The sequence below is a fragment of the Hymenobacter segetis genome, from assembly GCF_038448715.1.
GTDB classification, from domain to species: Bacteria; Bacteroidota; Bacteroidia; order Cytophagales; family Hymenobacteraceae; genus Hymenobacter; species Hymenobacter segetis.
On sequence record NZ_JBCEVZ010000040.1, the window covers coordinates 1 to 46844 of the forward strand.

The following is a 46844-nucleotide window of genomic DNA, read 5'->3' on the forward strand; positions in this document are numbered from 1 at the left end:
ATGCCCGATGCCGAGGTTGCCCTTGAGCTTCTTCACATGCTTGGGCTTGAACACGTCGTTGACCAGCCCTTGCCCCTTGCAGAGGTGAAACGAGTCGTCGAACGTGGCGATGCCGGCCGCGTCCTGCCCCCGGTGCTGGAGGGCGGTGAGGCCGATTATCATATCGCCTACGACGTTATCGGGACCGTGAAAACCTACTATTCCGCACATGGGATGGGGTGATTTTAGTGTCTTTTAAGAACGGTCATGTCGAGCGCAGCCGAGACATCTCGCGTGCGTCGCTGAACGATTGAGTTACTTCTCCGAGCGAGATGTCTCGGCTGCGCTCGACATGACGTTCTGTTTGTTGGTAATCAATGCAGCAATTGTTTCCGCGTACAACTCGTGCTCCACCGCCAGGCCGCGGCGCTCCACTTCCGCCAGCGTATCGGCCCCACGCAAATCCACCGTTTGCTGGGCGAGTATAGGGCCGGTATCAAGCCCCTCATCCACCAGATGCACGGTGATTTTGGTTTCGGCCAGCTTGTTCTCGAAAGCCCACTCGTAAGCATGCAAACCCTGGTGCTGATGGGTGTCAGCGGGGTGAATGTTGATGATGCGGCCCGCAAACGGCTGAATGAAGGCTGGTGACAAAATCCGCATATACCCCGCCAGCACCACCAAATCGGGCTGATACTGCTGGAGCAGCGCCGCCACATCCGCATCGAAAGCCTCGCGCTTGCGGCCCTGGCTGGGCAGCGAGGCGATGGGGCAGCCAAGGGCAGCGGCGGCTTCGAGGCCGAAGGCATCGGGCTTGTTGCTAAAAACAACTACCACTTCGGCCAGGCCTTTCAGCACGCCGGTTTTGGTGGCTTCCAGTAGCGCGAGCATATTGGAGCCCCGACCCGACAGCAGGATGGCCAGGCGCACCGGCCTCCCCTCCTTCCCCTCGCCAAAAGAGAGGGAAGCCTGCTGCAATTGCTCGAAGGAGGCGAGGAGCTTCATGAGTTTCAGTTGTGCTTCTGGTCTCAATTTACAAGGGAGGCAGTGAGAACCGGTGCAGGGCGCTGGGCGATATCGGGGCGGAAATACGCATCCTGGAACGTGACGCGGGCACAGGCTTCGTAGGCGCGGGCGGTGGCTTCTTCCAGGTCCTGGCCGTGGGCCGTGAGGACGAGGACACGGCCGCCGTTGGTCACCAACTCGCCGGTTTCATCGCGCCGGGTGGCCCCGTGGTAGGCATGCACGCCGACCGGCAGGTTATCGAGGCCGGTGATGGGAAAGCCGGTGGGGAAACCGGACGCCGGGTAGCCGCCCGAGGCCAGCACCACGCCTACAAACGCGCCTGGCCGCTGCCGCACGCCCTGCTGGGCGAGGGTGCCGTTCAGGGTAGCTTCAATCAGTGTGAGAAGGCTGCTATCCAAAGCGGGCAGTAGCACTTCGGCTTCGGGGTCGCCGAGGCGCACGTTGTATTCCAGCAGCTTGGGGCCGGTGGGCGTGAGCATGATGCCGAAATAGAGGAAGCCCTGGAACTCGAACTGCTCGTTTTGCAGGCCGCGCAGGGTGGGGTCGATGATGTCGCGGCGGATGGCGGCCAGCACGTTGGCATCGGCGAAGGGTACGGGGCAGTAGGCGCCCATGCCGCCGGTGTTGGGGCCGAGGTCATCGGCCAGCAGCTGCTTGTGGTCCTGCGAAGTGGCCAGCAGGCGGATGGTGAGGCCATCGGTGAGGCCGATAATGCTGATTTCGGGGCCGGTCAATTTCTCCTCCAAAAGGAAGGAAAACCAGCCCGAATAGCTCGTTTGTAAATCATCGAAAGCCGCTTCCGCTTCTTCCGGCGACGAGCAAACATATACGCCTTTGCCAGCGGCCAAGCCATCGTACTTCACCACCACATGCCCACCCAGCTCCGCCGCTTTGGCGCGGGCAGCGGCAATGTTGTCGCTCCGGAACGGCCAGGCTTTCGCCGTCGCCACGCCATGGCGGCGCATGAACTCCTTACTCCACACCTTCGAGCTTTCCAGCCGCGCCGCCGAACGGGTCGGCCCGAAAACCTGAATATCGGAACCTGCAAAAAAGTCGGTGATGCCAGCCGCCAGCGGCGCTTCGGGGCCTACCACAATCAGCTTGGCATCGTGAGCGTGGGCGAAGGCTTTCACCGACTCGAAATCGAGCGGATTGACTTCGGGGTGGCTGTTGGGGATGCCGGCATTGCCGGGCAGCACGAGCACCGTGGCCCCGTCGTGGGTCAGCTTTTCGGCCAGGGCGTGCTCGCGCGCGCCGGAGCCGAGGAGGAGAAGGATTTTGGTGCTAGTCACGGGATTTGGAATGTAGAGACGCAATATTTTGCGTCTCGTCGTTGAACATCTTCGTTGCACGGCGCAGTACCGCTCGTTCAACGACGAGACGCAAAATATTGCGTCTCTACAGTGCTTTTAGCTCCTCGTCGGCGGCGCGCAGCTTGGCTTTCGTGGCGAGAATGTCTTTGCTCAGGCGCTCGCGCAAGCGGGGCAGGTTCAGGGCGCGGAGGGCTCCTTGGGCGGCATTGTCGGGGCGTACTACGGTCAGGTTGGGCGTGCCGCTGGGCATGATGACCGACGAGTTCAGGTTCATGGCCAGCTCGGCGTAGTCCTTGTAGGGCGGGCACGAAATGACGGGCACGTTCACGTTGGCCGCCAGCGCACCACCAAGGCCGTTACTGAGGCCGGCCACGGCGATGATGACGCCGGGCTCGATGCTGTTGTTCCAGATTTCGGCCATGCCGGCGATGGCTTCGCCGTTTTTGTGGGCCGAAGTCACGCGCAACTGGGTGAAAACGTCGTAGCCTTCGAACTGCTGACGGATTTTCTCGCAGTGGTCTTTGTCGGCGGGCGAGCCCATTACGATGTTTACCCAGGCATCTTTCAAGATGCCGGCCTGCACGAGGTTGGCCAGCAGGCGGGCGCGGGCATCGTGGCGGCCGGAGCCGGGGGCATCGGCGGTTTCGGGCTCGGCGGTGGGCAGGGGCTCGCCCACGATGCGCTCGTAGATATCGAGGTAGCGGCGGCTGGCTTCCTGGGCCACTTCCGGGGTGAGGGCGCGGGGGTACTGGCCGTCTTTCTTGTTGGCGATGAGCCACTGGCGGACGTACTCTTTGTCCATCTGCTCGGCCGTTTCGGGATTCTTGGCGTAGTCTTCGGCGCTCCAGAAACGCGACGAATCGGGCGTGTGCATCTCATCGATGAGAATCAGCTTGCCATTCAGCAGGCCAAACTCATACTTGGTATCCACCAGGATAATGCCCTTTTCGGCCAGCAGCTTCGAGCCCACGGCAAACAGCATCAGCGACTTCACGGCCATCTGGTCGTACAGTTCCTTGGTCACCCAACCTTCGCTCACCAGGTTTTCGGGAGTAATTTCGCGGTCCGATTCCTCCTTGGTCGTGGGCGTCACGATGGGCTCGGGGAACTGCTGGTGCTTGGTGAGGCCTTCGGGCACGGTCACGCCCGAGAAGGTACGCTGGCCCTTTTGGTAGCCGCGCAGCATCGACCCCGTGATGTAGTTGCGCACAATCATCTCCACCTTGATGGGCTCAGCCTCCTTCACCAGCATGGCGTTGGCATCGATGAGCTTAATCACGTGGTTGGGGATGATGTGGGCCGTCTTTTCGAACCAGAAATTGGCCAGGCCGTTCAGCACCGCGCCTTTGTGCGGGATGGCCGTTTCGAGCACCGAATCGAACGCGGAGAGGCGGTCGGTCACGATGATGAGGCGGTCGCCGCTGGGGGCGCGCAGGCTGTCGCGCACTTTGCCGCGGTGCAGCAGGGGGAGTTGGGGAGAAGCGAAGTGGGTGAGGGTGTTCATTAGCTACGTTTCTGTGAGAGGCTAGTTTTGGTTGGCGAGTTGCACGGCCGGGGCCGTTACGGTATTTTTTTGGGCGATGTGCGCCACGATATTCTTAAAGATTTTCAGCCCGTCCCCTTCCTCAGAAGCGGCGGGGTTCTGGCGGCGGCGGCGCGCCCAGTCGGGGTGGTTGTAGGCCGACAAAAACGCCTCGGGGTGCGGCATGAGGCCGAAAACCTGGCCGGTGGGGTCCGTCAGACCGGCGCAGTTCAGGGCCGCGCCGTTGGGGTTGAAGGGATACACGTCGGTTGGGCCGCCGTCGAAATCGGCGTAGGTCAGGCAGTTCAACCCGGCTGATTCGATGGCGGCTTGCGTGGCGGCGTCGGGAATCACCAACCGGCCTTCGCCGTGGCGCACGGGCACTTCCAGCGTGTCGATGCCTTTGAGGAAGGGCGTGTGCGACACGGGATTCACACGGAGCGTCACCCACCGGTCTTCGTAGCGGCCGCTGGCGTTGTGGGTCAGGGTGACTTCGGGCGTTACATCGCCACTGATGTTAGGCAGCAAGCCCAATTTCACCAGCACTTGGAAGCCGTTGCAGATGCCGAAGACGAACTTACCGTCGGCGATAAACTGCTTGATATCATCGAGCAGGGTGCGACCGTCGGGGCCGTTCTGGCGGTAGCGCAGCTTATTGGCCAGCACCACGCCCGAGCCCAAATCATCGCCGAAGGAGAAGCCGCCGGGGAAGTTCAGGATGTCGAAATCGTGGATGCTCACCTGCCCGTGCAACACCTGGTTGAGGTGCACGATGGTGGCTTCGGCCCCGGCCAGGCGGTAGGCGGCGGCGAATTCTTCTTCGCAGTTGATGCCGAATCCGGTCAGAATTAGCGCGTGAACCATGAGATTAATGCGAAAGAGTGGAGGAAGACACGCCCAGCAGCTTGTTCACCGGACCATTGGTCCAGGCGGCACGTAGCGTGGCGGTGTTGGCCGAAATAACCGTTTGGCCGGCGTGGCGCACGGTTAGCTGGCCGTCCAGCGTCACACGGCCGAGGCGGGTGGCGCGGTCGCCGAGCAGCTGCTCGAAAGCCACTACATCTTCCGGCGCAACAGTTGCCAGGAAGCGGGAGTGCGACTCGGAGAACAACTGCGTGGCCAGGGAAAGGTCCGTTTCCGGCAATTCAATATCAGCGCCGTAGCCGTAGCCGAAGGTGGTTTCGGCCAGCGCCACGGCGAGGCCGCCGTCGCTCAGGTCGTGGCAGGATTGGATGAGGTTTTGGTCGTTGGCCTGGCCCACGAGGTTGTAAAGGGCTTTGGCTTTTTCGAAATCTACTTTTGGCACATTCGCTCCCAGTTCGCCAAACAGATTGTAGAACTCCGAACCGCCCAGCTCGTCGTGGGTTTCGCCGAGGAGGTACACCACGTCATCGGCCTGCTTGAAGTCCGAAGTCACGGCGCGGCGCACGTCTTGCATTTTGGCCGTCATTGAATAGAGCACGGTGGGGGGCACCGAAATTTTCACCCCGTCGGCTTTGAAGTCGTTTTTCATCGAGTCCTTGCCGCTGGTGAGCGGGATGCAGTAGGCAGCCGTGGCGTCGCGCAGGGCCTCGCACATACGCACCAGCTTGGCCAGCTTCTGCTTGCCATCGGGGTTGCTGACGGGGTCGTACACCGAATCGGGTACGCAGAAGTTGTCGTTCACCGACCAGAAAATCCCGTCGCCGGGCGTCAGGTTCGGGAGCTTCCCTCCCACCGCGATAATCTGGCGCACCGCCTCGTCAAACGAGCCGGCCGACATGTCATACGCGTCCAAATCGCCGTAGCGCGGGATGATGCCGTTGCTCACGGCCACGCCTTCCCAGCTCTCGAAATTGAAGCGCACCACGGCCGCGTCCTGCGGCGCCTGGCCCGTCGCGCCCATCAGCGGCTTCACAATCGTGCGGCCCTTCACCTCGTGGTCGTACTGGCGAATGACCGATTCGCGCGAGCAGATATTGAGCGAGCCCAGCAGCTTGAGTAGCGTCTCAGTGTAGTCAGTTTCAGCAGGAACCTGAGGCTCGGCAGCGGTGGGTTTGGTCCACTCCGCTTCCAGAATTTTGCGCGGCACACCGTCGTGCAGGAAGTGCATGTTGAGACGGGCCACCGGCGCACCATCGAAGCGCACGTCCAGGAACCCATCCGAAGTGAAGTGGCCAATATCCGTCAGCTCCACTTCCATTTCCTGGCCCAGCGCCGTGATTTCGGCCATTTTACCGGGCTCCACCACCAGCGTGAACCGCTCTTGGGATTCGCTCACGAAAATCTCCCAGGGCCGCAGACCGGGATACTTCAGCGGCACGCGCTCCAGCTCCACTACCGCGCCGCCCGAGATGCCGGCCAGCTCACCCACGGAGGACGAGAGGCCGCCCGCGCCGTTGTCGGTGCTGCATTTCAAGAGGCCGCGACGGGCCGCCAGCATCAGGAAATCCATCGCCAGCTTCTGGGTGATGGGCGAGCCGATTTGCACGGCCGTAGCGGGCGCGGTTTCATCGAGCTCGATGCTCGAAAACGTGGCGCCGTGGATGCCGTCCTTGCCCACCCGGCCGCCGGCCATAATGATGCGGTCGCCGGCATCAATCTTCTTTTCCCACGAGTCCAAGCCCGCGAATTGCATAGGCATCACCGCGCCGGTGCCGCAGTACACCAGCGGCTTGCCGGCGTACCGGTCGTCGAACACAATCGCGCCGTTCACCGTGGGCACGCCCGACTTGTTGCCGCCGTCCTCGATGCCCTTGCGCACGCCTTCCAGAATGCGGCGCGGGTGCAGCTGCCCGGTCAGCAGCTGCCCGTGAAACTCGGGGTTGCCGAAGCACAGTACGTTGGTATTGAACAGCAGCCGCGCGCCGCCAATGCCGGTGGCCAAAGGGTCGCGGTTGTTGCCCAGAATGCCCGTGATAGCCCCGCCGTAGGGGTCGATGGCGCTAGGCGAGTTGTGCGTTTCCACCTTCCACACGAACAGCGAACCGGGGTTGATGCGCACCGCGCCGGCGTTGTCCGAAAACACCTTTATCAACCAGTCGTTGCCGTTGGCGCGCAGTTGGCGGTCCACTTCCGAAGTGGCGTCTTTGATGTAGGTTTTGAACAACGAATCGACCTGCTTCTCCTCGCCCGTTTCCAGGTCTTTGTAGTTAATGAGGGCCGAAAACTCCTTGTGCTTGCAGTGCTCCGACCACGTCTGGGCAATGATTTCCAGCTCGCAATCCGTGGGGTCAACAGGTAATCCTGCTGCCTTCCGCTCCGCCTGCGTTTCGGCAGCGGCGAAGTAGTCGCGCACGGCGCGCATTTCCTCCAGGTTCAGCGCGTAGATATTCTCCTTCGAGAGCTGCACCAGCTCCGCATCGGTGCGACCGGTTAGCGAAATGACTTCGGTAATGGCCTCAGCGCCGCCGCCGGGACGCGGCGTGTAGTCGCGGATGCCATCGGCCACGCGGCCCACTTCCAGCCAGTTGATGAGCTTGTTGCCGAGCAATTCCTCCGCGATGCGACGCAGGTCGGTTTCCGGAAGGTCGTTTTCAAGCAGGTAGAGCTTCTTGCTGAAAATGTGCTGGGTGTGCACGTCCAGCGGCTCGTTCAGGATATCGGCGAGGGCATTCTGGGCCGAGGTGCCTTCGTCGTCAGTCACGCCGGGGCGGCGGGCTACCAATATATAAGTGGCGAATCCGGGCGCGGCCGTCACCTCATTCAGGCGCACGTCGTGCAGCACCGGGTCGGCGAGGCAGCGGGTGGCGAAATCGCTCAGTTGGGTTTCGGTGAGCGGGTAGCGCACCGTGTAGAGGGCGGCGCTGCGCACGCGGCCGGTGGCCAGGCCGAGGTGGCGGGCGGCGGCTTCGGCCACGCGCTGGCCGTCGCCGTCGTGCTGGCCGGGTTTCAGCGTGAGCTGGATGGTGTGGGTGGTGTTTTCCAATTCTGCCAAAATCTAGGTTCCTCCTTTGTCCTCCGTAAATCTCTCCTCGTGGTCCTAAAACGCTTTTTCAGGCCGGCTGCCGGGCTTCACTACCGGCACGCCGGCGGCGCACAATGGGCAGCTCTCAGGCGCAAAGGTCGCTGCCTGCACCTGTAAAAGCGCGAAATGCGGGAAATCAAGCCCACCCTTTCCGCCCGTGCGGTCAATCAGCGAGGCCACGGCCAGCACCTCCGCGCCCATGGCGCGCAGCACTTTAGCCACTTCCAGCGTGCTTTTGCCCGTCGTCACCACATCTTCGGCAATGACAACTTTTTCGCCCGGCTCGATGGTAAAACCGCGCCGCAGGGTCATTTGTCCGTCGGCGTCGCGCTCCGTGAAAATGCCAGGCACTCGCAGTTGCCGGGCCAATTCGTAGCCAATCACCACGCCGCCCATGGCAGGGCCTACCACCACATCGGGCTTCAGGCCCGCTGCTTCCAGTTGAACTGCCAGCGCCGCCGCAGCGGGGCCCGCCAAATCGGGCCGGCGCAGAAAGCGGGCGCACTGCACGTAGGTATCCGAATGCAGGCCCGACGACAGCCGGAAGTGCCCGCTCAACAGCGCATCTTCCTGGCGCAGCAAATGCTCCAGTGTGGCCGCATCGAAAGCGGTGATGGCCGAGGTATATAGTTGGTCGTTCATCTTTTACAGAAAATCTACTATGCAAAAAGCCGCGGTGAAGCGGCTTTTTGGGTCAGGCATGGGTCGGGCTCGTCACGGCCCGGAATTCGTTGATTTGTTCTTTCAATTCGCGGGCGGCGGCTCCGGCGTCTTTCGCCTGCCAGATTCCCCGCGAGGAGTTTATCAGCAGGCCGCTGCCGTCGGCCCGGAGCCCGGCGCGCAGCGTGGCAGCCAAATCGCCGCCCTGAGCGCCAATGCCCGGCACCAGAAACCATTGGTCCGGGCAGGCGGCGCGGACTTTGGCCACGGCCGCTGGCTCGGTAGCGCCCACCACCAAGCCGATAGTGGATTCGGTCAGCTCCTCGTCCATCAGCTTGGCCAGGCGGGCGGCCCAGTCACTGATGGAGCCACCACGCGTCATGGCCGCGTCTTGGAGGCCGTGGATGGGTTTATTGGAGGTTTTAGCGAGCGAAAAAACCATTTTGCCGGGCCGCGCAAACGGCCGGATGGTATCGTCGCCCATGTAGGGGTTCACCGTCACGGCATCAGCCCCAATAATGTCATAAGCGAAGCGCGCGTACTGCTCGGCCGTGTTGGCAATGTCGCCGAATTTGCCATCCAGAATCACCGGAATGTCCTTCGGAATGCTGCGCACGGTTTCCTGGAGCAGGGCCACGCCGTTTTCACGGCTCAGAAAGAAGGCGAGGTTGGGTTTGAAAGCAGCCGCATAAGGGGCCGTTTCAGTAATGACTTCGCGCAGCCGCTGGGCCACCTGGGCATCATCGCCCGTGGGGTCCAGCCCCACGCAAAGCAGGGAATTGATGGTTTCGACGCGGGTGATGAGCTTTTGCATGGCGATGCGCGAAGAGGGTTTGGGTGGGATTTTGGGGAGGAGAGAAAGAGGAGAATCAGTAATTATTTAGACCGTCATGCTTCGCTGCGCTCTGCATGACGGCCTGATTATTCATACTTCACATTATGCATCACTTCCGAGGCCAGCCGCGCCGTGAGGCCCGGCGACAGCCATTCGCCGCTGGCCACTTGCACGGCCTGAGCGCCCACGCGCAGGTAGTCCTGCACGTCGCGCAGCGTGAAAATGCCGCCCGTACCGAAGATAGGCAGCGCCAGTTTTTCATCTTGAGCCAGCTCCCACACGCAGCGCAGGGCCAGCGGCCGCAGCGCCTCGCCCGAGAGGCCGCCCACGAGTGGCGCGGCATTGCGGTCGGTGGGCAGGTGCAATACTTTGAGGGTGTTGGTAGCGGCCAAGGCAGTGGCCCCGCCCTCCTGCGCGCCCAGGGCCAGGCCCCGGATGTGGTCGGGCCACGGCGGCAGCTTCACAATCACGGCCGCATCGTCGCGCAGCTCGTTGCGCACGGCCTCGGTGGCCTCGCGTACGAAGCGGGCCGTCACATCGGCTCCGGAACCGCCGGGCGGCACCGTGATGTACACTTCCAGCCCGGCCAGCTGCTCGCCGGCCTCGCGCTGGAGGTAGCGCGCAATCTTGCGGAAGCCCGGCACGCCTGGTGCCGTCACGCTCACAAATACGGGCACGCCGAAACGGCGCAGGCGCGGCAGGTGCTCCTGCACCAGCAATTCTGCGCCTTCAGTGCGGAGGTCGGTGCGGTTGAGCAGGGTTTGGTCGGCCACTTGCAGGATGCCTTCGTCGCCGGGCAGGCCGGCGCGGGGCTCCATGGTCACGGTTTTGGTGAAAATCGCGCCTAGCTGCTCGTAGCCCTCGCCGGCGAGGTCCCAGGGTGCCGCCGCCAGGCACACTGCATTCTGTAACGTAATGGCTCCGAGTTTCATAGATATTGTACAAGTAATAAAAACGAATATTCACCCGCACTTAGGCTGGGCCAAGCGCGGGTGACATTCGGCCGGCGAACCGGCAAAAGGATTCCTTAAATTACGTTATCGCGGTTAATCAGGAACGGCATGCACTCGCGGATGTCGGTCTGGCCGAGGCGAGGCGAGGGTCGCCGCAGCCACTTTGGGGCGAGGGTGTTGGTGTCCATGAATATAGTAGTTAAAAGGCGGTTTAGACTATTAAGCTGGAGAGAAAACCGAACCAACCGTGCATAAAAAAACCGTTTCGGAATCCGAAACGGTGGCGGGGCAACAACCCGAGAAAACAGCGGAAATACCGGAGACAAAATCGGAAAAACTGACGGCGACGAAGACCTTCCGGTCCTCTCGCGGGTCGCTGCTGAGCAGGGTCCCGCGCTTCATCAACGGGTGTTTGGGTTGAAGCACGATGCAAAATTACGGCAGGATTACGCCGGCCAAACCTTTGGTCATATTAAGTTTTTGTTGAGCCCTGCCTTACAATTTTAATTTTCGCCCTAACTAGCTAATCGACGCACTTTTCACCACATTTTTTCGCCCTTAAAAAAATTCCGGCATTCGTAACCAATTGCTTTGCAATCACAACCCGCCGTAACTTCGTCTTTTTATCCCTGATATGTAGCCTCCGGCCGCATTTATCAGGCAGCAAAAAGCCCATGAAATACGCGGTATTTCATGGGCTTTTTAATTTCCGGCCGGCTTCGTTATTACAAGCGTAATTAATCAGCCAAAAGCCGGGCTGCAAGCACGATATCAGCTGGTGGGGCCGGTGTCAACTTTCGACTCGATGGTGGCCTGCACCGTGCTGCTCACAGCCGAGAGGATGTTGTAGCCGGTAGCCGATTCGATGGCATCTACCGTGGTGCGGTAAGCCCCCCAGGCCGTGCCGATGGAATTGGTGTTGGGCATGTTCACGGCGATAACGCGGGTGCTGGTGGTTACGCGGCTGGCGTCGGAGCTGCCCTCGGGCAGCACCACCATCACCTTCCAGCAATTGCTGGGCACACTGATGCGGCCGGCATCGATGGTAGTAGCGTAGCCGTTCGAGCCGGTGCCGCCGCTGCCGTAGCTGCCGGCAATGATGTAGATTTCGTAGCCCTGGCCTACCAGGGTACGGGCGTAGTTTTCGAGGCCGGCCCAGGTTTGCTGGTTGTTGGTGGGCGCCTGGGGCATCATATTGGTCATGAGAAACGTGGCCGTGTTATCGGCCACCGAGCCGGTGCGGTCTGCCGAGGGGCAGTTGTGGCCCCGGTCGAAACCCGAGCCCGAGTAGCTGGTGCTGCCCACGTGGTACCACGAAGAAGGCAGCGAGGCATCGGCGGCGAAATTATCCTGGCGGGCGGTGCTGCCCAGCCAGGCGCTGCTCAGGTGCCAGCTCACCCAGTTCGGCTTGCCCTTGTCGCGGCTATACGAGAGGGTGTACTGGGTTTTGGTCATCAGGTAGTTGTTGGGCGAGTTGGTGGCGTCGGTCACGGCCCCACTGGGGTTGCCCATGGCCAGGTTGTTGTCGCGGGTAGCGTCCTGGTTTACGGTGGCGGCGGTGGGCTGCTGGCTCGGGGCCACTTGCTCAGTACGCGAACACGACGCGGCCAGGGCCAGAAGCAGCGCGGCGCTGCTGAGACGGGTAATCATTTGCTTCATAAAAAGAATGGGGTAAGATGGTGAGATGGTGGCCGCAAAATTCCGGCGCCGGAACAATGATGCCGCCGTTGCAATGTTACGGCTTGGTTAAGATTAGTCAAGGCCAAAGACGCACAAGATTATGGCATTGTAATTCAGCATTTTGGAATGGTATTTGAGCAACAGTCTATATAAAATCTAATACACCTTCCCGGGCTTGTTCTTCCTGCTGTCAAGCGACAGCGATTTATTCCCCCCTTTCCCTTTTTTATGTCTGCACCGCTACGTTTGTTTTCGTTCCTGCTGATTGGGCTCCTGCTGGGGTTCATCAGCCCCGCACGCGCCTCGCACATCATGGGCGGTCAGTTGACGTACCGTTGGGTGAGTGGCAGCACCTACGAAGTCACGCTGGTGCTGTACGGCGACTGCACAGGCATTTACTTGCCCACTGGCAGCGTTACCATCCTTGCCCAGAATAATGGCTGCAATTCCACGGCGGTAACGGCCGCATTGGTTCCTTTGGGGACATCGCAGACTATCCAGCCGTATTGTTCAAGCGTGCAACAGCAGGTCATCTGCTCCGCCGCCAGCACAAGGCCGCTTACCTATTTCCAGAGCTACCGCGGCACCATCAGCTTGCCCCCGGCGGCGAACTGGGTGTTGAGCTACGAAGATGCTGCGCGGCCCGGTAGCGCCAACGTAGCAGGACAGCCCAACTTTCGGTTTGAAGCCACGCTCAACAACCAGCTGGCCGCAGGAGGAGCAGTGCAAACCGTCGCAAACACGTCGCCATTGTTTAACCTGACTACCAGCTCCCTCATTCCCTGGAACCGCAGCTCCACCATCAGCAATGCCGGCTTCGATGCCGATGGCGACTCGCTGGCGTATTCGCTGGTGGACCCGTTGGAAATGTGCAATAGGACAATAGCATATTATCAAAGTATTACCCGCCTCGCAGGTGTCCCGCAACCCGGCTGCACCTATGCCGTAGCGGCGGGTTCTCCCACTACCTATTCGGCCACTTACCCGATGGTCACGGCTTACGACACCACAGGCAGCTGCCCACAAAGGTTGCTTACCCCCAAACCCTTCCTTTTCGACGCGGCCACGGGGACCATCACCGTCACCCCAAGCCGGCACCCGGCTTTCGCCCCCATTCAGAGTGCCTACAGATATATGGTCGTGGTGATGGTAACCGAATACCGCCGCCTACCGGGCAGCAACCGCCGCTACCGCGTGGGCTCGGTGCGGCGCGACCTGATAATGACCGTGTATGACTGCGGCGCTAACCAGCTGCCCCGCTTCGCGCCTACCGTAGTCGTCAACCAACGTTCGCAAAGCCGCACACAACCCTTGGGGCAGGAAATTCAGGCGCTAGCCGGCGAAAGCCTCACGGTCGACCTGACGGCCACGGACAGCGATGCCGGGCAATTCGTGCTGCTGTCGGTGGCCGGCACCCCAGTGCCCGGCATCTCGCTCTACCAAACCCTGAACGGGCAGTCCCGCCTCACTTTCGTCGTGCCGCCGAGCCTGCCTGAAGGCCTCTACCACGTGTCCGTCGCGGCCCTCGACGACGCTTGCCCGGTTAAAGGTGTCCAGGGCCAGACGCTGGCCTTTCGGGTAGTCAATACGGCGCTGGCTACCCGTGCCGCTCAGGCCCTGGCCGTGGCGGCCTTCCCCAACCCCTTCACCGAGCAGGTGAAGTTCCAACTGGCCACGCCCGGCGTGCAAACCCTTACCGTTTGCGACCACCTGGGCCGCACCGTAGCCACCGTGCGCAGCCAGCCCAACGGCACCGTGGTATGGCAGCCGGCGGCCACCCTGCCCGCCGGCCTCTACTTGGCCCGCTCCGCCGATGGCCGCCAAAGCGTGCGCTTGCTGCGTAGCGCGGCGCAGTAAACCCCTCCCCCTTTTGGCACTAAAAAAGCCCTGCTGATGGTGTCGGCAGGGCTTTTTTAGTGCCAAAAGGGGGAGGAGGAATTAGCGGCTGCCCACCACCAGCCGTTGTGTAGCCAGTCGCTGCCCGGCGGCATCACGCAGCACCACATGGTAGAGGCCGGGAGCCAGCCGGGGCAATGCCAGGCCGGTGGTGGCTTCGCCCACGGGCTGCTGGCTCACCAGCTGGCCCATTTCCGAGTATGTCTGGACCATACTGCTGCCAGCGGGCATATTGATGAGCCTAACCTGCACTGCCTGGGCATCGGGCGCAGGGTTGGGGTAGGCTTCGAGTTGTGGCACGGCCACGGCTTTGCCCACCGTCACCACCACCACGGGCGAGAAGGACTGGGTGCCGTCGGTATCTACCTGCCGCAGGCGATAGTATAGCATGCTCACGCCCAGGGTGCCGGCCTCGGCATCGCGGAGCTTGTAGCTCAGGGGGCTGCTGCTGCTGCCGGCCGCCGCTACCTGGCCCACGGTTTTGAAGGCGGCTTCGCTGCTGATGGCGCGCTCTACGGCGAAATAGCTGCTATTTTTTTCGGTGGCGGTGGCCCAGTTCAGCTCGGCCGCGCCATTAGTCCACTTGCCCACGAAGGCCGTGAGCTCCACAGGCAGCGGTATAATGGTGGTGATGATGCCCCCGGCCAGGTTATCGGCGAAGGCCTGATACACGTTGATGTTCACCCCGAGGGCCACCGTGGAGGAAGCGCTGATTTGGATGGAAGCGAAGTTCTTGGTAGTCAGAAACGAGACTTCCTGCCGGCCATCGGGCAACAGGTTCAGCGAGAGGAGCGACGAGCCCGAGGCGCTTTCCAGCAGGTTGCCAGCCGCATCATACGTCGTGAGGGTGAGGCGGTCAAGTACGCTGGCATCGAGCAGGCCGCTGTTGTTGCTGATAATCATACCGGCGCGATAGCCCGCCTGGCCTACATCGGTTTTCACATTTCCACTGCCGGGGGCACGCAGGTCCAGCTTCAGCTCGGCCGTGGAGGCGATGCCGCCGCCAATGTTGATGACGGCTTTGGTAGTGGGGTCGTTGTCGGCGGCACCAGCGGGGTTGCTCACGCCACAGCCGACGCACACTACCGCCGAGGTGTTCGTGGCATAGTTGGTGTTCGATACCGGCTGCCCAAAGTCCGACAGGTAGCGCGTGGTGCCCGTGAACGCCGTAGGCTCCACCCCGAAGCCGTAATAGATGTCCAGGTTATTCAGCGCCGCCAGGGCGCTAATCTGCTCAATCTTCACCTCATCGAACGCGAACTTGGTGGGGAAGCTTACCTGGTATTTGCCGTCGGGCAGCAGCTTCACGTCCAGCAGATTGGCCCCGGTGGCCGATTCCTGCTTCACCGATACGCCGTTGATGGTCTTATAAGTAGTGATGCGCAGGGCCGACAGCGCCGCCAAATCAATGATGCCGGAGCTGCCCAGCACGAAGCCCGCATAGTAGCCGGCCGGGGCCGTTTTCGAGCTTTCGAGCTTAACACTGAGCGACGACGGGCAGTTGACCGAGATGAACGTGCCGAACGTGGCATGGTTCGTCAGACTGTTATCAACGGCAAATTCCGGATTGTAAATATTGGTGTTGCCGCACACGCTCACCAAATCGCCGGGCGTGATGGCCGTATTGTAGTAGGGCGTAAGGTCGCCGGCGGGAAAATGCGAGGTGAGCCCGCGCACCGGCTGCTGCACCAGCGACTGCACAGCGTAGCCATAGTACACGTTCAGGCGGTACAGCGCGTCCACCGTGCCGCCAATTTCCAACTCGATGTCATCGAAAGCCTGCTGGGCCACAAACTCCATCTGAACCGGCCGGCCGGTGCCCGCTGCCACCCGCAGGCTTTGCACCACGGCTAGGGAAACCACCTGGGTTTCCAGAGCGGTGCTGCTGCCGCGCAGGTAGGTGCGCAGCGTGTAAGTGCCCAGCGCACTCACGCCCGCCAAGCTGGCCGGCGGCGCTACCAGCACGCCGGCGCGGTCGCCGGCACTGGCCCGGCGGTCGAGCCCCAGGCGCAGGCTGACGCTTTTGCCGACGGCTATGAATTTCACGATGGTCGCATTATCGGTGGTGGACGTACCGTTGGCCGCCTGGCCCGGATTGTCGACCCCGCCGCCAAAAATGCCGCAAAGCGTGGGCGCTATGCAACTGTTGCTGGCCGATGCGACCCCGGTGGTGGAATAAATGGGAGCACCGGCGGCGCTGGCAGTATTCATGGCCAATACCACGAGCAGGGCGGCAATCAGCCAGGCCCGGAGCCGGGCCAGTGGGGCGGAAGGTGAGGAAAGGGATGCCATAATAATTCGTAAAAAATATTTAACTCTTTGGCCCTGTGCCTGCCCCATCCGTGCAATTCCGTGGCCATGTCGGCAAAACCCCCTTGTTAGCTTATTAGCCAATTAGATATAATTTTCATGATACTTAATTTATTTCCCATTACTGGAATATTGTCCTTAAATGGGAATTCACAAATAATAACCCTGCAATCCGATTGCATTTCCAGTTCGTATATGCCTTATTGAGGCCGTTTTTAGCCCAAAATGCTTTTTGTTGCGTATTTTTGTAATATAATTTTTCCAATACAACATTCGTTGTAAACACCGTGAATCGGCCTGTAAGCCGGTAGTTTTCGGTTGCTGCGGCGTTATCTTAGACACCCACACTCCCTTGCTGCATGACACCTGCTCTACCTTTCAAGATTTTTGTTGTCGAGGACAATGAGTGGTATGGCGAGCTGCTGATGCATCGGCTGAGCCAGAACCCGAACCACAGCGTTTCGCGCTTCACCACGGCGCAGGCGTGTCTGGAGCAGCTGGGCGAGAAGCCGGATTTTATCACGCTCGACTATTCGCTGCCCGATGCCAAGGGCGAGCAGGTGCTGCGCCAGATTCGGGAGCGGCTGCGGGGCACCGAGGTGGTGGTGATTTCGGGCCAGGAGGATGTGAGTACCGCCGTCAATATGCTCCAGCAAGGCGCTTATGACTATCTGGTGAAGGACGAGAACACCCTCGACCGCCTCTGGAACCTGGTGGGCAAGGTGGAGCAGCAGGTGTGCCTGCGCCGCGAAAATACCCAGCTTCGCCAGCAGATTGGGGCGCGCCACGGGGCCGGCCAGGCCATTCTGGGCGAGCACGCGTCGATGCAGGCCGTGCAGACGCTCATCACCAAAGCCGCCCGCACCACCATCACAGTGAGCGTGAGCGGCGAAACCGGTACCGGCAAAGAACTGGTGGCCAAGGCTATTCACTTTCAATCGAGCCGGGCCAGCCTGCCCTTCGTGGCCGTGAACATGGCCGCTATTCCGCGCGAGTTGGTGGAAAGCGAGCTGTTTGGGCACGAGAAAGGCGCATTTACCGGGGCGGTGGCCCGCCGCGTGGGCCGACTGGAAGAAGCCAACGGCGGCACCCTGTTTCTGGACGAAATAGCTGACCTCGACCTGAGCCTGCAAGCCAAGCTGCTGCGCGTGCTGCAGGAGCGGGAGGTGACCCGCGTGGGCGGCAACCAGCCCATCCCGTTCGATGTGCGCCTGATTGTGGCCACGCACCGCGATTTACTGACGGAGGTGCAGGCTGGCCGTTTCCGCGAAGACCTGTACTACCGCCTGCTAGGCCTGCCCATTGCCCTACCGCCGCTGCGCCAGCGCGGGGCCGATGTGCTGATGCTGGCCGAGGTGTTCGTGCGCGATTTCTGCCAGCTCAACAACCTGCCGCCGCGCCAGCTCACCGACTCGGCCCGCGAGCAGTTGAAGGCACATCCCTTCCCGGGCAACGTGCGCGAGCTAAAGGCCGTGGTGGAGCTGGCCACCGTGCTGGCCGACGGCGAGTTCATTCACGGCGAAGACCTGCCCCTGCGGGCCGGCAAAGCCACCATTGGCCCCGGCAGCCAACTCTCGCTGCGCGAGCAAACCACGGCCATCGTGCAGAGCTGCCTCGATGAGATGAACGGCGACGTACTGGCCGTGGCCGCCCGCCTGAACATGGGCAAGTCCACTATTTATCGTATGTTACAGCAGCAGGAATTGCACCTCGGCTAAGCCCCGCATGGCAGGCTGGCGGGTCGTTTCCGGATTCATTGGCTCGCATTGTATTTGCTTGCGGCATTATTTTACGTTACGCTTAGTTCTGTTTTGATGCGTCGCTCCCGTTATCCTCGTTTGGCCCGCCGGCTAGCTGTGCCGGCTGCCCGGCGGGTAGCCGAACGTACGATGCCGCCCGCCCCGCCCCTTCCCGCCGACACCGCCACCGCCCCAGCGGATGCGGCGATGCCGGCGCAGGTGCTGGCCGACCGGGTTCCGCTCATCCTGTTCAACTACGACTTGCGGCACCACCAGCTGGTGCATTGCAACCGGCATTGCCACACCGTGCTGGGCTACTCGGCCCAGGCGCTGCTGGACCTGGGCAAGGGCCTGACCCAGCAGGTGATGCACCCGGATTCCCTGGCTCAACTCTTAAAATCGGACATTAAGCAGCTGCTGGCCCGGAACAAAACGGCCAGCTGGGACTGCCGCGTGCGCCACCACGATGGCAGCTGGCGCCTGTTGCGCCTACGGGTGCGGGCCAGTGTGCTGGGGCCCGAAGGCCAGGTCTGGGAGCTTATGGGGAGCGCCGAGGACGTGACCCGCCACCGCGCTGCCGTGGATGAGCTGCGCCAGAGCCGCCACTTGCTGCGGCAGGTGCTGGACGTGGTGCCCAACTTGGTGGCGGTGTTTGACCTGCACCTGCAGCGCACCACCTACACCAACCGCCGCATCGAAACCCTGCTGGGCTACACCAGCGAAGAGATTCTGGCTTTCCCCTCCGGCCAAATACTGCCGCACTTGCTGCCGCCCGAGTCGCTGGCCCGCTACCAGGCCAACCTGGAAACCGTGGCCCAGCTACCCGATGGCCAGGTACGGACCATTGAGTTCACGGCCCGCCACCGCGATGGTTCCATTCGTTGGCTGCACAGCACGCAGGCGTCTTTTGGCCGCGATGCCCACGGGCAGACCAGTAGCATCATCAGCGTAACCGAAGACATCACCGAGCAGCGGGCGGCCGACGAGCAGCACCGCCTCGCCACCGCCCGCCTCACCGAGCAGCACCGCCTGTTCCGGCAGGTGATTGATGCCCTGCCGCATCCTATTTATCTGAAGGATGAGCACGGCAACTACCTGCTGGCCAACCAGGCGCTGGCCACTTTGTATGGCCTGACACCCGAGGAGCTGGTGCACGCTGGCAAACCGGATATCCCGACCACGGCAGACACGGCCCGCTATCTGCAACAAGACCTGCAGGTCCTCGCCACCGGCCAGGACCTGACGCTGGAGGAGTCGTTCACGAACCCCGATGGCCGCATCGAATGGTTCAGCAGCGTGAAGCGGCTCTTTGTGCAGGACGACGGCACGGCCCAGGTGCTGGGCGTGGACAGCAATATTACCGAGCTCAAAAGCACGCAGCAGGCCCTGGAAAGCGCCATTGCCACGGCCCAGGTGGATGCCCAGGCCAAGGAAGATTTTTTGGCCAACATGAGCCACGAAATCCGCACGCCGCTGCACGGCATTCTGGGCCTGACGGGCGTGCTGGTGAAAACCACCCTCAGCCGCAGCCAGCACGACTACCTGCGCCTGCTGGGCGAATCGGCCGAGCACCTGCTCAACGTGCTGAACGACGTGCTAACCACCGCCCGCCTCGGCGCGGGCAAGCTCCAGCCCGAGGCCATGCCCTTTGCCCCCGGCGAGCTGCTGCGCGGCTGCGCGGCCCTGCTGCGGCCCCGCGCCCGCGAAAAAGGCCTGAGCCTGCGCATCGACAAGCCCACGCTGGCCGTGCAGGTACTGGGCGATGCCCACCGCCTGCGCCAGGTGCTGCTCAACCTAGTCAGCAACGCCATCAAGTTCACCGAAACCGGCAACATCCGCCTGCGCTGCCGGGTGGTGCCCGGTCCCCGCCAGCACACTGAGGCCGCCGGCACGGTTTGGCTGCAATTTATGGTGACCGACACCGGCCTGGGGATTGCCCCCGAAACGCTGGAGAAAATCTTCGAGCCCTTCACCCAAGCCGCTGCCAGCACCGACCGCGAATACGGCGGCACGGGCCTGGGCCTAAGCATTTCGGAAGGATTGGTGAAGCTCATGGGCGGCGCGTTACGCGTGTGCAGCGAGGTAAACCAGGGCAGCACTTTCGCGTTCACGCTGGCCTTTCAGCCGGTGGCCGCCGCCAGCGCCACGCCGGTGGCTGCCCCGGCCGAGGCCGCGCCCCTGGCCGATGCCGGCCGTATTCTGCTCGTTGAAGACAACCTGGTGAACAGCTTGCTGGCCGAAACCGTGCTGCGCAACTGGGGCTGGCAGGTAACCACCGCCGCCAGTGGCCCGGCCGCCATCAAGCTGTTTGAACATCGGACCTTCGACCTGGTATTAATGGATATCCAGATGCCGGGCATGGATGGCGAAACTGCCGCCCGTGCCCTGCGCGAGCACCCCGACCCCAGCCGGGCCGCCACGCCGGTCATCGCCCTCACAGCCCGCGCCCAGGCCGGCGAGGCCGAGCGCCTGCAAGCCTCCGGCTTTGCCGGCTACCTTGCCAAACCCTACCGCGAAGAGCAGCTCCTCGAAATCATGCACGCCGTCCTGGCCCACCACAACCAGGTCAGCGAACCCGCCCCTACTTACCTTACCACTCCTTCCATGGCTTCTGCTCCACCCCTCTATAACCTAAGCAACGTGCGCCAGCTGGTGCGCAATGACGAAACCATCGTGCGCCGCCTGGCTTGGGCGTTCATCGAAACCACGCCCGCCATTCTCACCGCCCTTGATGAGGCTCTGACCAAAGGCGACTGGGAAGCCCTCGGCGATGCCGCCCACCACCTCAAAAGCTCCCTCGACGGCCTGGGCGTGGAAAGCCTGCGCCACGTCATCCGGGAGGCCGAAGCCTTCGGTGAAACCCCGCCCGCCCCGGCGCACGCCGCGCAGCAGGTCACCCTCATCCGCACCGTCACGGAGCAGGTGATGGCCGGCCTGCGCACGGAGTTCCCCGAGCAGCAAGCCTAACGCGTATGCCGCTGCCCACGCCTCCGGCTGCCCCGTTCTCACTCATCCACACCGATACGTTGGTGATTGGGGCGGGCCAGGCCGGTTTGGCGGCGGCTTATTATCTGCAACAGCACGGCGTCGATTTCCGGGTGCTGGATGCGGCCTCCACCGCCGGCCACGCCTGGGATACTCGCTACGATTCCTTGCGCCTGTTCTCGCCGGCCTGGGCCAGCGGCTTACCTGGCCGTCCCTGGCCCGGCAACCGCCGCCGCTACCCCACCCGTGCCGAAACCAGCGCCTACCTGCGCGATTACGCCGCCCATTTCGCGTTTCCAATTGATGTCAGCCAGCGCGTTACTCGCCTGACGGTCGCCCCCGGCCAGCCCGGCTACCACGCGCACACCACCGCCGGCCGCACCTACGCTGCCCGGAGCGTGATTGTGGCCACCGGCCCCTACACCGACCCCAAAATCCCGGCGTGGGCCAATCAGCTGCCCGCCGCCGTGGCCCAGCTGCCCAGCCGCGACTACCGCCGCCCCGGCCAGTTGCCCGGCAGCGGCCCGGTGGCCGTGGTGGGCAGTGGCAACTCCGCCCTGCAAATCGCGGCCGACATCGCGGCCACCGGCCGGCCGGTTTTCGTGGCTTTTGATGAAAAGACCCCGGCAATGCCCAACAACCAGTTCATGTGGACCACGCTGGCCATCACGGGCATGATGCGCATACCGCGCCACACCGCCTTCGGCCGCTGGATGATGAGCCAGCCCGATCCCGTGGTGAGCGGCGACCTAGCCCGCCTGCGCCAACTGCCAGCGGCCACGTTCATCGGCCGGGCCACAGCGGCGCTGCCCACCGGTGCCATTCAGGGCCAGCGGGAGGCCTCTCCCCCACTCGATGCCGTGGTGTGGGCCACCGGCTACCGCCCGGACTATAACTGGCTGGAATTGCCCATTTTGGAGGCCGATGGCCAGCCCCGGCACCAGCGGGGCCTGACGGCCGCGCCGGGCGTGGCTTTTCTGGGGCTTGACTGGCTCGATAGCCGCAACTCGGCCCTGCTCAATGGCATTGGGGCCGATGCCCGGCGCGTGGTGCAGGCCCTACTGCAAATGCCCTAATCTTATTGAAACCCGGCCGGCCCTTTCGGGGTTGAACACATCAGATGCAGATTGCTGAAACAAGCTGCTTTTTATCCACCCGATTTTTCTGTAGCATTATGTTTATTTTCATGCTTGGCCTCTTGCTGGTCACCGCCATCCTCGCACTCAAAACGGTATCTAATGTGGAAGAAATGCTTACGCCCATCCCGGTGCGCGCCCAGTAATTCCCCCACTTTTGACAATAAAAAAAGCAGCCCGAAAGCTGCTTTTTTTATTGTCCGATAATTGACTCTTAATTGCCCTAATTGCGGATTAACGAATAACCAGTTTGCACATCTGGCTGGTGTTGTCCGACTCGAGCCGCACGTAGTAAAGGCCGTTGGCGAACTTACTCAAATCAAGCGTGCGGGAATATTTGTCGTTGAATTCCGTTACGGTTTCGTGGTACAGCACCGAGCCGATTACGTTCAGTACGCTCAGCTCCACTTTCTTGCCCTGCAAGTTGTTGATGGTGAGGTGAACGATGCCGGTGCTGGGGTTGGGGTACACCAGGAGGGTCTTGTCGTCGCCGGGCCGGGTTTGCTGGCCGTGGCGGTGCATGGTGGCGGCCGAAGCAGCGGGCACCGTGCGCAGTAATGGCCCCATTCCGAGGCTAAGACAGACAAATAATAACAGAGGTAAGAGTAGGCGTTGCATCATAGTATTAATTAGTGGGTGGGTAGAAAGAGCGGCGGGTGTTGAATTAACGGAAAAACTTGCTTTTGGTTGACAAAGATACGGCGCTTCTGCAGTAAGCTACGCCAGAATATCCGAAAACCTCGATAAACCACCCTACTTTCGCTTCCATTGTTCTTTTTTCACCGACCAGTTAAATGGATATTTTATTGATTGGTGGGGGCCTGGCCGGTTTGGCGGCGGCCCTGGACCTGGCCCGGCGCGGCCACCAGGTGGCGGTGGTAGAGCGCAAGCAGTACCCCTTCCATAAAGTGTGCGGCGAGTACGTGAGCAACGAGGTGCTGCCCTACCTGCGCCGCCTCGGGGCCGACCCGGCCGAATTGGGCCCGGCGGCCATTTCCAAATTCCTGCTGTCGTCGCCGGGCGGCCGGACGCTCACCAGCCCGCTCGACCTGGGTGGCTTTGGCGTGAGCCGCTATTTGCTCGATGACTTTCTGTACCAGAAAGGATTGGCAGCGGGCGTCACCTTTCACCTGAAAAGCACGGTGACGAACGTAGCCTTCGACTCTGGCACCGACCGGCACACCGTGACCTTGGCCGATGGCCGCACCCTCACGGCCCGCGTGGTGCTGGGCACCTACGGCAAGCGCGCCAACCTCGACCGACAGTTGCAACGGCCGTTTTTCGTGCAGCGCTCGCCCTACCTCGGCGTCAAGTACCACCTGCGCCTGCCGGGCTTCCCGCGCGATGTGATTGCGCTTCACAATTTCGCAAATGGCTACGCCGGCATTTCAGCCATTGAGGAAGACAAGCTGTGTTTTTGCTACCTCAGCACGCGCCAGAATTTGAAAGACCACGGCACCATTCCGGCGCTGGAACGGGAGGTGCTGGCCCGCAATCCGCGCCTACGCGATATTCTGGATGCGGCCGAAGTGCTTTATCCGCAGCCCGAAGTCATCAACGAAATATCCTTCGCCCCCAAGCAGCCCGTGGAGCAGCATGTGCTGATGTGCGGCGACGCGGCCGGCCTCATCACGCCGCTGTGCGGCAATGGCATGGCCATGGCGCTGCACGGCGCAGCACTGGCGGCGGCGGCGGCCGACAGCTTCCTGGCGGGCCACACCAGCCGCCTGCAGATGGAAACGGACTATGCCCGGGCCTGGCAGGCGCAGTTTGGGGCGCGGCTGCGGGTGGGCCGGGCAGTGCAAGGCTTGTTTGGCGGGCCGCTGCTGAGCGAGGCGGTGGTAGGCAGCCTGCGCCACTGGCCGGGCGCGGTGCAGGCACTGATGCGCCGCACCCACGGCCAGCCGTTCTAAAACCTGGCGGCCGCGCGCCGGGTTGCGGAGATGAGGCCGAAATGTTATTGGCCTTTTTCGAGGGCTAAATGTGCAAAATCATGCCTTCTTCCGTAAGTAGTGGGCCAATGTGCGGGGCCACCCGTACTTTCAGCCGTTAGGCGCGGTGGTTATTATCCGTTTTCAGAATCCGAAAATCCTTCCCGGAATGCCGAGTTACTTAGGTGCCATTGGCACTGCCAATCCCGCCCACCGTATCGCGCAGCCGCAAATTGCTGATTTCATGGCCCAGGCCCTGCAATTTGGCGAGGCCGACACGCGCAAGCTGCGGGCACTGTACCGGGTTTCGGGCATTGCGCACCGCTATTCGGTGCTGCCCGACTACGGCCAGACCAACGGCAACTACACGTTTTTCCCCAACACGCCCACCCTGGAGCCCTTCCCGAGCGTGGGCCAGCGCATGGCCGTGTACCGCCGCGAGGCCCTACCCCTGGCCACCGAAGCCGTGCGCGAGTGTCTGCGCCAGGTACCCGATGTGGCACCGGCCAGCATCACGCACCTGGTCACGGTGAGCTGCACGGGGATGTATGCGCCGGGCTTGGATATTGAGCTGGTGCAGGCGCTGGGCCTGCGCCGCGACGTGCGCCGCACCTGCGTGAATTTCATGGGCTGCTACGCCGCTGTGAACGCCGTGAAGCTGGCCGATGCCTTCTGCCGCGCCGATGCCGAAGCCCGTGTGCTAATTGTGAGCGTGGAACTGTGCACGCTGCATTTCCAGAAAAGCCCCGAGGAGGACCACCTCATCAGCAACGCACTGTTTGGCGACGGGGCGGCGGCCTGCCTGGTACAAGCCGCGCCGCTGCCGAACGGCGTGCCCAGCCTGGCCTTGCAGGCCTTCCATTGCGGGCTGGAGCCCGATGGGCACGACGACATGGCGTGGCACATCAACGATTTTGGGTTTGAGATGACGCTGAGCAGCTACGTGCCGAAGCTGATTCAGCGCGGCATTCGGAGCCTGACGGATGGGCTGCTGGCCAGCCTGCCGGTGGAGCTGGGCGACATCCGGCACTTCGCCATTCATCCCGGCGGGCGCAAGATTCTGGAAACCATCGAAACCGAGTTGGGCCTGACCCACGACGACAACCGCCACGCCTACCGCGTGCTGCGCGACTACGGCAATATGTCGTCGGCCACGGTGCTGTATGTGCTGCGCGACGTGCTGGCCCACGCCACCCCGGCCGATGACGGCGCGCCGGTGCTCAGCTTCGCCTTCGGCCCCGGCCTGACGATGGAAGCCATGCTGCTGCATCTGGCCGTGAGCCCCCAGCCGCAGGAAGAAGCGGCCACCGAAACTGCCCAACTCCTCACGGCGAATGTTTGAAGCACGAGCCTCCGGCCCGGAGCTGATGGACGACCTGACGCTGGCGAATGACGCCCTGCGCCAGAACCTCGACGAGCTGGAAACCATCAATACCTGGCTGGGTGGCTACGCGCCGGTGCTCAATGCCCTGCAACGCCTGAAAAGCCGATTCCCAACCAGCCGGCCCCTGCGCCTGGCCGACCTGGGCAGCGGTGGAGGCGACACGCTACGCCATGTAGCTATTTGGGGCCGTAAAAATGGCGTTGCGGTGAAATTGACGGGCATCGACGCCAACCAATTCATGCTGGAGTACGCCACAGCCAAAAGCCGTGAATATCCCGAAATCAGCTACCGGCAGTTCGATATTTTCTCCCCGGAATTTCAGGCTCAGCCTTATGATATTCTGACGTGCAGCCTATTCTGCCACCATTTTACCGATGAAGAGCTGGTGGTACTGCTGCGGCAGTGGCAGCAACAGGCCGGTGTGGCCGTCGTCATCAACGACCTGCACCGGCACTGGCTGGCCTACCACAGCATCAAGTGGCTGACGCGGCTGCTGGGTGGCTCCTACCTCGTGCGGCACGATGCGCCGCTGTCGGTAGCCCGCGCTTTCCGGCGGCAGGATTGGGTGGCGCTGCTGGCGCGGGCCGGCATCACGAAGTATGAGTTGCGCTGGCGCTGGGCCTTTCGCTGGCAGGTGATTATCATCAAGTGAAAAGCCCGGCCGCCACGCGGTACGTGTTGGCGTGGGCTTCCACGATGTCGATGATGCGCTCGGAATAGCCGCCGCCCATGCACACCACTACGGGCAGGCGGTGGCGGTGGCACAGACCGAGCACCAGTTCATCGCGCCGACGGCAGCCTTCGCGGGTGAGGGCTAGGTGGCCGAGTTTGTCGGTGGCCAGCACATCCACGCCGGCCAGGTAGAACACGAAATCGGGCTGCACTTCATCAAGGAGGCGCGGGAGGGTTTCGGCTAGCATGTTCAGGTATTGAGTGTCGTCGGTGCCGTCAGCAAGGGGCAGGTCGAGGTCGGAGGTTTCCTTGCGGGCGGGGTAGTTGCGGCCACCGTGCATGGAAAAGGTAAACACTCGGGGCTCTTGCTGAAAGATGGCGGCCGTGCCGTTTCCTTGATGCACGTCGAGGTCCACGATGAGAACTTTTTGCGCGTGGCCGTGGGCCAACAGCCAGGCCGCAGCCGCAGCTTGGTCATTCAGCAAACAAAAGCCTTCGCCCCGCGCCCTAAACGCGTGGTGCGTGCCGCCCGCAATGTTGAACGCCACGCCGTGCACCAACGCCTGCCGGGCTGCCTCAATGGTGCCGCCCAGGATGGTAATTTCGCGCTCAAACAACTCTTTTGACCACGGGAAGCCGGTGGCCCGCTCCTCCTGCCGGGTGAGCTGGCCGGTGCGCAGGCGGTGGTAGTAGTCGGCATCGTGCACCCGCAGAATGTCCTCATCGGGCGGGGGCTGGGCCACGAAAAAGTCGGCGGTCGTGGCGGTGCCTTCGTGCAGGAGCTGCTCGGGCAGCAGCTCGTATTTGAGCATGGGAAAGCGGTGGCCGGCGGGCAGCGGATGGGCATAGCAGGGCGCGAAAGCAATGGGCAGCATCGGGACAAAAGTCGGTAGTACGGCCACGAAAAAGGCTACGCAATTTTATAACATCACAACCTGGCCTAAATGCTTGTGTTTGTGCGCGCCGGTGTGCTTCTTGCTGCTGTGAATACGGCCACCAGCTGCTGGCAAAGCTGAGGAAACCCCAGAGACATCAAAAAAGCGCCCCGACTACGGAAGTCGGGGCGCTTTTATTTTTGGTTGGTTGGGATAAATAACTGGCCACCCCGCCCCAAACTAACTGGTCCTGGCGGCTGGTGGGTCGCCACCGGTTATATGTTGGCGCAAAGCAATTTGCTGCCAACCAAGCCGAGATGGAACGCGGAATGATGAAGCAGGCATAGCCCGCCGCTGGCCCGTTGGCCAAGGTGACCCAAACGGCATGTAAGCGGCTTTGCTAAAAAGCCCTCACTGCGCTATGCAATGAGGGCTTTTAACTAGCCATAGGCAGCGAATGGCAGCATTACCGCCCGTGCAGAGCGGGAACTACAGTCATGGCCTTCGCTTCAGGGAGGATTCCCGCACCACCAATACAGGCTTGAGCACGATGGTACGCGGCGGCAGAATCGATTCGCTATTCAACTGCTCCAGAAATAGTTGGGCCGCCACTTTGCCCATTTCAAATGCGGGCTGGCTTACGCTTGATAGCGTGGGCGTGAGCAAACTGGCCACGGGCTCGTCATTGAACCCAACCAAAGCCACATCCTCGGGCACGCGCTGGCCCCGGTGGCGCAGCGCCAGCAGAGCCCCAATGGCCAGCCGGTCGCTCACGGTGAAAATGGCATCGGGCTGCTGGCCGCTGGCCAGCAGCTGCTCGGTAGCCCGGTAGGCATGGGCCTGGTCGAATTCACAGTGGATGATAAGGTCCTCATTGACGGGCAAGCCGTGCTGGCGCAGGGCCGCGAGGTAGCCATCCTTGCGCTGGTTGCTGATGGAGAAGCTGGGCGGCCCGGCCAGGTAGGCAATGCGCCGGCAGCCCTGCTCAAACAAATGGTTGACGGCCTGCATGGCCCCGTCGTGGTTGTCGAGCACCACTTTGGTGGCATCGAGGTCCGTCGCCACGCGGTCGAAAAGGACCAGGGGCACACCGCGCGTCATCAGGCGGCGCATGTGGTCCACGTTGCTGGTGGCGCTGGAGAGGGACACGATGAGGCCATCGACCTGGCTGTTGAGCAGGCGCTGGGTGTTGGTGATTTCGCGGCCGTAAGACTCGTTCGACTGGCAGGTGAGGACGGTGTAGCCCGCTTCGAGGGCAATTTCGTCGATGCCGCGCACGGCCGTGGCGAAGAAGTAATCCAGGTTCGGCACGATGACGCCGATGCTGTGCGTGTGCCGCGTTACCAGGCTCAGGGCCACCTGGTTGGGCTGGTAATCGAGCTGCTTGGCCATGTCCAGCACCGCCTGCTTGGTGTCGGGGTTCACGTCGGGAAAGTCGCGCATGGCGCGCGAAACCGTGGAGATGGAAACGCCCAGCGAACGGGCAATATCCTTGATAGTGGCCGGTTTAGCCGGCCGTTCGCGGCGCTGAAGGGGCATGGGTGGGAAGGGAGAAGGTAGGATATTCTGAGCCGTCGCAAAGAGAACCGGGAGGCGTGAACACGCCCTGGACAAAGCCGTGCGGGCACTACAAAGGCCAACGCAAATCTAGCCAGTTGCCCGGAATGAGAGCTGCAGATTGAAATTAATTTAATTTTTCAAAGGACAATTCGTTTTTACGCAATCGATGCCGGTAACGTTGCCGGTAACGTTTTCACGGGTCAAACACACATTAAAAATGCCTTAAAACGATTATTAAATGCATTTTTGAGCTTGGAATCGTTTGTGGGAAAGCATACATTTGGAATACCAAAGCGGCTCACCAATGCTGCATCCTTTCAATAACAATTGAATTTTATAAAGAATGCCGGCCTCCTGCAAATGGCTTCTGTATCTGGCGCTGCTGACGAGTGGCACCGCCGCCCGCGCCGCCAACATCCGGGTGACGGACGTGGCGGCGTTCCGGACAGCGGTGCCACGACTGCAACCCGGCGACACGCTGGTGCTGGCCGCCGGGCCGTGGGCCGATGCGCCACTGGTATTCAGCGGCCACGGCACGGCCGCCCGCCCCATTGTGCTGCGGGCAGAGCGGCCGGGCGTAGTGCAGTTGCGCGGGCAGTCGAGCCTGCGGCTGGCGGGGGAATACCTAGTGGTGATGGGGCTGGATTTTCGCAACGGCTACGCGCCGAAGGGTGGCGTGATTGAGTTTCGGGACGGCAGCAACGGGCTGGCCAACCACTGCCGCGTGACCGAATGTGTGATTGACAATTTCAACCGGCCCAGCAGCGACAAGGACGACAAGTGGATTCACTTCTACGGCCAGTACAACCGCTTCGACCACAACTACATCGCGGGCAAGAAAACCGGCGGCGTGACCATAGTAGTAGAATTGCCCACGCCCGAAAGCCGCGAAAATCACCACCAGATTGACCACAACTTTTTCGGCCCGCGCCCACGCTTAGGCTCGAATGGCGGCGAAACCATCCGTATCGGGCTAGGCGAAACCTCGTTGTCGCCCTCGCGCACGGTGGTGGAAGACAACTACTTCTACCATTGCAACGGCGAGACGGAAATCATCTCCATCAAATCGGGCGAAAATATGGTGCGCCGCAACCTATTTGAGGAGTGCGAAGGCTCGGTGGTGCTGCGCCACGGCAACAACAACGTGGTGGAAGGCAACTACTTCCTCGGCCACGGCAAGGAGCAGACGGGCGGCGTGCGCGTCATCAACGCCGGGCACCGCGTGGCGGGTAACTACTTCGCCGACCTCACCGGCCACGACTTTCGCGGGGCGCTGGTCATCATGAATGGCATCCCGAACTCGCCCCTCAACCGCTACGCCCCGGTGCGCGACGTGCTCATCGAAAACAACACCTTCGTGAACTGTGAGAGCGTGGAGCTGGCCGCCGGCAAAAGCGCCGAGCTGAGCCTCCCTCCTACCGGCGTCACGCTGAAAGACAACGTCTTCTACAGTCCCAGGCTGTCCAACCCGTTTCACGTCTACGACGACATCAGTGGCCTGGCATTCAGCAATAATTCGCTGCAAATAAGCGGCAAAGGTCCCGACATAAAAGGACTGGACGCCGCCGTACTCACGGTGCAAAAATCCGCCGATGGCCTGCTGGTGCCCACGCCCAAAGGCGCACTCAAAACCACCCTGCGCCGCCCCCTAACAGCCGCCGAAGCCGGCCCCCGCTGGTTCCGGCCCGAGGATGCGAAGGCCGCGCCGCGCACCGGCCGCGTGGTGCCGGCTGCCAATACCGAAGCCTTGCACCAAAACTGCCAAATGGCTAAACCAGGCGATATTATCGAACTGACCCAGGCCGGGCCATATGCACTGGCGCAGCCACTGGTGGTGGCCGTGCCGCTCACGGTTCGGGCTAAAAAAGGCGTCCAGCCAGTGTTAGCCGCGACGGGGGCGCAACCGCTGTTCCGGTTTGAAAACGGCGGCACGCTACGGCTGCAAAACCTGGCCTTGGATGGCGCGGCGGCCGGGGCCACGAGCCTCATTCAACCCAGCGGCCAAGCTATGCTGGACCACTACAGCCTGTGGGCTAATAACTGCGCATTTTATAACCTGAAGGACCCGGGCAGCCAGGTTTTCCGGGCTACCACCGCTACGTTTGCCGATACGGTGCAGTTTGCCAACTGCCGGTTTTATGACCTGGCCGGCGGCGCGCTGAGCCTCGCCACCGAAACCCAGGACCTCGGCACCTACAACGCCGAAGTGGTGATTCTGCGCAACTGCCTGTTTCGCAACGTGCGCGGCACGGCGCTCGACCTCTACCGCGGCGGCAAGGACGAGAGCACCTTCGGCCCCTTCCTCATCGTGGACCACTGCACCTTCGATAACGTGGGCACTGCCGCCGGTAGTCCCGTGCTGAAACTCACCGGTGTGCAGCGCTCCACCATCCAGAACTGCCTGTTTGCCAACTGCGCCCCGGTCGGGCCGGCTATTCAATACACCGAATTGGGCAAAGCCAGCAACCTGCTGGCGAGCACCAATTTCTACCAGTCGGGCAAAGTAGAGGCGAAATTCCCGCCGCGCACCGCCAGGCTCACCTACCTGCCCACCGCCTTCGTGGCCCCGCAGCGCTTCGACTACCGCCTGAAAACGCCGGTGGCCGCGCTCACGGCCGGCACCGATGGCCGCCCGGTGGGTTATCTCACTCCGCAATAATTCTTTCCCGCTTCCAACCCATTATCACACCCTGGGCTTCGGCCCGAAAATTCCCCACACATGCACGATTTATCAGGAAAAGTAGCGTTGGTTAGCGGCGGTGGCCGCGACATTGGTCGCCAGGTTTCGCTCGCTTTGGCCAAAGCTGGCGCCAACGTCTGCTTCAATTATTTCGACTCGGAAACGGAATCGGACGAAACCAAAAAGCAGATTGAAGCGCTGGGCGCGGGCCAGGTAGTGGCCGCGCAGGGCGACATGACCAAAGCCGCTGATGTAGCGCAAGTGGTGAAAACCTGCACCGATGCCTTCGGCCCAAAAATCGACATTCTGGTGAACGTGGTGGGCGGCCTTGTGGCCCGCAAGACACTGGAAGAAATGGATGAGTCCTTCTGGGATTTCGTGATTGACGTGAACCTGAAATCGGTGTTTTTGCTCAGCAAAGCCGTGGTGCCGCACATGACGGAGGGCGGGGCCATCGTCAACTTCGCCTCACAGGCGGCCCGCGACGGCGGCGGCCCCGGTGCCCTGGCCTACGCCACCGGCAAAGGCGGCGTGCTAACCCTGACCCGTGGCCTGGCCAAGGAGCTGGGCCCCAAAGGCATCCGGGTGAATGCCGTGTCGCCGGGCATGATTGCCACGGCCTTCCACGACACCTTCACCAAGCCCGAGGTGCGCGAGCGGGTGGCCGGCGGCACGCCGCTGCGCCGCGAAGGCCAGGCCCGGGAAGTGGCTGATTTGGTGACGTATCTGGCGTCGGGCGAGTCGTCATTCATCACGGGCGCTTCGATGGAAATCAATGGTGGCACTTACTTCATTTAGGCAGATGCGTTGCCGCTGGACAGGACGTATTCGGGGGTTGGTGCTGGCCGTAGCCGGCCTGCTGGCTGCGGAAGCGGCCCGCGCCGGTGCGCCTGCGCCTGGCCACCCGGCGCTACTCATCACGGCGGCCGAGGTACCGGCGCTGCGGCAAGCCCAGGGCCAGTATCCGCTGTTCGACAAAAGCTACCGCGCCCTGCAAAAAACGGCCGACAAAGCCCTTTCCAGCCCCATTGCGGTGCCCGTGCCCAAGGACCCCGCCGGTGGCTACACCCACGAGCAGCACACCCGCAACTACTACGCCATGCAGGCCGCCGGCATCTGCTTCCAGATGACCAAGGACGGCAAGTACGCCCGCTTCGTGCGCGATATGCTGCTGGAATACAGCAAACTGATTCCGGGCCTAAAAAACCATCCGGAGGCCAAAAGCTCGTCGCCGGGCCGGCTGTTTCACCAGGCGCTGAACGATGCCAACTGGCTGGTGTATAGCGCACAGGGCTACGATGCCGTGTATGACACACTGACGCCCGCCGAGCGCAAGCAGATTGAGGACGGGGCCTTCCGGCCGCTGTGCAGCTACTTCACCCAAGACCTGAAATCGTGGTTTGACCTCGTGCATAACCACGGCGTGTGGGCGGCCGCCGGGGTGGGCATGGTGGGCTACGCCATGCACGACCAGAAACTGATAAACCTGGCGGTGCACGGCAGCTCGGGCAACGACAAAAGTGGCTTCCTGGCCCAGCTGAACGGGCTTTTCTCGCCTGATGGCTACTACACCGAGGGGCCGTACTACTCGCGCTACGCGCTGTCGCCGTTCTACATGTTTGCCCAGGCCATCGATAACAACCAGCCCGAGCTGCACATTTTCGAGTACCGGGGCAGCATCCTGAAAAAGGCGCTGAACTCGTCGCTCCAGCTCACCAACAACGATGGCCGCTACTACCCGCTCAACGATGCGCTGAAGGAAAAGGACTGGACAACGCAGGAGCTGATTGGGGCCGTATCGATTGCCGCGCAGCACTACGGTGTTGATAAAACCCTGCTGGGGTTGGCCCAGCAGCAGGGCAAGGTAATGATTTGCCCCGGCGGGCTGGCTGTGGCCAAAGCGGTGCAGGAAGCCGGCAAAAACCTGCTGCCCTACCAGCGCCAAAGCGTCCTTTACACCGACGGCCCCACCGGCACCGAGGGCGGCCTGGCCGTACTCCGCGCCGGGGCCCAAGATGCCCAGACCAGCCTGATTTTCAAGTACACCAGCCACGGGCTGTCGCACGGGCACTACGATAAGCTCGGCATCGTGCTTTACGACCAGGGGCGGGAGGTTTTGCAGGATTACGGGGCCGTGCGCTTCCTCAACGTGGAGGCCAAAGAAGGCGGCCGCTACCTGCCCGAAACCAAAACCTGGGGCAGCCAGACCATCGCGCACAACACGCTGGTGGTGGACGAGGCCTCCGATTTCGGCGGCAAGGAAAGTGTGGCCGAGCAGAACGCCGGCCAGGCTTGGTTTGCCGATATCCGCAACGCCAAGGCGCAGGTGGTAAGCGCGAAGGCGAACACCGCCTACCCCGGCGTGCAATTACAACGCACCGTGGCACTGGTGCTCGACAGTATCTCGGGCAAGCCGCTGGTGCTGGACGTATTTCGAGTGCAGGCCACCGCGCCGCACCAGTACGACCTCCCGTGGTACTACCAGGGCCAGCTGATTTCGACCAGCTTCAAATACGACAGCTTCGCCACAAGCCGGCAGACGGTGGGGCTGAAGAACGGCTACCAGCATCTCTGGCGCGAGGCCGTCAGTCAGCCGGTGCGCACGCCCGGCGTGGCCACCCTCACTTGGCTCAACGGCCCCCAGTTCTACTCCCTGAGCACGGCCACCGACACGGCCACGCATCTGGTGCTGGCCCGCGTCGGGGCCACCGACCCCAACTTCAACCTGCGCCCCGAACCCGCTTTGATTGTGCGCGAAAAGGCGCAGAACCAGGTTTTCGTGTCGGTGATTGAGGGCCACGGCGAATTCAATCCGACCTCCGAAGTAGCCAGCGGCTCGCGCAGCAACGTGGCCCGGGTGACAGTGCTGGCCGACAGCCCCGAGGCCACGGTGGTGGAAGTGCAGCTGCGGCGCGGCGGGACCTACCGCCTGGCTATCGCCAATCAGGACGCCGCCGCCACCAAAGCCCACCAGGCCACCGTGGCCGGCCAGCCCCTGCGCTGGCAGGGCCCTTACCAGCTGCGCCACACCGGCCGCTAAATCAATATTTCTACCACCAATTAACCTGAATCCAACCCTCTTATGCGGTATTTCAGCACTCCTTTTATTCAAGACCAGGACATTGCCTGGGAAGCCGTGAGCCCCGGCGTGCGGCGCAAGATTCTCGCCTACGACGACACCTTGATGCTGGTGAAAGCCGACTTCGAAACCGGGGGCGTGGGGCCCATCCATCAGCATTTTCACAGCCAGATTACCTACATCGAAAGCGGGGAGTTTGCCGTGACCATCGGCGAGGATACTCAAGTGCTGCGCACGGGCGATGTGTACTACATCCTGCCCAATGTGCCGCACGGGGCCACGGCCATCCAGGCCGGCGTGCTGCTGGATATTTTCAGCCCCATCCGGGAGGATTTTATGACCGGGCACCCGGCATACGCGCCGGCGGCTGCGGCAGTCTAAATCGGCTGGCAGTCATGCAGAGCGCAGCATGACATTCTTTTAATAACGCTACCCTCCCCCATCCCAAATCCCACCCGATGCAGCCACTTACCGCCCCGCCGCCCACCCCGGCTCCTGCGCCGCCCGCCACCCGCAAGGTGGAAGGGCTGCGCTGGTGGATTATCGTGCTCATTGCCATTGCCACGGTTATCAACTACATCGACCGCAACGCGCTGGCTGTAATGTGGCCCGGGATTGCCAATGACTTGCAGCTCGACAAGAACCAATACGCGCTGGTGGTGAGCTTCTTCATGGTGGCGTATGCCATCAGCCAGAGCGTGTCGGGGCGGGTGTTTGATAAGGTGGGGACGCGCATCGGGTTCACGCTCTCCATTGTGGTGTGGAGCGTGGGGGCGGCGCTGCACTCGCTGTCGCGCGGGCTTGTGTCGTTTGCGGTGTTTCGGGCCATTCTGGGGCTGGGCGAGGCCGGCAACTGGCCCGGCGCGGCCAAGTCGAACGCCGAGTGGTTTCCGGTGCGGGAGCGGGCGTTTGCGCAGGGCTTGTTCAATGCGGGGGCGTCGGTGGGCGCGGTGGTTTCGGCTCCGCTCATTGCGTATTTCTATGGCTCGCTGGGCTGGAAAATCACCTTCCTGCTCATCGGCGGGCTGGGTTTGATTTGGGTAATTCCGTGGTGGATTGTGAACAAGGCCACGCCCGCCACCCACCCCTGGTTGACCGAGGCTGAGCGCCAGCATATCCTGGACGGGCAGCCACCGGCCGCGCCGGACGTGGCCGAAGTGGCGTTGCCCATCCGCACGCTGCTGAGTTACCGGCAGTCGTGGGCGGTGCTGGGCTCCCGGTTTCTGCTCGACCCCATTTGGTGGTTGTTTGTGAGCTGGCTGCCGATTTACCTGCACGAGCGGTTTCAGTTCGATATCAAGCAGATTGGCGCGTTTGCCTGGTTTCCGTACGTGGGCGCGGCCATTGGCAGCCTGGGCGGCGGCTGGTTGTCGGGGCGGCTCATCAAGGGTGGCAGCACCGTGAACCGGGCGCGCAAAACCTGCATCGCGCTGGGCTGCATCATCATGCTACCGGCACTGATTCTCAGCTCGCAGGCTACTACACCGGAGTACGCCATGGGCTGTATCTTCTTTGCTCTCATGGGTTTCCAGATTACGATTGGCAACATCCAGACCCTGCCGGGCGACTTGTTTTCGGGCAAGTCGGTGGGCACGCTGGCGGGGCTGGGCGGAACGGCGGCCGTGTTCGGCACGCTGCTCACTACCTGGCTAGTGCCGGTGCTCACGCGCACCAGCTACGTGCCGTTTTTCGCGCTGGCGGCGCTGCTCGTGCCGCTGGGCGCGGCCGTGGCGCTGGGCGTCAGCGGCACCATCCGGCGGGTGGCTTAGCCTCATCTCACCCGCGAATTTTCTTTAATCCCCAAAACAGCCGGCACCTCTGCCGACCTGCTTAGAATTCCCACCCTTTAGCTTTTACAGCTATGTTTCCTCTTTTTACGAAAGACAATCCGGCCCGCCGACTGAGCCGCGCCCTCCCGCCGCTGGTGCTGCTGGCGCTGCTGCCGGGCATCTTGCCGGTGCAGGCCCAGGCCCAAACGCAGGTGCTCAAGGGCATCACTGTGACGGGCCGGGTGAAGGACGTGACCGGCGAAAACCTCATCGGCGTGACGGTGCGCGTGAAGGACGGCACCGTGGGCACCGTGACCGATGCCGAGGGAAAATTCAACATCCAGGCCCCGAATAGCCAGGCGATGCTGATATTTTCCTACGTGGGCTACCAGCAAGTAGAGCGTGCCATTAAGGGCAATACGCTGCTGAACATCACGCTGAAAGGCGACGCCCAGAGCCTGGAAGAAGTGGTGGTGGTGGGCTACGGCGAGGTGAAGCGCGGCGACCTCACCGGCTCGGTGGGCTCGGTGAACGTGGAGGATTTGAACAAGGCCCCGGTGAAGTCGTTCGACGATGCGCTGGCCGGGCGCGTGGCCGGCGTGCAGGTGGCCTCGCCCGATGGGCAGCCCGGCGCGGCCCCGGCCATCATCATCCGGGGCGGCAACTCCATCACGCAGGATAATTCGCCGCTCTACGTTATCGACGGCTTTCCCATTGAGGGCTACAACAATAACTCGCTCAATCCGAGCGAGATTGAATCCATTCAGGTGCTAAAGGATGCGTCGGCCACGGCCATCTACGGCTCGCGGGGAGCCAACGGGGTCATTCTCGTGACCACCAAGCGCGGCACCGAGGGCGCGCCCACCATCACCTACGACGGCTACTTTGGCGAGCAGCAAAGCCTGAGCCGCGCCAAGCTGATGGACCCGTATGAATTCGTGAAGCTCCAGCTCGAATACGACCCCATCAACGCCGCCAACCTGTACCTGAAAAACGGCCAGACGCTGGACAGCTACCGCAATGCACCCAGCATCGACTGGCAGGATGAGCTGCTGCGCATCGCGCCCATGCAGAGCCACAACCTGGCCCTGCGCGGCGGCAACAAGGGCACCAAATACTCGGTTTCGGGCTCGATACTGGACCAGAAGGGCACCATCATCGCCTCGGGTTTCAAGCGCTACCAGGGCCGTTTCACCCTCGACCAGGACGTGAACCGCAACCTGCGGGCCGGCCTGAATGCCAACTACAGCAACTTCACCTCATACGGCACGCCGGTGGCCGGCGCGGGCAACTCCGACCTAGCCCTGCTCACCAGCCTGTATGGCTACCGGCCCATCAACGGCGGCAACGACCTGACTACGCTACTCAACGCCGAGCAGGACGCGGAAGTCACCTCCGCTACCAATTTCCAGTGGAATCCGCGCCTGACTGCCGAGAACGAGCTGCGCAACCGCATCACCAACCAGCTCACGGCCAATGCTTACGCCGAATATCTCATCGGCAGCTCGCTGCGGCTGCGCGTGACGGGCGGCGTGAACCGCAGCGTGCTGCGCTACGAAACCTTCAACAACTCCAGCACCCGCACGGGCAACCTCAACAGCGTGCAGGGCTTTAATGGCGTGAACGGCTCGGTGGTGTTCACGGAGCTGAACAACTACGTGAACGAGAATACGCTGACGTACAACAAGCTATTTAGCGGCAAGCACCGGATTAATTCCGTTACTGGCTTCACGGTGCAGGGCAACCGCACGGCGCTGTCGGGCGGCGGCTCGGTGCTGGTGCCGAATGAGAGCCTGGGCATCAACGGGTTGAGCGACGGCACGCCGTACAGCATCACCAGCTACCAGGGGCAGAACACGCTGCTGTCGTTTCTGGAGCGCGTGAATTACAACTACTTGTCGCGCTACCTGCTCACGCTTTCGTTCCGGGCCGATGGCTCGTCGCGCTTCGCGGAGGGGCAGAAGTGGGGTTATTTCCCCTCGGGTTCGGTGGCCTGGCACATCAGCCAGGAGGATTTCATGAAGGGGCTGAAGTCGGTGTCGGACGCAAAAATCCGGGCCAGCTACGGCGTGACGGGCAACAACCGCGTGGGCGACTACGCCTCGTTTTCGACCCTGAGCTTGCCGGTGGCCGAGTCGTACTCGCCGGGCGGCGTGTTCGTGCGCGGGGCCGCGCCCATTGCGCTGGGCAACCCCAATCTGAAATGGGAAACCACCGCCGAAGCCGATTTGGGCGTGGATTTGGGCTTTTTCAACCAGCGCATCACCCTCACGGCCGACCTCTACCGCAAAAAAACCACCGACCTGCTGCTCAACTCGCAGCTGCCTCCCACCAGCGGCTACCTCACCGCCTTCCAGAACATCGGCTCGGTACAGAACGAGGGTTTGGAGCTGACGCTGGGCACCGTGAACGTGGCCCAGAAAGCTTTCGGCTGGACCAGCAGCTTCAACATCGCCTTCAACAAAACCAAGGTTCTCGGGCTGTCGCAAAACCAGGACAATCTGCTGACCACCGTGCCGTGGTCGTCGGCCTCGGGCTACGGCAACGTGCCGGCCTACATCGCGCAGGTGGGCCAGCCGGTGGCGCAGATGTACGGTTTTGAGTGGATTGGCAACTACCAGCTCAGCGACTTCAACGAGACGTCGCCCGGCGTGTACGCCCTCAAGGACGGCGTGCCCAACAACGGCATCACGCGCACCAGCATCCGGCCCGGCGACATCAAATACGCCGACCTGAACAACGACGGCGTGGTGGACAACAACGACCGCAAAGTCATCGGCAACCCCAACCCCAAGTTCATCGGCGGCTTCTCGAACAACTTTACCTTCAAAGGTTTTGATTTGAACGTGTTCCTGCAGTTCTCCTACGGCAACGACATCCTCAACGCCAACCGCATCATCTTCGAGGGCGGCGCGCTCAAGCCCGGCCTCAACCAATTCGCCAGCTACGCCAACCGCTGGACCATCGACAACCCCACCAACGACCTCTACCGCGTGGGCGGCCAGGGCCCGCGCGTGTACTCCACCCGCATCATCGAGGACGGCTCCTACCTGCGCCTCAAAACCGTGAACCTGGGCTACACCTTCCCGGCTCCGCTGGCCCGCCGCGCCCACCTGCAAAGCCTGCGCGTGTACGCCTCGGCCCAAAACCTGCTGACGTGGACCAAATACTCCGGCAACGACCCCGAAGTATCGGCCTATGGCGGGGCCCTCACGCCGGGCTTCGATTTCTCGGTGTACCCCCGCGCCCGCACCTTCACGCTGGGCCTCAATTTCTCCTTGTAAGCTTCTCAGTCTTAACGGCCATGAAAAAATCATTTCTGCCCAAAACCCTGGGCTTGCTGCTGGGCCTGAGCTGCCTGAGTTCGTGCAAGGATTTCCTGAACACGCTGCCCGAAAGCACCATCGCGCCCCAAACGTATTACAAAACCGAAGCCCAGCTCACGGCCGCCCTCATGGCCGTGTACAGCGAAATGGGCAACAGCGACGAGTCCACGTATTCGCGCTTTTTATCCCTGGAAGCGCCCAGCGCCAACGACGAGCAGCTGCTGCGCAGCAACGCCGCCGTGGCCGTGAGTGCCTACAATTTCGACCCGTCCTACGCCAACCTCGTCAACTGCTGGACCGACCTCTACGAAGGCATCAACCGCGCCAACGCCCTGCTCGAAAACATCGACAAGAGCCAGGCCAGCGCCGCTGCCAAAGAGCAGATTCGGGCCGAAGCGCTGTTTCTGCGGGCCTACTACTATTTCATTCTGGTGGGCTACTGGGGCGATGTACCGCTGAAGCTGAGCAGCACCACCTCGGCCCAGAACGTGAATATTTCCCGCACGCCGGCCGCCGATGTGTACGCCCAGATTATTAATGACATGACCTCGGCCGAGGCTGTACTCAAGAACAACACCGACTGGGGCAACACCGGCCGCATCAGCAAAACGGCCGCCGCTGGCATGCTGGCGCGGGTCAACCTGCATGCCGCCGGCCGGCTGGGCGATGCGTCCAAATACACCGCCGCCCGTACCTGGGCGTTGAAGGTGATGAACTCCGGCCTGCACGCGCTGAGCAGCGACTACAGCCAGATTTTTAAGAACGAAAGCGCCGACATCTACGACCTGAAGGAGTGCCTGTGGGAAGTGGAATTCAATGGCAACGGCGTGGGCAACGTGTACCGCGAAATCGAGCGGTTTGGCTCGACGCTGGGCATCCCCAACAACAACGAAACCGTCGGCTTTATGCAGGGCCAGTACGTGGCCACCGGCGTGCAATTCCAGCGCTACGGCACCGGCGACCTGCGCCGCGATTGGAACATCGCCCCCTTCACCTACACCGGCCAGGATGCCACCAAGGCCCAGATTCCCTACGCTGCCACCTACGTGTGGGGCCGCTACATCGCCAAGTGGCGCCGCCAGTACCAGACCATTGCTTTCGCCAAAAACTTCGGCCCCACCAACTGGCCGCTACTGCGCTACTCCGATGTGCTGCTGATGTTTGCCGAAGCCGACAACGAGGTGAACGGCGGCCCCACAACCGACAGCTACCTGGCCCTGAACCAGGTGCGCCGCCGCGGCTACGGCCTGCCGATAAACACTGTCTCAACCGTGGCCGACACCCGCGCCGGCCAAAGCAAAGCCGATTTCCTGACCACCCTCAAAGACGAGCGCGCCCGTGAGCTGGCCTTCGAAGGCCTCCGCAAGCTCGACCTGCTGCGCTGGGGCACCTTCCTCACCGTGATGAAGGGCATGGTGCCCATCATCACCGCCCAGGCCCCCAGCGCCTCGAACAGTGGCATCGGCTATTACGGCCGCGCCGCCACGCTGGTGCCTTACAACAACGTGTCGCAAAGGGACTTGCTCTGGCCGATTCCGAGCACGGAAATCTCGCTTAATAAGTCGATGACGCAGAATACGGGCTGGTAGCCGGCGTTCATCTCACCAAATCCCACCCTTCTCCTCCAATGAAATCCCTCATCCTCTCCTTCAGCCTCCTGGCCAGCGCCCAACTCGCCCACTGCCAGGCCGGCCCGCCCATTCCCACCGATTCCACCGTGAAGGTGATTCCGGTGCCGAAAGGCTTCACCAAGCAAATTGACGTGGTGTACACCCGCGTCAACGGCTGGGACGGGCGCATGGACCTCTACCTGCCGCCGGCGGGCAGTGCGCCCACGCCCATCATCATCAACATTCACGGCGGCGGCTGGAACAAGGGCACCAAGGAGTCGCAATCGGGGTTCAGCGGCTTTTTCCGGAAGGGCTACGCCGTGGCGAATGTGGAGTACCGGCTCTCGCAGCAGGCTACCGCCCCGGCGGCCGTGCAGGACGTGCGCTGTGCCTTGATTTACCTGATTAACAACGCCAAGAAGCTGAACATTGACCCGAATAAAATCGTAATTATGGGCGCTTCGGCGGGCGGACACCTGGCTTTGGTGGGCGGTCTGCTTGAAAATGACCACCGCTTCGACACCAACTGCCCGACCAAAGAGAAGGTGAAAGTGCTGGCCATCGTGGACAAATACGGCATCACCAACGCCGGGACCTGGGCGAGCAAATCGGGCAAGCAATGGCTCGGGGCACACTATGGCGATGAGGCGTTTATCCAGTCGGTTTCGCCGCTTTATCTGGTGAAGAAAACCAGCCCGCCCACGTTCATCGTGCACGGCGATGCCGACCCCACGGTACCCTACTCGCAGTCGGTAGACCTGCACGACAAGCTGGTGAAAATGGGGGTCAAAACCGAGTTTTTGACCGTGCCCGGCGGGCAGCACGGCAAGTTTCCCGCCGAGGAAAACAAGCGGGTGAACGAGGCCATTATGAAGTTTCTGACCGAAGTCGGGCTGTAGCCCAGCCCCTGAGAGTGCCGTTAGTCGCGGGGCTTTCTCCCTCTTTTTTGGATGAGTGGACGGATAGCATTTGGTGGAGCCAGCGGGCTCGCCGAATGCTATTCCCGGCCGCGCCATGCCCTTTTCAAACCCACCCAACCTTTTGAATATGCCTAAACTTTACACCATTTTGGGGCTAAGCTGGAGCCTGGGCCTGCTGCCGCTGGCCGGTCAGGCGCAAACCCAGACGCCCACCACTATCACGCCCGTCGATGTGACGGGCTTTGGCAGCGCCAATGCCTACACGCAGAATTTCAACGCGCTGTTCCGCACCTCGGGCAGCACCAGCAGCGCCCTGCCGGCCGGCTGGGGCTTTGCCGAAACCGGCGACCTAGCCAATGGCACCTACGCGGTATCGACGGGCAGCACCGGCGTGGGCGACACCTACAGTTTCGGGGCCAGCACCAGCGTGAACGGGGCCGCCGACCGGGCCTTCGGCGCGGTGCAAAACACCAGCGCCGGCACCACCCTGGCCGCGACGCTGGGCGTAGCTTTCCGCAACCTCACGGGCAGCCCGATTGACGGCTTCACCATCCAATACCAGGGCGAGCAGTGGCGCAACGGCAACAGCGCCCGCGCCGATGCCGACCGCCTCGATTTTCAGTACGTGACCACCACCAGCACGCCGGCCGCCAGCCTGATTAGCGGCGGCTACACCACCGTCGCCGCCCTGAGCTTTTCGAGCCCGCGCTACAACACGGCTGCCGCGCCTGGTGCCGCAGTGACGCTGGATGGCAACGCGGCCGGCAATTTTCAGACAGTCAGCGCCTTTCTGCCGGTGCATCTTGATGCGGGCGCGACTATCTATCTGCGCTGGGTTGACTTTGATGTGAGCGGCACCGACGATGGCCTGGGCATCGACGACTTCCAACTAACGGCCGTTCAGCTGCCCGCCGTGACTACGGACGCGCCGGCCGTAGCTGTCTTCAGCACCACCGTGGGCGGTAATGTGAGCAGCGCCGGCACCAACGGCCCCGTGACGGGCCGCGGCGTGGTGTACAGCGCCACCAACCTGACGCCCACCATCGGCGGCTCCGATGCGACGGCCGTGTCCGTGGGCAGCGGTTTGGGCGCGTTCAGCACGGCCCTCACGGGGCTCATGCACTTCACCACCTACTACGTGGCCGCCTACGCCACCAATGCCAACGGCACCAGCTACGGCCCGGTCGAAACCTTCGTATCCGGGGCAGGGGCCACCAGCCTCACAGCCCTGAACGTGGCGTATGCGGAGAATTTCAACACCCTGGCCAGCACGGGCGGCACCAATGCCAAAGCCACCCTGCCCGCCGGCTGGGACTTCGTGGAAGTGGTGCCGGCTAGTGGCAGCGGCTCCAGCGCGCCCGACAACACGTACTCGACCGCCGCCAGCAACACCGGCAACACCTACAGCCTGGGCACCGCCGGCACTACCGACCGCGCCCTCGGTATGGTGCAGAACAGCGGCGTGCAGTCCACCATCGGCGCGGCGTTTGTCAACAATACCAGCCAAACCATCACCAGCATTCGCATCAGCTACACCGGCGAGATGTGGCGCGCCGGCGGCTCCGGCCTCACCGACCGCATCGAATTCGAGTACAGCACCAGTGCCACGGCCCTCACCACCGGCACCTTCACCGCCGTGCCGGCCCTGAATTTTGCCAGCCCCACCAGCCCCGCCACCAACACCGCCCTCGATGGCAACGACGCTGCCAACCGCGCCGCCCGCATTGCCATCATTGCGGTGAGCATCGCGCCCGGCGGCAGCCTATTCATCCGCTGGAACGACATCAACGTGGCCGGCACCGATGACGCGCTGGGCGTGGAAGACTTTTCGCTAACGGCCTCCACCACCCCGCTGCCAGTTGAATTGGTTGATTTCACGGCCACCCCAACCAGCACCGGAGCCGCCCAGCTCGCCTGGCGCACCGCTTCCGAGCGCAACAGCGCCTACTTTGCCATCGAGCGCAGCACCACCGACGGCCGCACGTTTGAAACGCTGGACCAAGTGCCGGCGCAGGGCAATTCCACCAGCCCGACTGCCTACGCCTGGCGCGATGCCAACCGGCCTGCCGCCGCCGTGCTCTACTACCGCCTGCGGCAGGTGGATAAGGACGGCACCACCGCTTACTCGCCCGTGCGCGCCGTGAAAACCGGCCTCGCGGCGGCTCTGGCCGTCCGTTTCGAAGTGTACCCGACCATTATCGAGCAAGGACAGCTTCGCTACTTCGGGCAGGGCCTCGCGCCGGATGCCCGCATGGAGCTGTACTCCTTCACCGGCCAACTTGTGAAGCGCCAGGCAGTAGCAGGCGAAGCCGGTTTCATATCAGTAGCCGGACTGACCGCAGGTTGGTATCTGGCCCGATTACTGACTGCTGGCGAGCAGAAACAGGCGCGGTTCTACGTGCCTTAAGTCGCTTTCGCAATGTTACTGGAATCGCTGAACGACGTAGGGGCGGGGCTTGCCCCCGCCCGGGCACCCACGCCAAACCAACAAAATCGTTCAACGGCGGGCGGGGACAAGCCCCGCCCCTACGTCGTTCTGATTCCGCAACCTGAAAAAGGCGGCTTTCCATACAGGAAGCCGCCTTTTTCAGGTGCCATAATCTCCACCACTGCGTTATTCCTGCCGGATAATCTTCCGGGTAAAAACCTTGCCTTCCCGCGTTACCACGCGCAGTAAATAGGTGCCCGCCGCCAGCTTCCCCAGATTCAGCGGCCCCGGCGCGAAACCGGCCTGCTCGCGCACGATGCGCCCCATGCTATCGGTGAGCGTGAGCTGGCCCGTGGTGCCGGGGAAGTAGACCGTGACGTTGCGGCTGTGCGGGTTGGGGTACACGATGACTTGTTCCTCGGGCACAGCGGCCTTATTCGCCGTCACGGTAGCGCAGGCCGCCCCGCCCAGCCGCTCGCACAGCTGCCGGTCGTACAGACTTTGCGGGGCCACAAAGGTGCCCGTCGATTCCACGTAGCCCTGGCCGGTGAAGAAGATGCCCACGCCCGACACGATGGCCCGCGTGCCCACCGACCAGTTGACGTGGCCCGGTGGGCTCTGCACGGTGGCCGTGGCGGCGGTGCAGTTCCAGAGCATGTTTTGCGCGCCGGCCCAGCCGTGGCCGGTGCCCGAGGTGCGGCGGTTTTCGAGGTTCAGGGGGCCGTCGCCCACCAGGTTGTCGTAGAGCGTGCCGGTGGCCCAGCGGCCGTGCGGCCCGGCAATGTTGAGCTGCTGCGTAGTCGTGCAGCGCACGAAGGCATTCGGCCCCGCCACCCGCGCCCCGGTCATAAAATCGTGCCGGCCCAGGCGCGTGAAGCAGTCCATCACTAGGTTCCGCTGCCCCTCCAGGCAAAACGAATACTTGCGCTCGCCCATCGTGAGGGCAATGGCATCGAAGCACTTCGAGTTCAGCACGCTGATGAAGGCGCTGCTCGTGAGCACCCGCACCGCCGCGAAGCCGAAGTGATACACTTCCACATCGCGCACCCAACCGTTCTGAGCATTGGTGAAATCCACGCCGTCCCAGCCGTGCTGCTCGTCGGTGGGACTGCTGTATTCCGAATCGAGCCGCAGGTTTTCGATGCCCACGTTTTCGATGCGGCCGGTCCAGGTGTATTTCAGCAGCGTGCCGGTGGCGTAAGTCTGGTCGATGGGGTCGACCACGGGTGCATCGAGTGTAATGCTGTTGCCGCTCACAGCCGTTACTTTGCGCTTGAAATCAATGGTGTAGCTGCTAGGCGTCCAGTCCACGCAGGTTGAGTCTTCGGCGTGCAGCGTGTTCATGCCCAGCATATTAATCCAGGCCTGATTGGGCGTGCGGCGCAGCACCACCAAATCGCCCACCGCAAACGTGTGGCCACTGGCCACCGTGCAGGTGCGCGCCCCGATGGGCAGGTAGGAATTGGTAATGAGCTTGCCCGTGCTGCCCTGCGCCGATGCCCGGCCCGCGCCCGTGAACTCTACCAGCGTGTGCTGCTGCCGCAACGTGGCCACCAGCTTGGTGCCCGTGGGCCCCGCGCCCTGCCCACGCAGCACCACCCCGCTGGCACTCACCACCAGCGGACCACTCACCGCATACGTGCCCGCCGTGAGCAGCACCGCTCCCCGAAACCCGCTGGCATTCATCGGCAGGGCCGAAACCTGGGCGATGGCCGCCTGAATGCGTGCCCGGTTGTCGCCCGCCACCGGCCCCAACGTAACGGCCACCGGCACGGTGGGGATGGTCGCCTCGCCGCTGCGGTAGCCCACGGCGCTGAAGTCGGGCACGGTATTGCCCCGGCTATCGGGCACGTATTGCAGGCGGCCCTGCGCCGAAATCTGAATCAGGGCGCTGGGAGTTTGGGCGCGGCCCGGCAGGCTGGCCAGCGCCAACACAGGGAGCAGTGTCCATAGCGGGCAAGTAAAAATTCGCATCAGGAAATGGGTGGGAAGTGGAAAATTGCAATGCAGGCTTGCGGCTTTTGGTGCGGGCGCAAGGCCCGAAGCGGGCGGGTTGGCAGGCATCTTTTGAATGTCACCGCAAAACGCCGCGCCTTAAACATAGTGCAATTTTTATTTACCACTCAAACAAGCCGAGCACTGGGCTAGCAAGGCATTAACAAATCGAGCGGGAATAAGTGAGTCCGACAAAACGCCCGAAAAAATCTTCTTCTGAAATAACGTTACCGGTAGCGTTACCGGCAACGTGTGCGTAAAATAATGGCCGAAAACGCAAGGAATTATGGATTATATGGCAGATAATTGTTCATCCCACCGCAACAGCAGCGGCCGGGTTTCCCAAACTGCTCATCCAAATTTTTCCGCTCCACAGAATTCCCCACGACCATGAAAAACGTTTTACCATTGAATTTTGCCAAATCAAACACGAACTCGAATTATAAATTAAATTCAATTTTCAAAGCTTTGGCCACCGCTGCAATCGTTAGTGTAGGCTTGGCCGGCCAAGCCAATGCCCAGACGGCCGGCCGCGCCGTGTGGTCGATGAAGCGCAGCAGCCAGGACAGCGTGGCCTTGCGCTCGGCGGGCCTCACGGCGGCAACGCGCTTCTCGCGCCTCGTGGTGTCGGATGG

Annotated in this window: 30 protein-coding genes and 1 pseudogene; 16 read left to right on the plus strand and 15 right to left on the minus strand. The window is 62.2% G+C overall.

From position 1 onward, the window contains the following. The 10 genes and pseudogenes from AAFH49_RS15115 to AAFH49_RS15160 all read right to left on the minus strand — a co-directional run. Positions 1-210: pseudogene (locus AAFH49_RS15115) on the minus strand (amidophosphoribosyltransferase); the annotation flags it as partial. Positions 211-294: 84 nt separating this feature from the next. Continuing rightward, positions 295-984, minus strand: a complete 690-nt coding sequence (gene purN, locus AAFH49_RS15120; RefSeq protein ID WP_342299456.1) for a phosphoribosylglycinamide formyltransferase — start codon at positions 982-984, stop codon at positions 295-297. A gap of 23 nt (positions 985-1007) precedes the next feature. After that, positions 1008-2297 (minus strand): phosphoribosylamine--glycine ligase, encoded by a 1290-nt coding sequence (gene purD, locus AAFH49_RS15125; RefSeq protein ID WP_342299458.1) that lies wholly within the window; start codon positions 2295-2297, stop codon positions 1008-1010. A 106-nt stretch (positions 2298-2403) separates the two neighbouring features. After that, entirely contained in the window at positions 2404-3822 is a 1419-nt protein-coding gene (gene purC, locus AAFH49_RS15130) for a phosphoribosylaminoimidazolesuccinocarboxamide synthase (protein WP_342299459.1), read from the minus strand. A gap of 21 nt (positions 3823-3843) precedes the next feature. Beyond that, positions 3844-4704 carry a phosphoribosylformylglycinamidine synthase subunit PurQ gene (locus AAFH49_RS15135; protein ID WP_342299461.1) on the minus strand — a complete coding sequence of 287 codons (861 nt, stop codon included), beginning with the start codon at positions 4702-4704 and terminating at the stop codon, positions 3844-3846. A 4-nt stretch (positions 4705-4708) separates the two neighbouring features. Continuing rightward, complete coding sequence (locus tag AAFH49_RS15140; protein ID WP_342299462.1) at positions 4709-7747, minus strand: phosphoribosylformylglycinamidine synthase subunit PurL; 3039 nt, start codon at positions 7745-7747, stop codon at positions 4709-4711. Positions 7748-7801: 54 nt separating this feature from the next. Next, entirely contained in the window at positions 7802-8428 is a 627-nt protein-coding gene (gene pyrE / locus AAFH49_RS15145) for an orotate phosphoribosyltransferase (protein WP_342299463.1), read from the minus strand. Positions 8429-8480: 52 nt separating this feature from the next. Then, positions 8481-9260 carry an orotidine-5'-phosphate decarboxylase gene (gene pyrF / locus AAFH49_RS15150; RefSeq protein ID WP_342299464.1) on the minus strand — a complete coding sequence of 260 codons (780 nt, stop codon included), beginning with the start codon at positions 9258-9260 and terminating at the stop codon, positions 8481-8483. 107 nt (positions 9261-9367) lie between these two features. Further along, complete coding sequence (locus tag AAFH49_RS15155; RefSeq protein WP_342299465.1) at positions 9368-10213, minus strand: dihydroorotate dehydrogenase; 846 nt, start codon at positions 10211-10213, stop codon at positions 9368-9370. A gap of 792 nt (positions 10214-11005) precedes the next feature. Further along, positions 11006-11893 carry a DNA/RNA non-specific endonuclease gene (locus tag AAFH49_RS15160; RefSeq protein ID WP_342299466.1) on the minus strand — a complete coding sequence of 296 codons (888 nt, stop codon included), beginning with the start codon at positions 11891-11893 and terminating at the stop codon, positions 11006-11008. Positions 11894-12142: 249 nt separating this feature from the next. Between AAFH49_RS15160 and AAFH49_RS15165 the strand changes: the two genes are divergently transcribed. Then, positions 12143-13771 carry a T9SS type A sorting domain-containing protein gene (locus tag AAFH49_RS15165; protein WP_342299468.1) on the plus strand — a complete coding sequence of 543 codons (1629 nt, stop codon included), beginning with the start codon at positions 12143-12145 and terminating at the stop codon, positions 13769-13771. Positions 13772-13852: 81 nt separating this feature from the next. On the opposite strand, the gene AAFH49_RS15170 is transcribed toward AAFH49_RS15165, so the two are convergent. Beyond that, positions 13853-16102: a T9SS type A sorting domain-containing protein gene (locus AAFH49_RS15170; RefSeq protein ID WP_342299470.1), complete on the minus strand. Its 2250-nt coding sequence runs from the start codon at positions 16100-16102 to the stop codon at positions 13853-13855. Positions 16103-16479: 377 nt separating this feature from the next. On the opposite strand from AAFH49_RS15170, the gene AAFH49_RS15175 reads away from it, so the two are divergent. The 3 genes from AAFH49_RS15175 (at position 16480) to AAFH49_RS15185 (ending at position 21920) form a co-directional block, all read left to right on the plus strand. Then, a complete protein-coding gene (locus AAFH49_RS15175; RefSeq protein WP_342299473.1) occupies positions 16480-17838 on the plus strand; it encodes a sigma-54-dependent transcriptional regulator in 1359 nt (452 codons plus the stop codon). Between the two features lie 96 nt (positions 17839-17934). Next, entirely contained in the window at positions 17935-20826 is a 2892-nt protein-coding gene (locus AAFH49_RS15180) for a PAS domain S-box protein (protein ID WP_342299476.1), read from the plus strand. A 5-nt stretch (positions 20827-20831) separates the two neighbouring features. Further along, a complete protein-coding gene (locus tag AAFH49_RS15185; RefSeq protein ID WP_342299478.1) occupies positions 20832-21920 on the plus strand; it encodes a flavin-containing monooxygenase in 1089 nt (362 codons plus the stop codon). Between the two features lie 294 nt (positions 21921-22214). Here AAFH49_RS15185 and AAFH49_RS15190 read toward each other — a convergent pair whose 3' ends face one another. Continuing rightward, positions 22215-22601, minus strand: coding sequence for a T9SS type A sorting domain-containing protein (locus AAFH49_RS15190; protein ID WP_342299481.1), 387 nt, complete (start codon positions 22599-22601; stop codon positions 22215-22217). A gap of 173 nt (positions 22602-22774) precedes the next feature. On the opposite strand from AAFH49_RS15190, the gene AAFH49_RS15195 reads away from it, so the two are divergent. From AAFH49_RS15195 to AAFH49_RS15205, 3 genes are all read left to right on the plus strand, one after another. Further along, positions 22775-23893 (plus strand): NAD(P)/FAD-dependent oxidoreductase, encoded by a 1119-nt coding sequence (locus AAFH49_RS15195; protein ID WP_342299483.1) that lies wholly within the window; start codon positions 22775-22777, stop codon positions 23891-23893. Between the two features lie 187 nt (positions 23894-24080). After that, positions 24081-25253, plus strand: coding sequence for a type III polyketide synthase (locus tag AAFH49_RS15200; RefSeq protein WP_342299486.1), 1173 nt, complete (start codon positions 24081-24083; stop codon positions 25251-25253). Then, a complete protein-coding gene (locus AAFH49_RS15205; RefSeq protein WP_342299487.1) occupies positions 25246-25947 on the plus strand; it encodes a methyltransferase domain-containing protein in 702 nt (233 codons plus the stop codon). Before AAFH49_RS15200 ends, AAFH49_RS15205 begins: the two co-directional genes overlap by 8 nt. Here AAFH49_RS15205 and AAFH49_RS15210 read toward each other — a convergent pair. Beyond that, positions 25940-26842, minus strand: coding sequence for a histone deacetylase family protein (locus AAFH49_RS15210; RefSeq protein ID WP_342299489.1), 903 nt, complete (start codon positions 26840-26842; stop codon positions 25940-25942). The genes AAFH49_RS15205 and AAFH49_RS15210 overlap by 8 nt on opposite strands. Before the next feature lie 495 nt (positions 26843-27337). After that, complete coding sequence (locus AAFH49_RS15215) at positions 27338-28381, minus strand: LacI family DNA-binding transcriptional regulator (protein WP_342299492.1); 1044 nt, start codon at positions 28379-28381, stop codon at positions 27338-27340. A 364-nt stretch (positions 28382-28745) separates the two neighbouring features. On the opposite strand from AAFH49_RS15215, the gene AAFH49_RS15220 reads away from it, so the two are divergent. The 9 genes from AAFH49_RS15220 to AAFH49_RS15260 all read left to right on the plus strand — a co-directional run bounded on the left by AAFH49_RS15220 (position 28746) and on the right by AAFH49_RS15260 (position 44193). Further along, complete coding sequence (locus AAFH49_RS15220) at positions 28746-31061, plus strand: chondroitinase-B domain-containing protein (RefSeq protein WP_342299494.1); 2316 nt, start codon at positions 28746-28748, stop codon at positions 31059-31061. 60 nt (positions 31062-31121) lie between these two features. Further along, complete coding sequence (locus AAFH49_RS15225) at positions 31122-31880, plus strand: SDR family NAD(P)-dependent oxidoreductase (protein ID WP_342299496.1); 759 nt, start codon at positions 31122-31124, stop codon at positions 31878-31880. 4 nt (positions 31881-31884) lie between these two features. Beyond that, a complete protein-coding gene (locus AAFH49_RS15230) occupies positions 31885-34122 on the plus strand; it encodes a heparinase II/III domain-containing protein (protein WP_342299498.1) in 2238 nt (745 codons plus the stop codon). Positions 34123-34164: 42 nt separating this feature from the next. Then, positions 34165-34542, plus strand: a complete 378-nt coding sequence (locus AAFH49_RS15235) for a cupin domain-containing protein (RefSeq protein WP_342299500.1) — start codon at positions 34165-34167, stop codon at positions 34540-34542. Positions 34543-34619: 77 nt separating this feature from the next. Then, positions 34620-35930, plus strand: coding sequence for an MFS transporter (locus tag AAFH49_RS15240; protein WP_342299501.1), 1311 nt, complete (start codon positions 34620-34622; stop codon positions 35928-35930). 92 nt (positions 35931-36022) lie between these two features. Next, positions 36023-39214, plus strand: a complete 3192-nt coding sequence (locus AAFH49_RS15245; protein ID WP_342299502.1) for a SusC/RagA family TonB-linked outer membrane protein — start codon at positions 36023-36025, stop codon at positions 39212-39214. Positions 39215-39234: 20 nt separating this feature from the next. After that, positions 39235-40845 (plus strand): RagB/SusD family nutrient uptake outer membrane protein, encoded by a 1611-nt coding sequence (locus AAFH49_RS15250; RefSeq protein ID WP_342299504.1) that lies wholly within the window; start codon positions 39235-39237, stop codon positions 40843-40845. 38 nt (positions 40846-40883) lie between these two features. After that, on the plus strand, positions 40884-41765 hold the full coding sequence (locus AAFH49_RS15255) for an alpha/beta hydrolase fold domain-containing protein (protein ID WP_342299507.1): 882 nt from the start codon (positions 40884-40886) through the stop codon (positions 41763-41765). Positions 41766-41913: 148 nt separating this feature from the next. Beyond that, positions 41914-44193 (plus strand): T9SS type A sorting domain-containing protein, encoded by a 2280-nt coding sequence (locus AAFH49_RS15260; RefSeq protein WP_342299509.1) that lies wholly within the window; start codon positions 41914-41916, stop codon positions 44191-44193. Positions 44194-44400: 207 nt separating this feature from the next. On the opposite strand, the gene AAFH49_RS15265 is transcribed toward AAFH49_RS15260, so the two are convergent. After that, the gene (locus AAFH49_RS15265) at positions 44401-46188 is read right to left on the minus strand and encodes a T9SS type A sorting domain-containing protein (protein WP_342299511.1); all 1788 of its coding nucleotides are present in this window, start codon (positions 46186-46188) and stop codon (positions 44401-44403) included. Positions 46189-46844: the final 656 nt, after the last annotated feature.

Excerpts from the sequence above, each read along its gene's own strand:
- AAFH49_RS15240 (WP_342299501.1), top strand. The coding sequence starts at position 34,620 with ATGCAGCCACTTACCGCCCCGCCGCCCACCCCGGCTCCTGCGCCGCCC.
- AAFH49_RS15225 (WP_342299496.1), top strand. The coding sequence starts at position 31,122 with ATGCACGATTTATCAGGAAAAGTAGCGTTGGTTAGCGGCGGTGGCCGC.
- AAFH49_RS15260 (WP_342299509.1), top strand. The coding sequence starts at position 41,914 with ATGCCTAAACTTTACACCATTTTGGGGCTAAGCTGGAGCCTGGGCCTG.
- AAFH49_RS15200 (WP_342299486.1), top strand. The coding sequence starts at position 24,081 with ATGCCGAGTTACTTAGGTGCCATTGGCACTGCCAATCCCGCCCACCGT.
- AAFH49_RS15190 (WP_342299481.1), bottom strand. The coding sequence starts at position 22,601 with ATGATGCAACGCCTACTCTTACCTCTGTTATTATTTGTCTGTCTTAGC.
- AAFH49_RS15165 (WP_342299468.1), top strand. The coding sequence starts at position 12,143 with ATGTCTGCACCGCTACGTTTGTTTTCGTTCCTGCTGATTGGGCTCCTG.
- AAFH49_RS15210 (WP_342299489.1), bottom strand. The coding sequence starts at position 26,842 with ATGCTGCCCATTGCTTTCGCGCCCTGCTATGCCCATCCGCTGCCCGCC.
- AAFH49_RS15215 (WP_342299492.1), bottom strand. The coding sequence starts at position 28,381 with ATGCCCCTTCAGCGCCGCGAACGGCCGGCTAAACCGGCCACTATCAAG.
- AAFH49_RS15175 (WP_342299473.1), top strand. The coding sequence starts at position 16,480 with ATGACACCTGCTCTACCTTTCAAGATTTTTGTTGTCGAGGACAATGAG.
- AAFH49_RS15220 (WP_342299494.1), top strand. The coding sequence starts at position 28,746 with ATGCCGGCCTCCTGCAAATGGCTTCTGTATCTGGCGCTGCTGACGAGT.
- AAFH49_RS15185 (WP_342299478.1), top strand. The coding sequence starts at position 20,832 with ATGCCGCTGCCCACGCCTCCGGCTGCCCCGTTCTCACTCATCCACACC.
- AAFH49_RS15230 (WP_342299498.1), top strand. The coding sequence starts at position 31,885 with ATGCGTTGCCGCTGGACAGGACGTATTCGGGGGTTGGTGCTGGCCGTA.
- AAFH49_RS15195 (WP_342299483.1), top strand. The coding sequence starts at position 22,775 with ATGGATATTTTATTGATTGGTGGGGGCCTGGCCGGTTTGGCGGCGGCC.
- AAFH49_RS15265 (WP_342299511.1), bottom strand. The coding sequence starts at position 46,188 with ATGCGAATTTTTACTTGCCCGCTATGGACACTGCTCCCTGTGTTGGCG.
- pyrF (WP_342299464.1), bottom strand. The coding sequence starts at position 9,260 with ATGCAAAAGCTCATCACCCGCGTCGAAACCATCAATTCCCTGCTTTGC.
- AAFH49_RS15135 (WP_342299461.1), bottom strand. The coding sequence starts at position 4,704 with ATGGTTCACGCGCTAATTCTGACCGGATTCGGCATCAACTGCGAAGAA.
- AAFH49_RS15180 (WP_342299476.1), top strand. The coding sequence starts at position 17,935 with ATGCGTCGCTCCCGTTATCCTCGTTTGGCCCGCCGGCTAGCTGTGCCG.
- AAFH49_RS15255 (WP_342299507.1), top strand. The coding sequence starts at position 40,884 with ATGAAATCCCTCATCCTCTCCTTCAGCCTCCTGGCCAGCGCCCAACTC.
- AAFH49_RS15155 (WP_342299465.1), bottom strand. The coding sequence starts at position 10,213 with ATGAAACTCGGAGCCATTACGTTACAGAATGCAGTGTGCCTGGCGGCG.
- AAFH49_RS15235 (WP_342299500.1), top strand. The coding sequence starts at position 34,165 with ATGCGGTATTTCAGCACTCCTTTTATTCAAGACCAGGACATTGCCTGG.
- AAFH49_RS15245 (WP_342299502.1), top strand. The coding sequence starts at position 36,023 with ATGTTTCCTCTTTTTACGAAAGACAATCCGGCCCGCCGACTGAGCCGC.
- pyrE (WP_342299463.1), bottom strand. The coding sequence starts at position 8,428 with ATGAACGACCAACTATATACCTCGGCCATCACCGCTTTCGATGCGGCC.
- AAFH49_RS15205 (WP_342299487.1), top strand. The coding sequence starts at position 25,246 with ATGTTTGAAGCACGAGCCTCCGGCCCGGAGCTGATGGACGACCTGACG.
- purC (WP_342299459.1), bottom strand. The coding sequence starts at position 3,822 with ATGAACACCCTCACCCACTTCGCTTCTCCCCAACTCCCCCTGCTGCAC.
- AAFH49_RS15170 (WP_342299470.1), bottom strand. The coding sequence starts at position 16,102 with ATGGCATCCCTTTCCTCACCTTCCGCCCCACTGGCCCGGCTCCGGGCC.
- AAFH49_RS15250 (WP_342299504.1), top strand. The coding sequence starts at position 39,235 with ATGAAAAAATCATTTCTGCCCAAAACCCTGGGCTTGCTGCTGGGCCTG.
- AAFH49_RS15160 (WP_342299466.1), bottom strand. The coding sequence starts at position 11,893 with ATGAAGCAAATGATTACCCGTCTCAGCAGCGCCGCGCTGCTTCTGGCC.
- purN (WP_342299456.1), bottom strand. The coding sequence starts at position 984 with ATGAAGCTCCTCGCCTCCTTCGAGCAATTGCAGCAGGCTTCCCTCTCT.